Below are 55,523 nucleotides of genomic sequence, written 5' to 3' on the forward strand. Positions count from 1 at the left end.
CGCGATCTCGCCGGCCTGGCCGCCGCCGCGGCCAGCGGCGGCACGACGCTGATCCAGCTCCGCGACAAGACCGGATCGACACGGGATTTCGTGGCGGAGGCGCGGGCGATCCATGCCGCCCTGCGCGGCTCCGGCGTGCCGCTTTTGATCAACGACCGGGTCGACGTGGCGCTGGCGGCCGAAGCCGAGGGCGTGCATCTGGGCCAGGACGACATGGACGCGCGCGACGCCCGCCGCCAGCTCGGCCCCAACGCGATCATCGGGCTCACGATCAAGAACGCGGCGCATGTCGATGCCGCGCCGATGGGGGCGATCGACTACGTCGCCATCGGCGGCGTGTTCGAGACCGAGAGCAAGGACAATCCCGATCCGCCGGTCGGCATCGACGGGCTCAAGGCGCTCGTGGCGCGCGTGCGCGCCCGCAAGGCCGACATGCCGGTGTGCGCCATCGCCGGCATCACCGAAGAGCGCATTCCCCCGGTGATCGCGGCCGGGGCAGACGGCGTGGCGATCATCTCGGCGATCTTCATGGCCGACGATCCGGACGCGGCCGCGCGCGCCCTGCGCGCCACGGTCGATACGGCGATTTCAGCGAGGCAAACGACATGACGGCGATCGCGGTCACCATCGCGGGCTCGGATTCGGGCGGCGGCGCCGGCATCCAGGCCGATCTCAAGACCTTCTCCGCGCTCGGCGTCTACGGCGCCTCGGTGATCGCGGCGCTGACCGCGCAGAACACGCGCGGGGTGACGGGCATCCACGACGTGCCGCCGGAATTCGTGCGCGCGCAGATCGACGCGGTTTTCTCCGACCTCGCCGTCGACGCGGTGAAGATCGGCATGCTGAGCCAGCCCGACACGATCCGCGCCGTCGCCGAAGGGCTCGCCGCCCACAACGTCGAGACCATCGTGCTCGATCCGGTGATGGTGGCCCAGAGCGGCGACGTGCTGTTGCGCGAGGAGGCGATCGCCGTCCTGCGTGCCGACCTGGTGCCGATGGCGCTCGTCGTCACGCCCAACCTGCCCGAGGCGGCCAGGCTGCTCGACTGCGAAGAGGCGGCCACCGAGGACGAGATGCGCGACCAGGGCGCGCGCCTGCTCGGGCTCGGACCGAAGGCCGTGCTGATGAAGGGCGGGCATGGCACCGGCGCGGAGTCGGTCGACCTGCTGGTGACGGCCGCGGGCGTCACGCGTCTGGCTGCGCCGCGCATTGCCACCGAGAACACGCACGGCACGGGCTGCACGCTGTCGTCGGCCATCGCCGCCGGCCTTGCCCGCGGCCTGACGCTGGAACACGCCGTCGAGGGGGCGAAGGCCTATCTGACGGACGCGCTCAGGGCGGCGGACCGGATCTCCATCGGCCACGGCCACGGGCCGGTCCACCACTTCCATGCCGTGTGGGGCGCCAGGACTGGAGTGCAACCATGACGAAACAGACCCTTACGCGCCGCCAGGCGCTCGGCGCGGCGGGGGCGGCCACCGCCGGCGCCGCCGTCACGCTTTCGACGCCCGCCCTCTCGCAGGGGCTGGTCAAATGGAAGATGGCGACCTCCTGGCCGGCGAACCTGCCGGGGCCGGGCGTCAGCGCGGCGCGCCTTGCCGAGCGGATCGCGCGCCTGAGCGGCGGGCGACTGACCGTCGACCTCTTCGCCGCGGGCGAGTTGGTGCCGGCCTTCGGCGTGTTCGACGCGGTGTCGCAGGGTGCCGCCGAGATGGGCCACACCGCCGCGTTCTTCTGGCAGGGCAAGGTGCCCGGCGCGGTGTTCTTCACCACCGTGCCGTTCGGCCTGACGCCGCCGGAGCACGTCGCCTGGGTCGAACACGGCGGCGGGCAGGCGCTGTGGGACGAGCTCTACGCGCCGTTCGGGGTGAAGCCGTTCATGGCCGGCAACACCGGGTTCCAGATGGGCGGCTGGTTCAAGCGGCCGGTGAAGACGCTCGACGATCTCGCCGGCCTCAACATCCGGGCGGCCGGCCTGGGAGGCGAGGTGTTCCGGCGGCTGAAGATGAACGCGGTGGCGATCCCGCCCGGGGAGATCTTCGGCGCGCTGGAATCGGGCGTCGTCGACGCGGTCGAGTTCCTCGGGCCGTTCTCCGATGTCGCGCTGGGCTTCGACCGGGTCGCGCCGTACTACCTGTGGCCGAGCTTCAACAAGCCGAACGGCACGGGCGAGGCGCTGGTCTCGACGAAAGCGCTCGGCAAGCTGGATCCGGACCTGCGCGCGATCGTCGCCACGGCCTGCGCGGCGGAGGCGTCGGCGGGGCTGGCGGAAGCCGACTGGATGAACGGCGCCGCGGTCCGGAAACTGCGCAAGACCGATCACGTCCGGTTCACGCGCTGGTCGCCCGTGGTGATCGAGGCGGCGAAGAAGGCGGCCACGGCCGTCGTGGCCGATCTGGCCGCGCAATCGCCGCAGACCGCGAAGATCGCCGAGTCCTATGCCTCGGCGGTGACGCAGCTCGGCGGATGGTCGGAACTGTCGACCGGGCCGTATCTGACGGGCCGGGTGGCGTAGGCGACGCGTCCCGCTCGCCACCCCTCGCCGCGGACTTTCGCTGCGGGGGGGGGGGCGGAGAGCCGCTTTCCTGAGCGGCACGGTGGAGCCGCAAGCCCGCCCCATCCCGTCATTGCCGGGCGTGACCCGGCAATCTCGGGCGTGTGGCACGAGATGCCCGGGTCGAGCCCGGGCATGACGTGGAGGGGCCGGAGCCCGTCGATTAGGCGGCAACAACCTTCTGGCGCTGCTGGCCGAGGCCCTCGACGGTGAGGACCATCTCGTCGCCGGCCTTCAGGAAGACCGGCGGCTTCATGCCCATGCCGACGCCGGGCGGGGTGCCGGTGGTGATGATGTCGCCGGGCACCAGCTTCATGAAGCGCGAGATGTAGGCGATCAGCTCGACGACGCCGAAGATCATGGTCTCGGTCGAGCCGGTCTGCATGCGATTGCCGTTGAGGTCGAGGGTCATCGCCAGTGCCTGCGGGTCGGCGATCTCGTCGCCGGTCACCAGCCAGGGGCCGACCGGACCGTAGGTCGGGCCGCTCTTGCCCTTGACCCACTGGCCGGTGCTCTCGATCTGCCAGAAGCGCTCGGAGACGTCGTTGCAGATGCAGTAGCCGGCGATGTGGTCGAGGGCCTTCTCGGCGGGCACGTTGAAGGCCTCGGTGCCGATGACGAAGGCGAGCTCGACCTCCCAGTCCGACTTGGCCGAGTCCTTCAGCAGCACGACGTCGTCGTCGGGGCCGCTGATCGAGGTCGGCGCCTTGTTGAACAGGATCGGCTCCTTGGGGATCGGCATGCCGGATTCGGCGGCGTGGTCGGCGTAGTTCAGGCCGACGGCCAGGAAGTTGTAAGGCATCGGCACGCAGGAGCCGAGGCGCGCGCCGGCGGGCGCGGCGGGCAGCGTCGTCGGGTCGATGGCGCGCAGGCGGTCGAGCCCGGCGGGCGACAGCACGGCGCCGGAAATGTCGTCGACCACCGAAGACAGGTCGCGGATCGAGCCGTCGGCGGCGACGATACCGGGCTTTTCGCTGCCCGAGGGGCCGAAGCGGACGAGTTTCATAGGTGTATTCCTCTTAAGACGTGGTCTTTTGTGAAAATCGGGCCGGATCATCGGTGATCGGCCGCCCCGCCGCAAGCAGCAGGTCGGCGTTCCGGCCCGCTAACGTGCCCTTGCGTCGGAAAATGTGCTTTTCGCTGCCGGTACAGGCGGCGTCAGGACAGAACGCCGATCACCCGTTCGAGCACGGCCGGGTCGTGATGGGCCTGGTAGATCGGCGGCGGCCTGTCATCGAGACGCAGCAGGGTCGCGACCGCGAGCCTGGCGGAGCGCACCGCGTATTCCATGGTGAAGGCGGCCTCGTCGGGGATCTCGCAGAACTGCCCGATGAAGCCGAAATTCGTCGATCCTTCGGGAACGACGTCCGGCCGGTCGCCACGCGCGCGCGCCATCCAGACGCTGCCGGCATAGGGCAGGAGGCAGGGAATGCAGGTCGAGGTACCGACGATCGTCTCGACGTGATCGCCGAAGCCGGCGTGGCGCAGCGTCTCCTCGAGGATCTCGGCGCCGTTGCAGGCCGTCATCGGCTTCTCGACGAAATCTCCCACCCTGTCCGGGTAGAGCGCGTAGCCCCACCAGGCCATGACGTCGGCGGGCTGGTTCAGGAATTCGGGCTGGTGGAAGATCGCCACCGTGATCAGCCAGTTGGAGTCCTTGAACGTCAGCAGGCCGCCGCGCCCGGGCTCGCTGCCGGTCAGCGCCGTCATCAGCTCGAAGAACGTCGCATCCCTGGTGGTGACCGTGTAGGTGAACCACTTGGTGTCGGGCACGTGCGCCGCGCCGAAGAAGGTCTGCGGCCGGCCGAACGCCGGGCGGCCGAGCGCCAGCCGTTTCCACAGCGCCCAGTAGTCGTCGGCGAGCGCCAGTTCGGGCGGTCGCGACATGGAGCCGACGGCCATGTCGGAGACCTGCGATCCGTTGGTCACCAGGACCAGGTCGTCCTCGCCGATCTCGACCTTCAGATCCTTGCCGTCGTGGCGGTATTCCAGCCAGTTGGCGGTGATCTCGGCCGGCGACGACTTGAACTCGACGTCCGTCACCGTCGCGCCGGTGAGAAAGGTCACGCCCTGTTTCTTCAGCCAGTCGGTGATGGGACCGATGATCGCGTCGTACTGGTTGAACCGCGTCCGCAGGATGGTCTTCATCGTCGACAGTTCCGGCAGGATGTGCAGGAAGCGGTACATGAACCGCCTGAACTCGATCGCGCTGTGCTGCGGCAGCGCGTTCATCAGGGTCGTCCAGAGGATCCAGAACTCGGTGTCGAAGAAGTCGTCGGTGAAGAAATCCGAGACCGACTTGCCGTCCAGGAACTGCTCGGGCGTCAGTGCGAGCTTGAGCATATCGGCCCGGTTGCGGACGCTGAGGCCGAATCGGTCGGAATGAACGACGGCCCCGTCGCGGTCGATGATGCGCAGGCGGTCGTCGTACCCGTGGCGTTCGTTGAACTCCAGGATCTCGTCCTCGATGGACCGCTGCGGGTCGCTGGCGGAGGGGACCAGGGAGAACAGCTCGAAGGCGCAGCGGTATTCCCGTTCGAAGACGCGGCCGGTCGGCAGCACGTAGCCCGTGCCCGGCCCGCCGGACATCGCCATGGCGCCGCCCAGCGACGGGCCGGCTTCGTAGACGGTGATGTTGTTGGCGAGGCAGCCGCCGTCCTTGATGAGATAGGCGGCCGCGGCGAGCGAGGCGATGCCGCTGCCGACAAGGTGCGCCTTCATCGTCGCCCTCCCATCGAATCGCGGGATAAACCCAAACGTCGCCGTAACGACGGTCGGGAAAGCGCCGCCCGGCGTTATTCAATCGGTTAAACAGTAGCACCGGAGCGACGGTGCGCAAGCGGCGGTCCCTGCACCGATTCGGGCACCGATCCGGACAGCGATCCGGGCAGGGCGCTTCCGATCGGCGGTCACCGTTTGAATGAGACTAAGTCTTAATAGCTAAGATATTGTTTTGGTTGACGTTTTCGGAAATTTTCCTATGTGTGCGGGAGCCATCGCCGCGGCCCGCCACCCATCACCCTCCGGAGCTTTCCATGTCCCCGATCTCCATCGGCATACTCGCCATCGGGATGTCCATCGACGCCTTCGTCGCGAGCCTCGGGCAGGGGGCGGCGCCAGGCGCGGCGTGGGGCGTCCGGTCCGGGTGGGCGCGCGTTCTGCGCACCAGCGCGATCTTCGGAGCCGTGGAAGCGGTCGCGCCGTTGATCGGCTGGGTCCTCGGCGTGGCCGCCCACCGGCATATCAGCGCGATCGATCACTGGGTCGCGTTCGGCCTGCTGGCCGGCGTGGGCGGGCGGATGATAGTCCACGCCCTCGCGCGGCCGGCCGCCGCGTCAGACGCCGCGTCAGACGCTGGGCCAGGCGCCGGGCCATCCGGCCTGCCGGAGCGGACCGGATGGACCGTGTTCGCGACCGCCGTGGGCACCTCCATCGATGCGATGGCGGTGGGGGTGTCGCTGGCCTTTCTGGAGGTGCAGATCGTCGTCGTGGTGATCGCCGTCGGCCTTACGACGATGGCGATGACCGCCATCGGGACCTATGCGGGCAGCTTCCTCGGCCAGCGCGTCGGCAAAGCCGCCGAGGTCGTCGGCGGCATCGCCCTGATCGCTATCGGCGGGGTGATCCTGGCAGATCACCTCGCGGCCTGATTGACGCGGGACCCCGCGCCGTTACCACGTTCCGTCGAAAAAGCCGCCGTCGAGCAGGATGTTGCGGCCGGTCATGTAGCCGGCGTGGACCGAGCACAGGAACGCGCAGGTCTGCCCGAACTCGGCGGGATCGCCGAAGCGGCCGGCGGGAATCGTCGCCATGCGCTGGGCGGCGATCTCGTCGACCGTCTTGCCCGCCGCGGTGGCGCGCGGGCCGTGGGTGGCGCGCAGGCGGTCGGTGTCGAACATGCCCGGCAGCAGGTTGTTGATGGTGACGCCGCGGTCGGCGACCTTGCGCGCGACGCCGGAGACGAAGGCGGTGAGGCCGGCGCGGGCGCCGCTCGACAGATCGAGGCCGGGAATCGGGGCCAGCACCGAGGACGAGGTGATGTTGACGATGCGCCCGAAGCCGCGCTCGGCCATCGGATCGATCACCTTCTGAATCAGCTCGATCGGCGTGACCATGTTCATGACCGTGCCCTTCAGCATCGCCTCGCGGTCGAGCTCGCGGAAATCCTTCAGGGGCGGGCCGCCATTGTTGTTGACCAGGATGTCGGGATCCGCGCAGGCGGCGAGCAGGGCCGCCTGGGTTTCGGGCAGGCTGACGTCGCCGGCCACCGGGACCACCTTGGCGCCGGTGGCTTGCGCGATCTCGCCGGCGACGCGCTCGAGACGGTCGCGATCGACACCGTTTATGACGACCTCGCATCCCGCTTCCGCCAGCGCCTCGGCGCAGGCGCGTCCGAGACCCCGGCTCGAGGCACAGACGATGGCGCGCTTACCCGCAATACCCAGATCCATTCCGTTTCCCTTCCTGTTGCTTGCACCCAGGGGTTTACGGCCAAGTCGGAGGCGGTCGCAAGGGGCGGAAGCGGTGCGCGGCGGATTTCACGGGATCCGGATTTCCGCTATATTGCGAACCTGTGACGCCCCGTCATAATCGTGCCAAGTGAATCATATTAATGATGCCACAAGCGCGTGGGGCGACGAGAACGGGGCGAGTATTACCGTGAGCCGGCAGCTCAAGGCCAGGACCTACCGGAGCCTATTCATCTCTGACCTGCACCTGGGAACCAAGGGTTTCCAAGCCGAACTGTTTCTCGATTTCCTCAAGCACCACGACGCCGAGACGATCTATCTGGTCGGCGATATCATCGATTTCTGGCGCCTGAAGCGCACCTGGTACTGGCCGCAGCAGCACAACGACGTCATTCAGAAGCTGCTGCGCAAGGGCCGCAAGGGCACCCGGCTTGTCTATGTGCCCGGCAACCACGACGAATTCCTGCGCGAATATATCGGCACCCGTTTCGGCGGCATCGAGGTGATGCGCCGGGCCATCCACACGACCGCCAACGACGAGAAGCTGCTGGTCATCCATGGCGACGAATTCGACGTGGTGGTCCGCTATGCCCGCTGGCTGGCGATGCTCGGCGATGTCGGCTACGCCTTCGCGCTGACCTGCAACACCCATTTCAATTACGTGCGCCGGAAACTCGGCTTCCCGTACTGGTCGCTGTCGGCCTGGCTGAAGCTGAAGGTGAAGAACGCCGTCAACTTCATCGGCGAATTCGAGCAGGCGCTGGCGGCGGAAGCCGCGAGCATCGACGTTCACGGCGTCGTCTGCGGCCACATACATCATCCCGCCGACCGCATGATGGACGGCGTGCGCTACCTCAACTGCGGCGACTGGGTGGAGAGCTGCACGGCGCTCGCCGAGCGCGAGGACGGCACCCTGGAGATCATCCACTGGCCGGTCGTTCTCGGCACCATGACAGCCGCCGAGCTCGGCCCCGAGCAGGCGGCGGCCTGAGGTATGGTCCATGCTGTGGCGTCATCCATGAAACGTCTCGTTCTCGCCACCGATGCCTGGCATCCGCAGGTCAACGGCGTGGTCCGGGTGCTCGACCGGCTGCGCCGGGAGACGCCGGCCTTCGGGCTGGAGATCGAGGTCGTTTCGCCGGAGGGCTTCCCGACCTTGCCGCTGCCGACCTACAGCGAGATCAAGCTGGCGCTGTGCGCGCCCGGCGAGGTCGGCCGCCGGATCGCGGCGGCGGATGCCGACTACGTCCATATTCCCACCGAAGGGCCGATCGGCATTGCGGCGCGGCGCTGGTGCCGGCGTGAGGGTATCGGCTTCACGACGAGTTTCCACACCCGGTTTCCCGAATATCTGGCCCGGCGCCTGCCGGTGTCGCCCGATCTCGCCTATGCGTGGCTACGCCGCTTCCACAATGCCGGCCTGGCGACGCTGGTCTCCACGCCGCGACTGGCCGACGAGCTCAAGGGGCGCGGCTTCACCAAGACGGCGATCTGGCCGCGCGCCATCGATACCGACGTCTTCTGCCCCGGCGAGCCGGCGCGGCTCGGTTTCCCCGGACCGATCTTCCTGTATGTCGGCCGTCTCGCGGTGGAAAAGACCATCGACAAATTCCTCGAGCTCGATCTTCCGGGCACCAAGGTGGTCGTCGGCGACGGGCCGCAGCGCGCCGAGCTGGAGCGACGCTATCCGGACGCGAAGTTTCTCGGCGTGCATCTCGGCGAGGATCTGGTGAAGCTCTACCGGGCCGCCGACGTGTTCGTGTTCCCGAGCCGGACCGACACGCTCGGCCTCGTCTCCATCGAGGCGATGGGGTGCGGCGTGCCGGTCGCCGCCTTCCCGGTTCTGGGGCCGATCGACGTGATCGGCGAGTCCGGGGCGGGTGTCCTGGACGAGGATCTCAGGGCCGCCGCCCTTGCCGCGCTCGATATCCCGCGCGAGGCGTGCCGGGCGCGCGCGCTCCAGTTCAACTGGAAAACGAGCGCGGCGGCCTTCGTCGACCGGATCGAGGCCGCCAACGGGTCGCTGGCCGAGGCGTGCTGAGGGGGCGTGCTGAGGGGGGTGCTGAGGCGGCTTGCCGCCGGCGCAGGTTGGTGTAGGCTCCCGCTCGGGGCCTGCACGGAGCCATAGGCCATGAACCCGGGCATCACATCGATACCGTCCTTCGACGATCTCCAGGCCGCCGCCGAGCGGCTTGCGGGCGTTGCCGTCAAGACGCCGCTGATCCGCTCGCCGGTGCTCGACGCACTGACCGGCGGAACGGTGCTGCTGAAGCCGGAAACGCTGCAGCGGACGGGATCGTTCAAGTTTCGCGGCGCCTATAACGCCATTGCCGGCCTCGACAGCGCGCAGCGCGAGCAGGGCATCGTCACGTGCTCGTCGGGCAACCACGCGCAGGGCGTCGCCGCCGCGGCCGCCCTGTTCGGGGTGCCGGCGACGATCATCATGCCGGAGGACGCGCCGCGCCTGAAACGCGAACGCACCGAGTCCTACGGCGCGCGCGTCGTGCCCTACGACCGGGCGACGGGCGACCGCGACGCGATCGCCGCCGACGTGGTGGCGGAGACCGGCGGCGTGTTCGTCGCGCCCTATGACGACGCCGGCGTGATCTGCGGGCAGGGGACCACCGGCATCGAGATCGTCGGCCAGGCCGGCGAGATGGGCTTCGAGCCGGACACCGTCCTCGTTCCCTGCGGCGGCGGCGGCCTGACGGCGGGCGTGTCGCTGGCGGTGAAGAGCCTGTCGCCGTCGACGTCCGTGATCACCGTGGAGCCGGAAGGGTTCGACGACCACGCCCGCTCGTTCCGGTCGGGCCATCGCGAACGCAACCCGGAGAAATCCGGCTCGATCTGCGATTCGCTGCTCGCCAACCAGCCCGGCGCGCTGACCTTCGAGGTCAACCGGTCACGCGTTGCCGGCGGTCTCGCGGTCAGCGACGAGGAGGCGCTGGCGGCGGTGGCCTTCGCCTGGCGCGAACTGAAGCTGGTGGTGGAACCGGGCGGCGCGGTGGCGCTCGCCGCCGTCCTGTCGGGCAAGGTCGAGACGAAGGGCAGGACGATCGCAGTCGTGCTGTCCGGCGGCAACGCCGATCCGACCGTGTTCGCCCGCGCCGTCGGCGTTTCGTGAGCACGGGGCCGAAAGCCAGCACGCCCTAGCTGAACAGGATCATCTTCTGATCGAAGGTCAGGCCGGCCAGGTCGGCCGGCGGCTCGCCGGGCCCGTGCGCCTTGGCGGCGGGCTGAGCGGGTATCGTCTGGACGTTGTTGGTATCGGGGTCTGCTGCGGGGCCGGCATCGGTGGCGGCTCCGGCCGGCGCGCCGTGTCGGCCATCGCCCGATTCCGGCAATGTGGGGTCTTCCGCGTCGGGGGGCATGACGGCAGGGGTTTCCGGAGCGGAGCCTGCGGTCGCGGACGTTTCGCCCGGATCCGCGCCGCCTGCCGGCGCGACCGGATCGGTTTCGTCGAACGCCAGGTCGCCGGCTTGCCCGGCCATCGTGCCGACTGGATGCTCCCGCGGCTGTACGGGGTCTTCCAGGTCGTCGTCGCCGTGCCATTCGACCTCGGTCACATCGACGATCTCGATATCCTCGAAATCCTCCAGGAAGCGGCCGACGGCCGGGTCCTCGGCGAAGATGTCGGGCGTTTCCGGTTCTACCTGCGGTTCGGCTTGCGCGGAGACCGTATCGAGGAGGGCGGCGATCCCGATGTCGAGCTGGCGCAGGGCGCGTCCCATCGCATCCATGCCCTTGAACGCGACGGTGGCGTTGCGGGCGGCGGCCTGGATATCGACGGCGTGGCGGTCGATCCTGTCGCAAAGCTCGGCGGAAACCTGCCTTTCGCGAAGGTTCCAGACGGCTTCCTGGATGCGCTCGGCGGCCTCGTGCGCCAGCAGGGCCGCCGCTTTGCCACTCTCGGACTCGCTCGCGAAGTCGACGGCGTCTGCGCTGCGGCGCAGCGCGCCGTCTTCGTTGTAGCGCGGCACTGCCGCGATCTCGATACGGGCGCGGCGAAGGGTGTCCTTGAGGGCTTCGAGGTCCCGTGCGATCGCGTCAGACTCTGACGCCGGCGCGTGGGCGGACACTTGCGCCGCCGGACGGGCGATGGATTTTTCCAGGCGCTGCAGCGCGGAGAGGAGCGCGCGGGTGTCGGCGGTGCGGTTGCGGCGGGCATATTCGTCGAGGAACCAGCGCCCGCGCGCGGTTTCGGTCACCGCGGCGAGAATTGCCTCGTAGTCCGGATCCAGCACGTGGGCTATATCCCGTCCCGCGCCCGAACTGGCGGCCGGCACGGCCGGCTTGTCATCGGATGTCGTCATGGATGGCTGCCCGCGGTGTCGTTGTCATGGACCGGAAGCGCTTCACCTGGAGCTTGTCGCTCTACTACACGACCCTGTTTCTGATACTCGGCCTACAACTGCCCTATTTGCCGCTGTGGATCGAATCACGCGGCCTTTCAGCCACGCAGATTAGCGTGATTCTCGCGATTCCCATGGCCGTTCGTCTCGGCGCGACGCCGGCGATGACATATCTCGCCGATCGGCTGCCGGCGCGGCGGACCGCAATCGCGCTGTTCTCGCTTGCCACCGCCGTCGTCTATTTCGGCTATCACCTCGCCAACACGTTCTGGTCCATCGCGCTGGTGACGGCGCTGGTCTCGATCTTCCTCAACCCGCTGACGCCGATTACCGAGGCGACCGCCATGCGCGGCGCCCGGTTCTACGCGGTCGACTACGGTCGGATCAGACTGTGGGGCTCGCTGTCCTTCATCGCCGCCAATATCGTCGGCGGCGCCATCGTCGCGCGCGCCGGCGGGCCGGGGGCGCTCGTCGCGATCAATGTCGCCGCCGTGCTGACCGCGATCGCCGCTCTGGCGTTGCCGTCCAGGGATCATTCCTCGGAACCACCTGGGGAACGCGTCCGCGCGACGCGGCCCCCGATCTCGGAGCTCTACGGATTGCTGCGCCAGCCCGCCTTCGCCGGGGTTCTGGTCGGATCCGGTCTGATCCAGGCGAGCCACGCCTTCTACTACGCGTTCGGCTCGATAAGCTGGGTCGCGGAGGGCATTCCGGCGTCCACCGTCGGCCTGTTATGGGCGGTCGGTGTCCTGGTCGAGGTCGGCCTCTTCGCCGCGTCGGGGCGCGTGCTCGCGGTGCTCGGCGTGCGCGGCCTGTTCGCGCTCGGGGTCGGCGCGGCGCTGGTGCGCTGGACGCTGATGGCCTGGGTCTGGCCGATCGCCGCCTATTTCCCGATCCAGATGCTGCACGCGCTGACCTTCGGGGCAACGCATCTGGCCACGATGAACTATCTGACCGAGACCGCGCCCGAGCGCCATTCGAGCGGCGCGCAGGGGCTGTATTTCACCGTCTACGGCCTGATGACCGGGCTGGTGACGCTGATCGCCGGTCCGCTCTACCGTAGCTACGGCGTGGGCGGCTACGCGGCGATGGCCATCATGGCCGCGTTTGGCGGGATCGTCCTGGTCCTGTCGCTGAGGCGGCGGTGAGCGCGCGCGGGGCCGGGGCTTGGGCGAGCGGCTCCCGGGGGGAGGGGCTGGGGTGTTTAAGCGCCAGCAGGCATTTTGGTCGGTCAGCCGACCCGGACCGCCTTTCCGGCGCTCGGCTTTGGGCCTCGCGCGTTCGGGGCTTGAAACGCGATGCGTTTCATCCGCTAAAGCGGACCGCCTTTCCGGCGCTCGGCTTTGAGCCTCGCGCGTTCGGGGCTCGAAACGCGATGCGTTTCGTCCGCTAACGCGGACCGCCCCTCACCCCCACAGGCCCGGCTCGGGCGGGAAAACCTCGCTGCCCTCGTAGCGCAGGCCGGGCTGGCGGTCGCGGGCGAGCAGGAGCGGGCCGTCGAGATCGACCCATTCTGCGTCCTGGGCGATGAGCATCGCCGGCGCCATGGCGAGCGACGTCGCCAACATGCAGCCGACCATGACCTTGATGCCGTCCTGGCGGGCGGCCTTCGACAGGGCCAGCGCCTCCGTCAGGCCGCCGGTCTTGTCGAGCTTGATGTTGATCGCGTCATAGCGCGCCGACAGTCCGGTCAGGCTGGCGCGGTCATGGATGCTCTCGTCGGCGCAGACGGTGATCGGCCGGTGGATGTTGGCCAGCACCTCGTCGGCATCCGCGGGAAGCGGCTGTTCCACCAGCTCGACGCCGGCGTCGGCGCAGGCCGCCAGCAGCGTCTCGATATCGGCCGGAGACCAGCCTTCGTTGGCGTCGACGATCACACGCGCGTTCGGCGCGCCCTCGCGCACGGCGGCGATCCGTTCGGCATCGCCGTCACCCCCCAGCTTGACCTTGAGCAGCTGGCGATGGGCGGCTTTCCGCGCGGCCTCGCGCATCGCGTCCGGGGTGCCGAGGCTCAGCGTATAGGCGGTCACCAGCGGCTTCGGCACGGAAAGGCCGGCGAGTTCGCGAACGCTCCTGCCCTTTTCCTTGGCTTCCAGGTCCCAGAGAGCGCAATCGAGCGCATTGCGGGCCGCTCCGGCCGGCAGGAGCGTCGCCAGCTCCTCGCGGCTCAGGCCGTGGGCGACCTTGTCGGCAAGGCCGGCGATCTCGTTACGGATGCCCTCGACGGTTTCGCCGTAGCGGGCATAGGGCACGCACTCGCCGCGGCCGAGATGGGCGCCGGTGCGGATCTCGGCGACCACGACGGTCGCCTCGGTCTTGGTGCCGCGGGAAATCGTGAAACCGCCGGCGATCGGCCAGGATTCGACGGAGACGGTGAGGTCGCCCTTCATTGCGCGTGGAACTCCCTGATCACGCGTTCGACGATGCCCTCGACGCCGAAGCGCACGGGATCGGTCGTCGGCACGCCGTGTTCGATCGCGATCTCCTTGCAGAGGGCCTTGGCCTCGGCCTCGTCGAGCTTCTCGGTGTTGATCGCGATCCCGACGCAGATGATCGCCGGATTGGTCAACTTGCCGCAATAGACGGTGGCGTCGATGACCTCGCGGATCGTCGGGATCGGGTGCTGGACGTTGCGCATCTGCGTGCGGGTCGGTTCGTGGCAGACGACGAAGGCGTCCGGCTGGGCGCCGTGCAGCAGGCCGAGGCTGACGCCGGCAAACGAGGGATGGAACAGCGAGCCCTGGCCCTCGACGACGTCCCAGTGATCGGGCTCGTTGGCGGGCGTCAGCCATTCGGCGGCGCCGGAGATGAAGTCGGCCACCACCGCGTCGACGGAAACGCCGCGGCCCGAGATGAAGATGCCGGTCTGGCCGGTGGCGCGGAAGTCGGCGTTGAGGCCGCGCCCGCGCATGCCCTTCTCGAGCGCCAGCGCGGCGTATTTCTTGCCGACCGAGCAGTCGGTTCCAACCGTCAGGAGCCGCATGCCGGGGCGCTTGGTACCCTTGCCGGTGGCGAACCGCTGGGCCGTGTGGCGCACGTCGAAGAGCTGGCGGCCGTTGCGCGCGGCCGCTTCGGCGATCGCCTCGACCTCGCCGAGTCGCATGTGCAGGCCGCTGGCCACGTCCATGCCGGCATCGAGCGCGGCGACGATCGTCTCGATCCAGTGGTCGGGCAGGACGCCGCCGGGATTGACGACGCCGATGATCATGGTCTTCGCGCCGGCCGCGACGGCGCCCTGGATATCGGTCTCCGGCAGTTCCGCATCCGCGTTGCAGCCGGGTAGGCGTAGCTGGCCGACACACCAGTCGCGGCGCCAGTCGACGATGCCATAGGCGGTCTTGGCGGCCAGATCATCGTGGACGTCGCCGAGGAACAGCAGGTAGGGACGCGCGATTTCCATGCTATTTAGGTCCTGAAGGCTGAAGAATCGTTTCGCTTACGGGTCGCTTACGGGGATCGCTGCCGGGGGGTTGCTGCCAGGGACAGCGGACATCAAGATGCGCCGTATTATGGAAGGCCAGCGGGCTGACGCAAGCGTCCGCTCGCAGAGGGTGGGCAATCTGACGACATGGACCAGCGTCCGTCGATAATCGTTACGGGGTCCGGCGATTCGCTCGTTTTTTCCGCGGCGGGCAACTGGACCGTCGTCGAGTCGGAGAGGCTCGACGGCGAGATCAGCCAGGCCGCGAAACTGCCCGCCGGCGTGCGGCGGGTCTCGATCGACCTGTCCGGAATCGACCGGTTCGATACCGCCGGCGCGTGGCTTATCCACCGCACCGCCCGCGCCCTGATGGGCGCCGGCATCGAGGTCGCCTATACCGGCGTCGGGCCTTCGCGCGAGATCCTGATCGGGGAGGTCGAGAAGGCCGAGCACAAGCCGGTGCCGCCGCGCGAACGGCCGCCGATGGTGCTGCAGCTGGTCCGCGACACCGGCGAGGCGGTGATCGAATCCGGACGCGATCTCACCAGGCTGACGGAACTGCTCGGCGCCTCCATGGTCATCATGCTGGGCTTCCTGGTTCGCCCCTGGCGGTTCCGACTGACCTCGATCACCTACCATCTGGAATACATGGGCGTGCGCGCGGTGCCGATCATCGCGCTGATCTCGTTCCTAATCGGCGGCATCATCGAACAGCAGGGCGCCTATCAGCTGCGGCAGTTCGGCGCCGAGATCCTGTCGATCGACCTGGCCGGCATCCTGGTGTTGCGCGAGATCGGCCTGCTGCTCACCGCGATCATGGTGGCGGGCCGGACGGGCAGCGCGATCACCGCCGAAATCGGCTCGATGAAGATGCGCGAGGAAATCGACGCGCTGAAGACGCTGGCGCTCGATCCCGTCGAGGTGCTGATCGTGCCGCGGCTGATCGCCCTGGTGATGGCGTTGCCGCTCCTGACCTTCGTCGCCGACATATCGGCGCTGACGGGGGCGGGGCTCGTCGCCTGGATCTATATCGACATGCCGCCGGCCAGCTTCATCCCGTATCTGCGCAGCGCGGTGGAGATAAACACCTTCATGGTCGGCCTGATCAAGGCGCCGTTCATGGCGCTGGTGATCGGCATGATCGCCTGCCTGGAAGGCCTGCAGGTGAAGGGCAGCGCCGAATCGCTGGGTCGCCAGACGACGGCGTCGGTGGTGAAGGCGATCTTCATGGTCATCGTGCTCGATGGCATGTTCGCCATGTTCTTCGCGGCGATCGACTACTGATGGCCGAGGTGGAACACATGGAGCGGCCGGTTGCGGACGGATCCGGGAAAGCTGGAGACGTGATCATCCGCGCGCGCGGGCTCACCGTCGGCTTCGGCGAGTCGAACATCCTGGATGGACTCGATATCGACATCTATCGCGGCGAGGTCCTCGGCGTCGTCGGCGGATCGGGCACTGGCAAGTCTGTGCTGCTGCGCACGCTGGTCGGACTGCTGCCGCGTCGCGCCGGCGCCGTCGAGATGTTCGGCGTGGACATCGACACGGCGAGCCGGGAGGAACAGCGCGCCGTCGAGCGGCGCTGGGGCATCCTGTTCCAGCAGGGCGCGCTGTTTTCGTCGCTGACCGTGAAACAGAACATCCAGGTGCCGATGCGCGAGCATCTGCACCTGCCGCAATCGCTGATGGACGAGCTGGCCGAGCTGAAGATCGGAATGGTGGGCCTGCGGCCGGACGCGGCCGACAAGTATCCCTCCGAGCTGTCGGGCGGCATGATCAAGCGCGCCGCGCTCGCCCGCGCCCTGGCGCTCGATCCCGATCTCGTCTTCCTGGACGAACCGACTTCGGGTCTCGATCCGATCGGCGCGGCGGAATTCGACGACCTGATCTCGAAACTGCGCGACACTTTAGGTCTGACGGTTTTCATGGTAACCCACGATCTCGACAGCCTGTTTTCGATCTGCGATCGGGTTGCGGCCCTCGGCAACAAGCGCATTCTGGTGGCCGGGGACCTGAAGACGGTCATCGAGAATCCGGATCCCTGGATTCAGGAGTATTTCCGCGGCAAGCGGGCGCGCGGCGTTGCCGCCCGCATCAGTCGGAGTTAGCGGCGGGTATGGAAATCCGATCCAGCCCACTTATCGTCGGTTTCTTCACGCTCGCGGTGATCGCGGGCGCGTTCGGATTCGTCTACTGGATCGGGGCCTTCGGCGAATCCTCGGGGCGCGTCCAGTACCGCGTCGTCTTCTCCGACGAGGTGACCGGCCTGAACAAGGGCAGCTCCGTCCTCTACAACGGCATCAAGATCGGCGATGTGGTCCGCCTGTCGGTGGCGGCCGACGATCCGGCGCAGGTCGTGGCGCTGATCCAGATCGATCCGAGCTATCCGATCAACGTCGACACCACGGCGCAGCTGCAGTTCACCGGCATCACCGGCGTCGGCTTCATCCAGCTCAAGACCAGCAAGGCCGACGCGCGGCCGCTCAGGGACGCTTGGGGCGAATCCGAAGATCCGCCGATCATCTATGCCGAGAAATCGACCTTCCAGGACTTGATGGAAGGGGCGAAGTCGCTGCTGACCAAGGCCGACTCGGTGGCGACCCGCATCGATTCGCTGATCGCCAACAACGAGACCGCCGTCACCAACACGATCCGCAACATCCAGACGTTCTCGGACGCACTGGCGCAGAATTCGGACAAGGTGGCGAGCTTCATCGAGGACGCCAGCGGGGCGGCCAAGCGGATCAACGAGGTCGGCGCCCGCATCGAGGTGCTGGCCGACAACCTCAACACGGTGGTCGAGGCGATCGAGCCGGACGAGGTGCGGGCGATCGTCGGCGACGTGCGCACCTTCGCCGACGCGCTCGCGGCCAATTCCGACAAGGTGACCGTCCTTGCGGAGAACGCGGGCCAGGCGGCGGAACGAATCAACAAGTTCACCGAGCAGCTCAGCGGCGTCGCCGAGGACGTGAAGAAGGTGGTCGCCGCCGTCGACCCGGCGGCGATCTCACGCACGGTCGAGAATTTCGACAAGGTGACAGCCACGATCGCCGGCAAGGACAAGGAAATTTCGCAGTTCATCGACGACGCCACCGCCACGGCGGCGGAGTTCCGCAAGGCCTCGGCGCGGCTCGATGGGCTTCTGGCCAAGTTCGACGGCATGCTCGGCGACGAGAAGGGCCAGAGCATGATCGGCAACATCAACGAGGCGGCGAAATCGTTCCGCCAGCTCGCCGACAACCTCAATTCGCGGCTCGATACGATCACTGCGGACGTACAGCGCTACGGCGTCGGCGGGTTGAAGGATTTCCAGGCGTTCATGGCCGAGGGGCGGCGGACGATGTCGAACATCGATCGGGCGTTGTCCAATCTCGAGCAGAATCCGGCCGGTTTTCTGACTGGACGTTCGGCGGTGCCCGAATACAATCCGGGCCGGCGTTTCTAGTGTTTGATCCGACGAAGCAGCCGGACAGGGAAGCAGGGGGCAGGGGGATTTCGTGCTGAGGGCGTGGCGACAAGGTGTCGTACTGGCGATGGCTGCCTTGGTCGGCGGCTGCGCGCTCGCGGCGAAACCCGCGCCGGCCACCTACGATCTGACAGCGCCGACCCGCTTTCCCGCCAATATCGGGTCGACGTCGGTGCAGTTCGCGGTCACCGAGCCGACCGTCGTCGGGGCGCTGGACAGCGAGCGGATCGTCGTCAGGCCGGCGCCGACGCAGATCACCTATCTCGGCAAGGCCCAGTGGAGCGACCGGGCCCCTAAACTGGTCCAGGCGCGGCTGATCGACGCCTTCCAGAACACCGACAGGGTCCGCTCGGTCGGCGTTCCCGGCAGCGCCGTAGTCAGCGATGTCGGCCTGGTCACCGATCTGCGCGATTTCCATGTCGACGCGGAAACCAACACGGCGGTCGTGGCGATCAACGTGCGGATCGTCGGGGACCAGTCGGGCCGCGTCGTCGCATCGAAGACCTTCGAGGCGCGCCAGCCGGTAGCGGACGGCTCGGTGGAGAGCATGGTCGCGGCCATGAACGACGCGTTCGAAACCGTCGCCACCGACATCGTCATGTGGACGCTTGCGAAGATCTGACGCGGCAGGCCGCGTCCCCGTCATCTGAAATTCACCGTCTCGCGTGCTAAACTTTCGGCCGAATCGCCGAAAGCTCCGCGAGGTACTCCGCAATGGATTTCGACCCGGTTTTACTCGCGCGGATCCAGTTCGGGTTCACCGTCGCGTTTCACATCATTTTCCCCAGTTTCACCATCGGGCTTTCGGCCTGGATCGCCACGCTGCTGGTGGTGTGGCGGCGCACGGGCGAGGAACGCTATCGCGAACTCGCCCGTTTCTGGACCAAGGTGTTCGCGGTCTCGTTCGCCATGGGCGTCGTCTCCGGGCTGGTGCTGTCCTACCAGTTCGGCACCAACTGGAGCCGGTTCTCCGACGTCGTCGGCAACGTGGTCGCGCCGCTGATCGGCTACGAGGTACTGACCGCCTTCTTCCTGGAGGCGACCTTCCTCGGGATCATGCTGTTCGGCTGGAACCGCGTGCCGCCCTGGCTGCATGTCTTATCCGCCGTGTGCGTCGCCGTGGGAACCTCGATCTCGGCGTTCTGGATCCTGTCGGCCAACAGCTGGATGCAGTTTCCCACCGGTCACGTCATCCGCGATGGCATCGCCTATCCGGAGGACTGGCTGAAGATCGTCTTCTCGCCGACCTTCCCGCTGCGTCTGGCCCATATGCTGATCGCCGCCTATCTCACGACCTCGTTCGTGGTGCTGGCGATCGGGGCGCGCTACCTGCTGATGGGCAAGCACAAGCCCTATGCCGGCATCATGCTGAAGATGGGGCTCGGCATGGCGATCGTGCTGGCGCCGCTGCAGGCCTTCGTCGGCGACATGAGCGGCCTGTCGGTGCGCGACCACCAGCCCGCCAAGCTCGCCGCGATCGAGGCGCATTGGGAGGCGGATGCCCCCGGGCCGGTGCCGCTGATCCTGTTCGCCTGGCCCGACGAGGCGCTGGAGAAGAACGACTTCGAGATCGCCATCCCCTATCTCGGCAGCCTGATCGTCACCCATTCGCTGAGCGGCTCCTATCCGGGCCTGAAGGCGTTCCCGCCGGAGGACCGGCCGCCGCTGTGGGGGCCGTTCTTCGGCTTCCGGATCATGGTGGGCCTCGGGTTCCTGATGATCTTCGTCGCCTGGACGGGCGGAATCCTGTGGTGGCGGGGGCGTCTCGAGACCAACCGGACCTTCCTCAGGATCGCCTCCTGGATGTGGCCGGCGGGCTTCATCGCGGTGCTGTCGGGATGGATCGTCACCGAGGTGGGCCGGCAGCCGTGGGTGGCCACCGGAATCCTCAGGACGGCCGACGCGGCGTCTCCGGTCTCCGCGGGCGTGGTGCTGACCAGCCTGATCCTGTTCGTGGTGGTCTACGGCGTCGTGTTCTCGTTCGGCATCTACTACATGAACCGGCTGCTGGTGCGCGGTCCCGTCGACCTGTCGCGGGAGGACGAGGAGGCCGGGCCGAGCCGGACGCTGGCGGCGGTCGGCCCCGGCGGCCGAGAGGCCTATGGCGGCGGGAGACCCTAGATGGACCTGACCTTCGACTACTATCTCCCGGTCATCTGGGCCGGCCTGATCGCCACCGCCGTCGCCATGTACGTCATCCTAGACGGCTTCGATCTGGGGGTCGGGATCCTGTTTCCCTTCGCCCGAAAGGAAGCCGAGCGCGACCAGATGATGAATTCCATCGCGCCGTTCTGGGACGGTAACGAGACCTGGCTGATTCTCGGCGGCGGCGGCCTGTGGGTGGCGTTCCCCAAGGCCTATTCCATCATCATGCCGGCGCTCTACCTGCCGGTCATCGTCATGCTGCTGGCATTGATATTCAGAGGGGTGTCGTTCGAGTTCCGCTTCGTGTCCAAGCCCAGGCACGGACACTGGGACTTCGCGTTCGCGGCCGGCTCGACGGTGGCGGCCTTCTGCCAGGGGCTGATCCTCGGCGGGCTGATCCAGGGCATCACGGTCGAGAACGGGGCCTTCGCCGGTGGTGCGTTCGACTGGCTGACCCCGTTCTCGCTGATGTGCGGCATCGGTCTGGTTTGCGGCTACGCGCTGCTGGGCGCGACATGGCTGATCATGCGCACCGAGGGCGAGGTCGCCGAGCGCGGCCGGCGCCAGGCGCGCACGATCCTGCTGATCGTGCTGGCGTTCATCGCGCTTGTGAGCCTGTGGACGCCGTACGCCATCGACCGGATCGGCGAGCGCTGGTTCTCCACGCCGAACATCTACTATCTGTGGCCGGTGCCGCTCGTGACGGCCGGGCTGGCGCTGCTGCTCTGGACCGCGCTCGAGCGCAACCACACCGCGACGCCGTTCCTGGCGACGCTCGGCCTGTTCCTGCTGTCGTATCTCGGTCTAGCGATCTCGACCTTCCCGCTGATGGTGCCGCCGAGCGTTACCGTCTGGCAGGCGGCGGCCGTGCCGGCGAGCCAGATCTTTACGCTGATCGGGACGATCTTCATGCTGCCGATCATCCTCGCGTACACGGCGTTCGTGTACTGGACGTTCCGCGGCAAGGTGCGTCCCGGAGAAGGCTACCACTGACGCCGCGACGTCCTGGTCTACTGGCAAGCCGGCTTTCGCCGCGTGCCGTCAGGCGGCCGGGGCGAGCTCGCTCAAGGCCTCGCCGATCGCGATAAAGTCCTGCTTGCGGGCGGAGGTGCGCCGCCAGGCCAGCCCGATCTGCCGGCTCGGTTCGGGGGCGCGGAACCGCAATAGCGCGGTCCGATCGTCGCGTATTTCCGCGTCGATGGCCATTTCCGGCAGCAGCGTGGCGCCGAAGCCGTTGGCGACCATCTGGACGATGGTCGTCAGGCTGGTCGCGCCGAGCTCGCCGAGCGTATCGCGATCGGCGGTGCGGCAGACGCTCAGGGCCTGCTCGCGCAGGCAGTGGCCTTCCGAAAGCAGAAGCAGGCGGCGCCCGCTGATACTCGAGATGTCGATGCGCTTTCGCTCGTCCAATGCCTCGTCGGCCTGGGTGACGAGCAGGAAGCGGTCGTCGAACATGTGGAAGGTCTCGATATCCGGCGCGTCGATGGGTGGCGACAGCAGCACGAGATCGAGCACGCCGCGCGACAGGTCGTCCACCACGTCGGCGGTCTGGGCCTCGCGCAATTCCAGCGCGATGTCCGGGAAGCGCGCCCGGATCAGCGGCAGCGCGCGCGGCAGCAGGTAGGGCGCGATCGTGGGAATGACGCCGAATCGCAAGGTGCCGGACAGCGGCTGGTCGGCGTGGCGGGCATAGTCGACCAGATCGTCGGTCGCCCGCAGGATCGACCGGGCGCGCCGGACGATTTCCTCGCCGGCCTCGGTCATGGCGAAGGTGCCGCGGCCGCGCTCGACGAGGACGAGGCCGAGCTCGGCTTCGAGCTCCTTGATCTGCATCGATAACGCCGGCTGGCTGATGTGGCAGGATGCCGCGGCGCGGGCGTAGTTCCGCTCCCGGGCCAGCGCGTCGAGGTACTTGAGCTGCTTCAGGGTCGGCAATATAAGCTCGCCTTATGAAATCGAATGTAAAACTAATTTGCGCTGATTGGCCTCCTGGGTCAATATCAGTTTAGAACGCTTCAAAATCGATGCGGGCGCTCATCGCCGGGGATTCGATCCCGGCGTCTTGGCGCCTGACGGCTGCAGGCGAGGGGCCCGGGATTTCGTCGGCGGCGACGCCCGGACGTCACAATCGTCCGATACGGATCAACGCGAATAAGATCGCAGAACACGGAGAGAGACATGGATGCGAAGGTCGATAAGAAGGGCGGCTGCCCGGTAATGCACGGCGCGATTACCGAGGTCGGACAGTCGAACGTGGACTGGTGGCCGAATGCGCTCAATCTGGACATCCTGCATCAGCACGACACCAAGACCAATCCGCTGGGCAAGGACTTCGATTACCGCGAAGAGCTGAAGAAACTGGACGTCGAGGCGCTGAAGAAGGACATGCACGCGCTGATGACCGACAGCCAGGAGTGGTGGCCGGCCGACTGGGGCCACTACGGCGGCCTGATGATCCGCATGGCCTGGCACGCGGCCGGCTCCTACCGCCTGGCCGACGGCCGTGGCGGCGGCGGCACCGGCAACCAGCGCTTCGCGCCCCTGAACTCCTGGCCGGACAACGTCAGCCTCGACAAGGCCCGCCGCCTGCTGTGGCCGATCAAGAAGAAATACGGCAACCGGATCTCCTGGGCCGACCTGATCATCCTGGCCGGCAACGTCGCCTACGAATCCATGGGCCTGAAGACCTTCGGCTTCGGTTTCGGCCGCGAGGACATCTGGCACCCCGAGAAGGACACCTACTGGGGCGCCGAGAAGGAATGGCTGGCGCCGAGCGACGAACGCTACAGCAGCGTCGACGAACCCGCGACGATGGAAAACCCGCTGGCGGCCGTGCAGATGGGCCTGATCTACGTGAACCCGGAAGGGGTGAACGGCAAGCCCGACCCGCTGAAGACCGCCGCCCAGGTGCGCGAGACCTTCGCGCGCATGGCGATGAACGATGAGGAGACCGCAGCTCTCACCGCCGGTGGCCACACGGTCGGCAAGACCCACGGAAACGGCGATGCCTCGGCCCTTGGCCCGGTTCCGGAGGCCGCCGGCCCCGAGATGCAGGGCCTGGGCTGGGCCAATCCCGAGCAGAACGGGCTGGCGAGCCGTGCGGTGAGCTCGGGCATCGAGGGCGCCTGGACGACCCATCCGACCGAGTTCGACATGGGCTACTTCAAGCTGCTGTTCGGCTATGACTGGTGGCTGCAGAAATCCCCCGCCGGCGCTTGGCAGTGGGAGCCGATCGGCATCAAGGAAGAGGATAAGCCGGTCGACGCCAGCGATCCCTCGATCCGCCACAACCCGATCATGACCGATGCCGACATGGCGATGCGGTTCGATCCGGCCTACAAGGCGATCTGCGAAAAGTTCATGGCGGATCCAGAGTACTTCAAGGACACCTTCGCCCGCGCCTGGTTCAAGCTGACCCACCGCGACATGGGGCCGAAGGCGCGCTATGTCGGCCCGGACGTTCCGGCGGAAGATCTGGTCTGGCAGGATCCGATCCCGGCCGGCGCCACCGACTACGACGTGGATGCCGTTAAGGCGAAGATCGCCGCGAGCGGCCTGAGCGTCGCCGAGATGGTCGCCACCGCCTGGGACAGCGCCCGCACGTATCGCGGGTCCGACATGCGCGGCGGCGCGAACGGCGCCCGCATCCGCCTGGCCCCGCAGAAGGACTGGGACGGCAACGAGCCGGCGCGCCTGTCCAAGGTGCTGTCGGTTCTCGAGCCGATCGCCAAGGAAGCCGGCGCCAGCATCGCCGACGTCATCGTGCTGGCCGGCAATGTCGGCGTCGAGCAGGCCGCGAAGGCCGCCGGCCACGCCGTCACCGTGCCGTTCTCTCCGGGCCGTGGCGATGCCACCGACGCGATGACCGACGCGGAATCCTTCGACGTGCTGGAGCCGATCCACGACGGCTACCGCAACTGGCTGAAGAAGGACTATGTCGTCAGCGCGGAAGAGCTGATGCTCGACCGCACCCAGCTCATGGGCCTGACCGCGCCGGAGATGACCGTTCTGGTCGGCGGCATGCGCGTTCTGGGTGCCAACCATGGCGGCACCAAGCACGGCGTGTTCACCGATCGCGAAGGCGCCCTGACGAACGACTTCTTCGTCAACCTGACCGACATGGCAAGCAAGTGGGTTCCGGCGGACAACGGCATCTACGAGATCCGCGACCGCAAGACCAACGCGGTCAAGTGGACCGCGACGCGCCTGGATCTCGTGTTCGGATCCAACTCGATCCTGCGCGCCTATGCCGAGGTCTACGCCCAGGACGACGCCAAGGAGAAGTTCATCAACGACTTCGTGGCGGCCTGGACCAAGGTGATGAACGCCGACCGCTTCGATCTGGCCTGATTTCGGTCATTTCAGCGTAACAATCGCGACGGGCCGGGGAGAAATCTCCGGCCCGTTTGCGTTTCTGCGGCTTGCCGTCGCCCGGCGCGGCGCTGCCCAAATTTTCGGCGTGATAGACCGTGATTCCACTTCCAACCGGCGCCGACGGGTTGCTATGGTCGTGGCGTGGAGGCACGGTCCGGGTCCGCCCGGACCACCCGAATTAGGGCAAAAAGACGCGATGCGGCGCTTGTTCGGACTGGTTGCGGGATTCGTTGTTGTGGGACTTGTGATGGCGGCAACCGGCATCGCGCCTGCCCATGCCGACGACCGCGACGGCACGGGCGATGAGATCGTCCTGCGCGGCACGCTGTACGAGGCCGGCGACTACGAGCTCGGCGGCCGGGTACCGGCCTGCGGGCGCACCCGCACCATCCTCACCGCCGATCTCAGTGACTACGGTGCCTCGATCGGCGCCTTCATCGTGCTCAACCCGGTCCGGCTCGACCGGCTGTCGGCGGCCACCCGCCTGTTCGTCTATACGCACGAGTGCTCGCACCAGCTCTACGGCCCCGGCGAGGACCGAGCCGACTGCTACGCCGCCAAACGCGGCAAGGCGGAGGGCTGGCTCCGGCCCGCCGACATCGATCAGGTGTGCCGCATCTTCCCGCACAAGTCGAAGAGTCCCGACCACGCCGACCGGACCGACCGCTGCGCCGCGATCAAGGCCTGCTACGCGGGTGCGACCGCGCCGAAATCGTCGCCGATTCAGGTCTCCGGCTCGGGCTCGGGCAGCGGCGCCGCCCAGCGCACGATGCGCTAGGCCTCTCGCAACGGCCAAACGCGGGCACAGGACTTGATTTCCCGGCCGCGCCGCCCCAAAACAGGGCCGAACCTTCATCAGACTTCAAGCGAACGGACGCTGTACAGGCCCCATGGACAAGTTCACCACGCTCACCGGCGTCGCCGCGCCGCTGCCGCTCGTCAATGTCGACACCGACTTGATCATCCCGAAGCAGTATCTGAAGACGATCGAGCGCACCGGGCTCGGCAAGGGCCTGTTCTCCGAGCGCCGCTTCAACGAGGACGGCAGCGAGAACCCGGACTTCGTGCTCAACAAGCCGGCCTACCGCAACGCTAAGATCCTGATCGCCGGCGACAATTTCGGCTGCGGCTCGAGCCGCGAGCATGCCCCCTGGGCGCTGCAGGATTTCGGCATCCGCTGCGTCATCGCGCCGTCCTTCGGCGACATCTTCTTCAACAACTCGTTCAAGAACGGGATGCTGCTGATCAAGCTGCCGCAGGAGGAGATCGACAAGCTTCTGGACGACGCCAGCCGCGGCGCCAACGCCACCATCACCGTCGATCTTGAAAGCCAGACGATCTCCGGCCCCGACGGCGGCGCGATCCAGTTCGACGTCGATCCCTTCCGCAAGCACTGCCTGCTCAACGGCCTCGACGACATCGGCCTGACGCTGGAGAAGGAAGCCAAGATCGGCGGCTTCGAGACGCGGGAAGCCGAGCAGCGGCCGTGGTTGTGAGAGCCCGCTGAAAGACATTGTTTCGACGGTATGCCCGGGCTCGACTCGGGCATTTCGTTATCTAAGCCTGAGATTGCGGGCCCGAGAGCCCGCCGACGTCGTGGGATACGCGCGGCTGTTCCCGGACACTATCGACGTGCTGGTCACCCTGTGTTGCGACTACGGCTATTGCGCGATGCCGAAGGTAGCCCGGGCCGCGGCCGGGCAGATCCGCGCCGTCGACCCGGCATTCTCCGTCCGGCGCTACGCGCAAAGTCAGCCCTACGAAGACCAGGCGGTGCTGGGCCACATCGTCGAGAGCCTGCGCCAGGCCGGTCTGTCGGACTGATTGCGGCGGATATTGGCGCGGCTTGACCCACCGCAATGCCGCAGCCGCCGCGCCGGGGTTTGATTTCCCGGAAAGCCGGCACCGCGCGGGCCGTTGCAGGTCGCAAGCGGGCGCGCAGCACCGGTTTTAAGTGACCCTTGGCAAGAGGCGTGTCGGGCCGGGCCCGGCAGGAATGGCAACGCCAAAGGGAGAGACGCCATGACGTTCAGAAACGGATTTGCCGCGGCGCTGGTCGTCGGGGCGGCTCTGGTCGCCGGTCTCGGTGCCCGGGGTTCGGATGCGCCGGTTATGGCCGAAGAGACCGGCGATCTTGTCTACCAGACGGTCCAGGGCGACTTCGGCGACGTCACGCTGGCGGTCGAGGACGCCATCGTCAACCGGGGGCTGGTGGTCGACTATCACGGCTTCCTGTCCAAGATGCTGGAACGCACGTCGGAGGCCACGGGCGGCGAGGCGGTGCTGGCCGATGCGGAATGGTACCAGTTCTGCTCCGCCCGCCTGTCGCAGGCGATGATCGCCGCCGATCCGCGGAACGTCGGCTATTGCCCCTATTCGATCGTAGTCTACGAACTCGCCACGTCGCCGGGCACGATCCATGTCGGCTATCGCAGGCCCGGCACCGCCGTGTCGGAAGCCTCGATGAAGGCGCTTTCCGCCGTCGACGCGCTGCTGACCGAGATCGTCGCCGAGGCCACGCGCTAGCAGCGCGCCATTCGGGTGGCCGGGGGGCGAGCCCCGGCCTGTCAGTGTGTCTGCTGCAGGCGTTGTCCGGTCTGGTAGAACACGTGCGCGCCGATGCGGGCGATCCGGTAGAGATGGCGGCTCCAGGTCGGCTCGACGCTGGTTGCGTGATAGTGCGTCGCCGCGCCGATCGCGCCGTCGAAGTAGCGTCCCATCAGCGCCTCTCCTGCGAGCAGCATCGCCCGCCTCCAGGCGCGCTGGTCGCCGATGTCTTCCGGCCGGCCGTCGCAGGCGAAGGAGAACTGGCAGCGGTTCTGTCGCTCCTGGTTCTGGAAAACCACGTCGCACACCGTCGCGGGATAGCGCCGGTCCGATACCCGGTTGAGCACGACCTGGGCGACCGCGCGCTGGCCGCTGGCCGGTTCGCCGCGCGCCTCGAAATAGATCGCCGTCGCAAGGCACCGGCGCTCGCGCGCTATGTCCCGATCAAGCCGCATGGCAGCGAGCGCGGCGGCTACCGCCGGCCGGGCGCCGGCATAGGGGCTGTCGGCGAATGGACCGAGGTCGGGTGAGCCGTCGTCGGATATGCCGTCGCCTGACGGGACGGCCAGCGCCGCGAGAACGATCGCCGGGGCGGCCGCCGCCTGCCAGGCGTCCGCGCGGGGCCCGAAGGCGAACGGGCCGTAAAAGCGCGAGTCGGCGGACGATGTGTCGTCTGGCGCCGTTTCATGGGCCGTGGTCTCGCCGGATGTCCTGCCAAGAGAGGCGGGGGCGGCGCGGATCGACCGCGGCCGCCGGCCGACCGTATCGGCCCAGGTGCAGCCGCGACAGGTCTCGGTCAAGGCCGGCGGATCGGAGACGACGATGCAGCCGAGGCACTCGTCCGGATCCAAGACTATGACGCAGCCCTTGCAGACGATGATCGTCGTCGAGGCCCACGCCGGCGTGGCGTTCGTGGCGGCGAGAAGTAGAAAGCCGCCAGCGCACGCCATCAAGAGATGGGCATACGCGAACATGACTAACCTTCCCTCTGGCCGGTACGCGGCAGGTTGGCCTGCCATTATCCGGCGGGGCGATGAGTAACCCGGAAGGTCTGTGGATTCCGTGAGGCGAAAGACTAGGTTTTTAACTAACCTGTTCCATGGGCGCCTGAGGTTTGGATCCGTCGTTGCCGCGTAGTTCAAGTAATGTCCGGGGCAATTCGACGGCGCTCTGGGGTCTGTGCTGTTCCCTTGCGGAAAGGACGCTTGGTATTCACCAAGACTTGGCGATAGGAGCACACATGATCGCGGGCGTGGTCGGATGTCCGCTTCCTTGCGCGCGGTTTGCCGCGCGGCTATCCAGTCGGCCGTGTCGACGGGTCTTTCGAAAGGGGTGGTGAGCCGATGGGCGGGTTCGGACGGCTGCGCCATCGCGCGGTTCTGGCGGCCTCGGCGCGGCCGGGGCTCTATTTCGGCCTGCGCCGGCTGACGGGAACCCACGACCGGCTCTGCGTCCGCCGCGATACCGACATCGTCATCGAGGGCTTTCCGCGCTCGGCCAATTCGACCACCGTGACCCATTTCCGGCTGCGCCAGCGCCGTCCGGTCTTCATTGCCCATCACAAGCACCACGCCGCCCAGCTCATCCGCGCCGCCGACTGGGGCATTCCGGCGGTCGCGCTTGTCCGTGCGCCGCGCGACGCCGTGGTCTCGCTGCTGGCCATGCTGGAGGAGGCGCGCCGGCGCAGGGACGCGGGAGAGGCCGACCCGGCCGGCGGCGCGCAGCGCGAGGGCGCGGGGATCGTCGGGGACGTGCTGATCGAGAACGGGCCGGATTTCGAGGGCGCCTTGCGTTGGTGGACCGGGTTCTACCGGCCGCTGCTGCCCGTTGGCGGGTCCATGGTCGTCGTTCCGTTCGAACAGGCCACGGGCGACATCGCCGACGTCATCGAGGCGGTGAACGCTCGCTTCGGCACGGACTTCCGGAGCGCGGAGACCCGGCGATCGCGCAAACGCCGGTTCGGCTTCCGCTCGATGCCCAATCCCCTGCGCGACACGGTCAAGCGGGAGATGGAGGAGGCGCTGGCGGCGGCGCTCGACACCGACGCCGGGCTGCGGGCGCTGGCCGAGGAGGCCGAGGCGCTGCACGCGCGGGTGCTGGAGCGGGGATGATCTCGCGGTGGGGCTTCCTCGTGCGCTGCGGCCCGCTGGTTTCGCGCACCGGGCAGGCCCGCGCTAAAGGCCCGCGCTACAGGCCCCGGAATGGGGCCCTGAATGGCGCTCGGAGCGTAGCTTTCCACAGTTAACCATGCCGCGACGCCCCCGTCGCGCCGACGGCCACAATCTGGCACCATTAACCTCTGTTAATGATGCGGCGTCGGAGGGATACCCGTTTTCTGCGGGCGAGGGGTTTACCGTCATGCTGCGTCAGGCAGTCTCCAGTCTCGATCTGACAACACGACTGACGCTCGCCGTCCTGGCGCTGGCGAGCGGCGTCTACACCTATCTGGGCGTGCGCGAGCTCCTCGACGGCTCGGCGATGCTCGTGTTTTTCGCCGCGATCATCTATTCGGCGGCCGTCTCGGTCGGCATCTACGCGTTCTGGTCGTTCCTGATGCGCTTCATGCCGCATGTGCGCGACGGGGTGAGCCGGCTGTTGCTGTTTGTCGCCATGGGGCTCGGCTCGGTGATGATCGTGGCCATGTCGTCATGGCTGAACGCGGCCGCGCTGGCCGGTTCGGCGGCGCTGGAGCAGCATCTCGCCAACAAGCTCGAAAGCTTCGTCACCGATCTCGACCAGGCCCACTCCAACGCGTTGTCGGCACAGAGCCTGCTGCCCGACATCCAGATGGCCTCGCTGCGCTTTGCCCAGCTCGCCGAGGACGAGCAGCGGCAGGGTTCGCTGACCGGCACCTCCGGATCCGGGACCGTGGTGCAGCTCCTGACTCAGATGTCGCGGCAGATCGACCAGCTCGGCGACGAGGTGGAAGCCTCGGCGGGCCGCGTGAGCCAGCTCTACGAGCAGGGTGGCAAGCACATCGCGCGCATGCGCGAACTGGTTTCGGCGCGCGGACCGATCAATCCGCGCGCGGATGCCTTCGCCGGCGAATCCATGGCGCTGATGGGCGTCATCGCGTCGCTGCAGCAGACCTCGGTCGCGCCGGCGGTGAAGCGGGCGGCGGAGGATCTCGCCCGCGGCTTCATCGCCCCGATCGCCGACGGCGGCAGCGCCGATCTCGCCGAACGCCAGAGCGTTGTTGTCGGCAATGTCGAGGCCGCCGTCGCCGCACAGTCCGAACAGCTCGCCGCCGCCGCCGAGCAGATCCTGTCGACGCAGCCGGTGCGGCCCGAGCGCTTCGAGCCGCTGACCACGGCGGAAGCGGTGCTGCGCTACGCCCCCGACTTCCTGCCGAGCTGGGCCGGCGCCATCTCGATCGACCTGCTGCCGGCGGTGCTGGTGCTGATCCTGTGCGTCGTCCATGCCGGCATCCGCCGCGAGGGCGAGCCGGCCGCCGGCGCCTCCACCATGTCGGCCGCCGACCTGTTGACCGCCATGCGCATCCTGCGCGAGGTGGAGGACGAAAGCCGCAAGGCGCAGGCGGTGCCGGAGGCCGTGCCGGAGAGGGCGGACGAGCCGGAGCTGCCGCTGGCCCCGCCGGCGAAAGGCTGGGACGCCGACACGCCGGTGCCCGTCGGCGTGGTCACGCCGTTCACCACCACACCGTTCGGGGGGCGTCCGGAGAAGAAGGATTGAGCGAGAACGCGCATATCCGCGAGCCCGAGGGCCGCATCCGGCGCTGGCTGAACAGCCGGCCGGACGAGCACGTCCTGCTGTGGTCGTTCCGCGGCCTTCTGGTCGCCACCTTCGTGGTGCTCGGCCTCGATCTTGCCGACCTGCAGAAGCAGATCCCGGCAGACACCGATCCGGTGTTTCCGGGGCTCATGGCGCCCGACGACGTGCCCTATCTGCCCTCGATCCGCGAGGGCAGGACCGGACCGGTCGTCACCGACCCGGAGACGGCGGCGACGCTGCGCAATCCCGCGACGTTCGAGCTGGTCGATGGCGGGAAGCTCCTGTTCGACGGGGCGATAGAGCCCGGTTCGGCCCGGCGTTTCGCCGAGGAGATCGAGAAACGCGGCGGCTATATCGACACGGTGGTACTCAATTCGCCGGGCGGTTCGGTCGCCGATGCGCTGGTGATCGCCACGCTGATCCGCGAGGCGGGCTTCAACACCGAGATCGGCCCCGGCAGCTATTGCGCCTCGTCCTGCCCGCTGGTTTTCGCCGGCGGCAGGGAGCGGGTGGCCGCGCCGACCGCCTCGATCGGGGTGCACCGCGTATTCGCCGCCGACGAGGCCGCGGGAACCCCGGCCTCGGGCATGGACAACGCGCAGGCGGTCTCGGCCGAGTGCCAGCGGTTCCTCATGGAGATGGGCGTCGATCCGCGCGTGTGGATCCATGCCATGGAAACGCCGAAGGACGAATTGTTCTACTTCACGCCCGACGAGCTCATCGACCTGAAGCTGGCAACCCGCATCGCCAAGACGGGCTAGGGGCGCGACCAATGCGGCCTCCGAGCGCGGGATTCGGCCTTGCATAAGTGTCGTCGGCGACGGAGTCTGTGCGCCGTGAGCGAATCCTTTCCCCATACCGGCTGCGGAGCGCGCCGGCGATGATCGCCCAGTCGACCGTCGCCTTCCTCGCCCAGTCGCTGACCTACACGGCCATCCTGCACATGACGCTGGTGGCGGTGATCGCCGTGCGCGTGATCATGAAGCGGCCGGCGACCGGCGTCGCGCTCGCCTGGCTCTTCCTGGTGTTCGCCGTGCCGTTCGGCGGCGCGGCGATCTATCTTTTGATCGGGGAGCGGCGCACGGGCGGGCGGCGCGCGGCCGAGCTTGGCCACCTGCGCGCCGACATGCATCGCCTGAGCGAGCGGCTGGTGCGCGACGGCAGGGCCGCGGTCGACTGGTCCCGCCACGACCCGAAGGCCGCCGGTATCCATCGGCTCGGGCAGTCGATCGCCGGGGCTTCGGCGATCGCCGGTTCGCAGCTGACGCTGCATTCCAAGCCGAACGAGATTTTGCATGCGATCGCCGCCGACATCGACGCGGCGGAGACGAGCGTGCTGATGGAGTTCTACATCTGGAACCAGGGCGGGGACGCCGATCTCGTTCTGGAGGCGCTGAAGCGGGCGGTGGCGCGCGGCGTGACCTGCCGCGTCCTGGTCGACGCGCTGGGCGGGCGGCCGTGGTGGAAGGGGCGTCAGCCGGCGGCGATGAAGGCGGCCGGCATCGAAGTGCTGCCGGCGCTGCCCGTCGGTCCCTGGCGGGCGATCTTCGGGCGCACCGATCTCAGGCTGCATCGCAAGATCGTCGTCATCGACGGCAAGGTCGGCTGGACCGGCAGCATGAACCTCGTCGATCCGCGCTTTTTCAAGCAGGACGCGGGCGTCGGCGAGTGGATCGACGCGATGGTGCGGGTCGAGGGCCGGGCGGTGACGCTGCTGGCAGCCGTCGTGGTCGGCGACTGGGCGATGGAGGTTGCGGACTCCATCGACGACCTGATCCGCGACTCCAAGCTGGATCTCGCCGCGCCGAAGGGCGACACCGACATCCAGGTGATCGCCTCGGGCCCCGGCGAGACCGACGACGGATTGCTTCTGATGCTGCTCGCGCTGATCAACGCGGCGCGCAAGGAACTGATCCTGACGACGCCCTATTTCGTGCCCGACGAGGCGCTTCTGCGCGCGCTGCGCGGGGCGGCCGGGCGTGGGGTGAAGGTCGTCCTCGTGCTGCCGGAGAAGATCGACTCGTTCCTGTCGCGCCACGCCAGCCGCACCTATTTCGACGAGCTGTTCGGCATGGGCGTGGAGATCCGCTTCTACCGGGACGGCCTGCTGCACACCAAGTCGATCACGGTCGACGGCGAGATCGCGATGTTCGGCACCGTCAATCTCGACATGCGCAGCCTGTGGCTGAACTTCGAGGTGTCGCTGTTCGTCTACGGCAGCGAGTTCACCGAGCGGCTGCGCCGTCTGCAGCATCAGTACATTGCCGATTCCGATCCGCTGGACGCCGATGCCTGGGCCGTGCGCCCGTTCCGCGAGCGCTTCATCGACAACACGTTCCGGCTGGTCAGCCCGCTGCTGTAAGGCGTCGGCCGGGGCGTGACCCAAAAACAAAGGGCCAGGTTGTCGAGACCTGGCCCTTTTTGCGATCCGAACCGGCGAACCGGTCGGTATCGCAGGTGCATTGCGGCGCCGGGCAGAGATCCCGGCGACCGGACGTCAGTCCACGGAGCTGCCCGCCGCCCCTTCGGCCGACGCCGATGTGGGAACAGGGCCGGAAAGCTGCGGAACGTAAACGGTCGTCAGCATGGCATCGTTATGGCCCGAGCTTCCCAGATGCGTGCGGCAGACGAAATAGTAGGTATGGCTGCCGGCGGTGTCTTCCACGAAGCCACGCGTCACGGGCGTCGGCATCCGGCGCGCGTTCGCCTCGTTGTGGTTCTGCGCGATGATAAAGGGTTGGCCAGAGGTCGATGTCGTTTTACTGATCGCGCACAGAATGCTTGAAGGGTTATCGTTGAATACGGCCCAGCCGCCGGCATTCGCGATAACGACGCCGGGCGCCGGAAGGTTCATGGTGACCTGGGCAACGACGGTATCGGTCGTCGGAAGAGTGCCGGCGTCCTCACCGTTGACGCTGCTGAAATTGGCGGCCGCGGGCTTCGCACTTCTGTGAAGGTCGACGGGTTTGACCTGCCCGTTCCTGATTTTCTTGGAGGTCACCGCCTTGTTGCGGATGTCCCTGGTTCCGACGCAGCCTCGGCAAATAAGATTGGTTGCTGTCTGGGCGGAGGCGTCTCCGGGTAGCGCGAAAGGTAGGGCGAATCCGCCGGTCACTACCATCGCGGCGGCCAAAAGGCCGGTCGTGCCAATATGCTTTGTCATGACTGAAAATTCCCTTGCTAGCGCTAGCGCCCTCCTTGTGGACGCGGTTCGAACTTAATCAGCTTATCAAATTCTGTAAGCCGGCGCTATTCCGCGGCGTGACCGTACGGGATCGAATTGCTCGCGTGGGCTCGGCGGGAACGATGACCGACGACGCGTCGCCGCACACGATCGATCAGCGCCTGAAATTTACCAAACGCGACGGTGTGGTGTATCAGTCGTTGAACAGCAGGCTGGTGGCACCGGTCGCGATCGACGCGGTTTCCCTACGGACGGGCCCGCGGGTCGCATCGGGTATGGGGGAACATCCATGACGGAACGGGTAGGCGTGAACCGGGCGGCATTGCTGGGTGCTGGCATTTTAGGCTTTGCCGGTGTCACGGCGGCCGCGGCGAGCTCGCATGTGGGCAGCGACCCGCGGATGCTGGATGCGGTCGCGACGATCTGCCTGGCCCATGCGCCGGCGTTGCTGGCGCTCGCGCTGCTTGCCCCGCGCCACGTCGTGCTGCGCGTGGCCGCGTTGCTGCTGTTTGCCGGCGCGGCGCTGTTTTCCGCCGATGTCGGCCTGCGCGCGCTCGGCTACGGGCGGCTCTTCTTCATGGCGGCGCCGGCCGGCGGGGTCGTCATGCTGGCCGGCTGGCTGGCCGTGGCCCTGTCCGCCGTCACGATGCGGCGGCCGGCGGATGGCACGTCCGGCTAGGAGGTGCCATCCGAGCGGACGCGTCAGTATTTGTTGGGAACGAAAATGGCGGTGATCTGCGGCTCGATGACCGACACGTCGTGCGTCATTTCCCGGCAGTTCAGGTAGAAAGTCGTTTTGCCCTTGCCGACAGGGAACATGCGGGTCAGGGCCGCCGCATCGTAGGATGTCGTGTCGTTCGGGTCGGATTCCATGTAGGCGGACACGCCGGTCCCGGAACCGGGCGTCGTTTCCACGTAGCACGACGCCGACGCGCCTCCCTGGAAGGTGCTGAAGGTCCAGTTGGCGATGACGACCGCGTAGCCGTTGGACGGTGCGGTCATCTCAACGGAATATATCTGCGATAGCGACGGCGTCAGGCTGTGAGCCGTGATGTATGAGGCCGCATGGACGGCGCCGGTCGGCTGGGCGGTCGCGGCGAGGTCGGCGGGAAGGATCGATGCGTCCTTTATCGCCGTGGAATCGACGGCGTTCGGCTTGATGTGTTTTGCCGACACCGCCTTCTTGCCGAGGTCCCTGGAGCCGACGCAGCCCCTGCACTTGAGGTCTTTCGCTGTCTGTGCGCCGGCGGGAAAGGGGGCTGCCAAGGCGGCGATGGCAATCGAAATGGTCGTGACGAAATAGAGCGCGCGTGTGCCCGCAGTCATGGAACTGGCTCCTGAAGTACATGAACAATGACAAAGACTTGAGCCGCGTCGGGCGACACGGCCGCCGGAAGGCGCCTGGAGATTAGGCGATTTTGTAACGCTACGGAAAGCGAAAAGGAGTCGCGGCATCCGACGGAGCCTGAGAGCCAGGAAACCGGTCCCGCCCGCGGCGGCGTGGACCAATGGCGCACAGCCGCCCGACGAAACCGGCTTGCGTCGCGGTGGAAAGGGCGCGACGTGGCCGGTAGGATTCCAGGCGTTGCACTTCAGCGGGGAAGACATGCGATGAGCGAAGACTGGACGACGCCCGCGAACACATCGCCGATCACCCAGGCGATGATCGCGGCCTATGACGAATACACCCACCTGACGGTCGACCGGCGCGGCTTCATGGAGAAGCTGACGAAACTCGCCGGCTCGTCGGCTGCTGCGGCGGCGATCGCGCCGATGCTGGCGGCGAATTCGGCGAAGGCGGCGATCATCGCGGCCGACGATGCGCGGCTGACCACGCAGACCGTCACGTTCGAGACCGCTGCCGGGCAGGCAAGCGGCTATCTGGCGATGCCGGCGGACAAGACAGGGCCGCTGCCGGGCATCGTCGTGGTGCACGAGAACCGGGGCCAGAACGAGCACATCCGCGACGTGGCGCGCCGCGCCGCGCTGGCCGGCTTCGTGGCGCTGGCGCCCGATTTCCTGTCGACCAGCGGCGGCACGCCGTCCGACGAGGACCAGGCGCGGTCGATGATATCCGGCCTGACCGGGACGACGGCGGTCGACATCGGGCTCGGCGCGATCCGCTACCTCGCCGGCAGTTCCGAAACCAACGGCAAGGTCGGCGCGGTGGGCTTCTGCTGGGGCGGCGCCATCGTCAACCAGCTCGCGGTCAATGCGCCGGACCTGGCCGCCGCCGTCGCCTATTACGGGCAGGTGCCCGACGCTGCCGACGTGCCGCGGATCAAGGCGCGGCTGCTCCTGCACTATGCCGGGCTGGACGACCGCATCAACGCCGGAATCCCGGACTTCAAAGCCGCGCTGGACGCGGCCGGCGTCGCCTACGCGATGTACACCTACGAGGGCGTCAACCACGCCTTCAACAACGATACGTCGGCGGCGCGCTACGATGAGGCGGCGGCCACGCTCTCCTGGCAGCGCACCATCGATTTCTTCAAGGAGACGCTCGGCTAGGGCAGACACGCGGCCAGGGGAAGCGCGCGGGCATGCCTGGGGCGCGGGAAACCGGATTGCGGAGCCGCCGCGCGTCGCGTTAGTCATGCGTGGTCCCTGGAGGCTCCGCCATGCCGCTCGATATCTGGCTGCTATTCGTGCCCGCCTGCTTCGCGATCAACATCTATCCCGGTCCCAACAACATGGTGGCGCTGGGCAACGCCGCGCGCTTCGGCTTCGGCCACGCCTTCGTCGCCGCGCTGGGGCGGTTGCCGGCCTTCGCGCTGATGATCGCGCTGGTGGCTGTGGGCCTCGGCGTGGTGCTGTCGGCCTCGGAAACCTTCTTCACCGCGCTGAAATGGATCGGCGCCGCCTATCTCGTCTGGCTCGGCGTCAAGATGGTGCGCGCGCCCGTCGACATCGCCGCACTGGCCAATGCGGCCGCGCGCGAACCGGTCGGGCGGCTGGCCGGCCGCGAGTTCCTGGTGGCGGCGACGAACCCGAAGGCGATCGTCACCTTCACCGCCTTCTTCCCGCAGTTCCTGACGCCGGGCGGCGACTACATCACCCAGATCGCGCTGATGGGCGCGGCCTTCATCGCCTTCGAGGCGATCTCGATCGGGGTCTACGCCTTCGCCGGCGGCCATGTCGGCCGGCTGGCCGGCACGGCGGCGCGGATGCGCTGGGTGAACCGTATTTCCGGCACGGCGCTGATCGGCGCGGGCGTCTTGCTGGCGCTCGCGCGGCGGCCGGAGACGGCGTGAATATGTTCTCTTTTTGTTCTTGACGTCGAGGCGGATTTCCGGTCCTATCGCATGATGGAAAACGCTGTTGCAGCCGGCCTGATCCGGCGCGAGGATGGGGTGGTGTCGTGCTGGTGGCCCGGCGCCGATCCGCTTTATGTCGACTACCACGACCGCGAATGGGGCCGGCCCGTCGCCGACGACCGTCTGCTGTTCGAGAAGCTGTGCCTGGAGGGCTTCCAGTCGGGGCTTTCGTGGATCACGATCCTGCGCAAGCGCGAGAATTTCCGCAAAGCCTTCGCGGAGTTCGATATCGAGACGGTCGCCGGCTTCGGCGAGAAAGACGTGGCGCGGCTGCTCGGCGACGCCGGCATCGTGCGCCATCGCGGCAAGATCGAATCCGTCATCAACAACGCCCGGCGGGCGCTGGACCTGAAGGCGGAGGCGGGCTCCATCGCCGGCTTCGTCTGGCGCTTCGAGCCGGCGCCGCAGGACCGGCCGGAGACATGCGACCACGCAGCCCTGTCGAAGATGGCGAAGACGGCGGAATCGACCGCCCTGTCGAAAGAGCTGAAGCGGCGCGGCTGGAGCTTCGTCGGGCCGACGACGGTCTACTCGTTCATGCAGGCGATGGGCCTGGTCAACGATCATCTCGAGGGCTGTCATTGCCGCGAGCGGGTCGAAGAGGCACGGCAGCGGTTCGCGCGGCCGGCGTGAACGAGCATGGGCTGCCGGGGCATGCTCCGGACATCCCTTGCGCGCGGGCCCGTGACAATCGGTCCGAAATCCGGCATCACGGCGCCATGCGCCTCGACATCTCGGATATCGCCGCCGACTTCCCCGATTTCCGTGTCGCCGCCGTGGTGGCGACGGATCTCGTCATTCCCGCTAGTCGGCCTTCGGCGCTGGACGCGCTGATCGGCGAGCGGGAGGCGGCAGTGCGCGCCCGGTGGGCGGGGCACGCGCTGTCCGAGATTCCCGGCGTCGCCGCATGGCGCAAGGCGTATCGTGCCTTCGGCATCAAGAAGACCAGCTATCGCTCCGCCGTCGAGCGCCTCGTCAAGAACGCGCTGGCGGACCGGCCGTTGCCGCCGATCAATCCCTTCGTCGACTGCTACAACGTGGTGTCGCTGACCCACGTCTTCCCGCTCGGTGCCGACGATCTCGACAAGGTCGCCGGCGATATCGCGTTCCGCTATTCGCGCGAAGGCGACAGCTTCCTCGATATGGGCGCCGGAGACGCCGGGGGCGCGGCGGGCGAGACGAACGATCCGCCGAAACCGGGCGAAGTGGTCTACGCCGATGCGGGCAAGGTGCTGTGCCGGCGCTGGAACTGGCGGCAGGACCAGCGGTCGCTGGTTTCGCCCGCGACGAGCCGCGCCGTCGTCACCGTGCAGGCCAACGGCTGGGGCGATCCCGACGCGGCGGTCGCCGATCTCACCGACCTGCTGGGCCGTTTCTGCTCGGCCAAGACGGCCGTGACGGTCGCGTCGGCGGCCGATCCCGCTGTCGAACTCGCCATGCCCTGAGGACCGCCATGCCGCATGACGCCGTTTCCGTCGAACGCCGCGACCGGGTCGCCATCGTCCGCCTCGACCGGAAGGGCCGTGCCAACGCGCTGTCCTTTGCCATCATGGACGCGCTGGCCGAGGCGGCGCGCGGCTTCGAGACCGACACAGACCTCGCCGCGGTGATCCTGACCGGGGCGGACGACGTCTTCTCCGCCGGCATGGACCTGCGCGACCCGGCCTTCGCCCGCCTCGACGACATGGCGCTTGCCGAATTGCGCGCGCTTGCGGGGCTCGGGCCGCGCATGGCGCGGGCCTGGGCCGGGATAGAGGCGCCGACCGTCGCGGCGATCGAGGGGCCGTGCCTGGGCGGCGGCCTGGCGCTGGCCGCGATGTGCGATTTCCGCGTGGCGGGACCGGACGCCCGGTTCGGCGCGCCGGAGGTCGCCGTCGGCGTCAACATGGGCTGGCATTCGGTGCCGCGTCTGACCGCGCTCGTCGGGGCGCAGGCGACGCGGCGGCTGCTGCTGATCGGCGAGGAATGGACTGCCGAGGATGCGCTGCGCCTCGGTTTCGCCGACCGAATTGCCGACGAAGGGGCGGCGCTCGACGCGGCGCTGGCAATGGCCGCGACGCTGGCTGCCCGTCCGGCAACGGCGACGCGGATGGTCAAGCGCCAGATCGATGCCGCCGCCCACGGCCTCGACCTCATGGCGAGTGCCACCGACATGGACCAGCACGCGCTGACCTGGCTGTCGGAGGATTTCCGCGCGGCGCTGAAGCGGTTCGGCAAGCGGGGAGGGTGACGCGGCCGGCGTCGCCGCCGGTTCGTTTCCGGCCGTCAGCTTTCTTTTGGCCGCTCGCCCTGCGGCGGCAGCGGCTTTGCGCGTTTCTCGTGCCAGCCGACCTTCGCGTCGGGCTTTGAATCGACAGAAGCGAAATAGGGCTTGATGTCGAGCAGCGGCGTGCCGTCGAAGCAGTCGACATGGCGCACCGTCAGGCCGTCTTCGCCGACCGCGACGATATCGACGACGGCCAGGCCGATCGGGTTCGGACGGCCGGGCGCGCGCAGGGCGAAGACGCCATGGGTGATGGTGTCGCTCGGCGGCGTGAGGGCCACCACGTCGCGCGGGGCGCGGTCGAGCCAATAGAGCAGGATCGCGTGGGTGCAGGTCTCGAGCGACTTGAGGCCGGCCCGATAGGGCGCATCGATCTCCACGCGGCAGACCACGTCGGTTTCCATGGCGTTGCGCGGGCAATCCTCGGCGCGCGTCCAGGGCGTGCGTATCCGGCCGATATAGGTGAGCTCGGGCATGGTGCGTGCCGTTTTAGCGATGCGCGCGGCGGTTTCCAGCAAAGTTTTCGCGTGCCGAGCGGTTTTCGGGCGTTGCCGGAGGCCTTTTCCGGATCGTACGGCAAGTCCTGGCTTCATAAAGAGTTGACAGTATAAAGATATCTTTATACCGCTATCCGCCGAACGGAGGAGCCGATGCTGCCGATCTCGGCCGACAACATGCTGACCGCTTTGCGCGCCGCCGGTGAACCGACCCGGCTGCGCATCCTCGCGCTGTTGGCGGAGGGCGAGCGCAGCGTGAAGGATCTGACCGATATCCTCGGCCAGAGCCAGCCGCGCATCAGCCGGCATCTGAAGCTCCTGGTCGAAGCCGGTCTTGTGCGGCGCTACGCGGAGGGGGCGTGGGCCTTCTTCCGGCTCGCCGATTCCGGCCCGGCGGCCGAGCTGTCGCGCGACCTTGTCGACCGGCTGAACCGGAACGATCCGGTGATGATGCGCGACCGGACGCGGCTCGAGGCCGTGCGCCGCGCGCGCCTCGCGGAGGCGACGGCCTATTTTCGGCAACACGCCGCTCATTGGGACCAGATCCGCTCGCTGCACGCCAACGAGCAGGAGATCGAGGCGGGCGTGCTCAGGCTTGTCGGCGACGCGCCGCTCGACCTCGTGGTCGATCTGGGCACCGGTACCGGCCGCATGCTGGAGCTGCTGGCGCCGCATATCGAGAGCGGCATTGGCATCGACGTCTCGCACGACATGCTGTCCTACGCGCGCTCGCGGCTCGAACGCGAGGGCCTGCGCAACTGCCAGGTGCGCCAGGGCGATATCTACAGCCCGCCGATCGAGGACGGTTCGGCCGATCTCGTGATCATCCACCAGGTGCTGCACTATCTCGACGACCCCGACCGGGCCATCGAGGAGGCGGCCTATCTGCTGAAGCCCGGCGGCCGGCTGCTGATCATAGATTTTGCCCCGCACGGGCTTGAGTTTCTGCGCGCCGATCAGGCGCACCGCCGCCTCGGATTCTCGCGCGAGCAGATCGCCGAGTGGATGAAGGCGGCGGGCATCGAGCTTGCCAGTCACATCGATTTCCCACCGGACGACGTCGACATCGCCGAGGTCGGCCGGCTCACGGTCTCGATATGGCTCGGCAAGGATACCGACAGCCGCGTCCGCCGCGGCATTTCCGAGGAGGCGGCCTGATGGCTGTGTCGTTACCCCCAGCGCGACAGGTTTCACCGGACCTGTCGGTGTCCTTCGAATTCTTCCCGCCGAAGACGGCGGAGATGGAAGCGTCGCTATGGAGCGCGTTCCAGCGGCTGGTGCCGCTCGAGCCGAAATTCGTGTCGGTGACCTACGGCGCCGGCGGCTCCACGCGCGACCGCACGCATCAGATCGTTGGCCGCATCCGCCGCGAGTCCAACGTCGAGCCGGCTGCGCACCTGACCTGCGTCGGCGCGAGCCGGGCTTCGCTCGAGGAGGTGATCCACGCCTACCAGACGATCGACGTGCGCCACATCGTGGCCCTGCGCGGCGATCCGGTCGACGGCGTTGGCGGCACTTACGCGCCGCATCCCCAGGGGTTTCAGACGACGGCCGACCTGGTCGCGGCGATCAGGCGGGCGGGCGACTTCGAGGTGTCCGTCGCCGCCTATCCGGAGAAGCATCCGGAATCGCGCGACTTCGATGCCGATATCGACGTGCTGAAGGCCAAGGTCGATGCCGGCGCGACCCGGGCGATCACCCAGTTCTTCTTCGATAACGCGCATTTCTACCGCTATCGCGACCGGCTCCAGAAGCGCGGCGTCGAAATCCCGGTGATCCCCGGCATCCTGCCGGTCACCAAGTTCGCCCAGGCGGCGCGTTTCGCCGGACAGTGCGGCGCGGAGATCCCGGACTGGTTCGCGGCCCACTTCGACGGGCTCGACGAGGATCCCGACACGCGCCGGCTGGTCGCCGCCTCAGTCGTCGCCGATCAGGTGCTCGACCTCACCGCCAACGGGGTCACCGATTTTCATTTCTACACGCTCAACCGCGCCGAGCTCGTCTACGCGACCTGCCACATGCTCGGCGTGCGTCCCGCGACAAAAGAGGCGGCCTGAGCGCCGTCCGACCAATCCTACGCAAGAGGCCAGTGATGTCAGAGTACCAGTCCGAGACCGAGCGCGCGTTGCGCCGTCTCGCCGCCGACCGAATCCTTCTTCTCGACGGGGCGATGGGCACCCAGATCCAGACGCTCGAGCTCGACGAGGCCGGATTCCGTGGCAAGCGGCTCGCCGGCTGGACCAAGCCGCTGGCGGGCAACAACGACATCCTGAACCTGTCGCAGCCTGAGGCGATCCGCGACATCCACCAGGCCTATTTCGAGGCCGGCAGCGACATCGTTTCGACCAACACGTTCAACGCCAACGCGATCGCGCAGGCCGACTACGGCGCGGAGAGCCTAGTTGCCGAGATCAACCGCGAAGGCGCGCGGCTGGCCCGCGCGGCCGCCGACCAGGCGGCGCGGAAGGACGGTCGGCCGCGCTATGTGGCGGGCACGCTGGGCCCGACCAACCGGACCGCGTCGATCTCGCCCGACGTCACCGACCCGGGGTATCGCGCCGTCACCTTCGACCAGCTTGCCGGGGTCTATGCCGAGGCGACGCGGGCGCTGGTCGAGGGCGGATCGGACCTGATCCTGATCGAGACGATATTCGACACGCTGAACGCCAAGGCCGCGATCTTCGCGCTGGAGACGGTGTTCGCCGAGATCGGGCGCCGGCTGCCGATCATGATTTCCGGCACGATCACCGATCTTTCGGGCCGTACCCTGTCCGGGCAGACGCCGACGGCGTTCTGGTATTCGGTGCGCCATGCGCGGCCGTTCACCATCGGTCTCAACTGCGCCCTCGGTGCCAAGGAATTGCGCCCGCATCTGGCCGAGATTTCGCGCGTGGCCGATACGCTCGTCTGCGCCTATCCGAATGCCGGCCTGCCGAACGCCTTCGGCGGCTATGACGAGGGGCCGAAGGAGACCGCCGCGCTGCTCGGCGAGTTCGCCGAGGCCGGCCTGCTCAACGTCGTCGGCGGCTGCTGCGGTACGACGCCGGAACACATCGCCGAGATCCGCGAGGCGGTGTCGGGCCATCCTCCGCGGCGCATCGCCGAAGCGAACCCGTTCATGAAGCTGTCGGGGCTGGAGCCGTTCACGCTCACCGCCGAAACCAACTTCGTGAACATCGGCGAGCGCACCAACGTCACCGGCTCGGCGCGCTTCCGCAAGCTGATCAAGGAGGACGACTACGCCACGGCCCTTGAGGTCGCCCGCCAGCAGGTCGAGAACGGCGCGCAGATCATCGACGTCAACATGGACGAGGGGCTTCTGGAATCAGAAGAGGCGATGACCGCGTTCCTCAATCTGGTCGCCGCCGAACCGGACATCGCCCGCGTGCCGATCATGATCGACTCGTCGAAATGGTCCGTGATCGAGGCGGGCCTGAAATGCGTGCAGGGCAAGGCGGTGGTCAATTCGATCTCGCTGAAGGAGGGCGAGGCCGCGTTCCTGGAACATGCCGAGAAGGTGCGCCGCTATGGCGCCGCCGTCGTGGTGATGGCCTTCGACGAGGCCGGCCAGGCCGACACGCTGGCGCGCAAGACCGAGATCGCCGAGCGCTCCTACAAGCTGCTGATCGAGAAGGCGGGCTTCGAGCCGGAAGACATCATCATCGACCCGAACATCTTCGCGGTGGCCACCGGCATCGCCGAGCACGACAACTACGGGGTCGACTTCATCGAGGCGACGCGCTGGATCCGCTCCAACCTGCCGCACGCGCAGGTTTCCGGCGGCCTGTCGAACCTGTCGTTCTCGTTCCGCGGCAACGAGCCGGTGCGCGAGGCGATGCATTCGGTGTTCCTCTACCACGCCATCAAGGCGGGCCTGGGCATGTCGATCGTCAATGCCGGTCAGCTCGGCGTCTATGACGAGATTGATCCGGAGCTGCGCGATCTCTGCGAGGACGTGGTGCTGAATCGGCGCCCGGATGCGACCGAGCGCCTGGTGGACTCGGCGGCCAGGTGGCTGGGCAACGGTAGCCAGGAACGTGAGGAAAAGACGCTCGAATGGCGCTCGCTGCCGGTCGACAAGCGAATCGAGCACGGTCTCGTCGCCGGCATCGCCGACTTCATCGAAGAGGACGTGGAGGAGGCCCGACAGGCCGCCAGCCGTCCGCTCGACGTGATCGAGGGCCCGCTTATGGCCGGCATGAACGTCGTCGGCGACCTGTTCGGCTCGGGCCGGATGTTCCTGCCGCAGGTGGTGAAGTCGGCGCGCGTGATGAAACGGGCGGTCGCCTATCTCGAGCCATTCATGGAAGAGGAGAAGGAGGCGGGCGGCAGCCGGCCGCCGGCCGGCAAGATCGTCATGGCGACGGTGAAGGGCGACGTCCATGACATCGGCAAGAACATCGTCGGCGTCGTGCTCCAGTGCAACAACTACCAGGTGGTCGACCTGGGCGTGATGGTGCCGGCGCAGAAGATCCTGGAGACGGCGCGCGCCGAGGGCGCGGACCTGATCGGGCTGTCGGGCCTGATCACGCCGTCGCTCGACGAGATGTGCAACGTGGCCGCCGAGATGGAGCGCCAGGGCTTCGACCTGCCGCTGCTGATCGGCGGGGCGACGACCAGCAAGGTGCATACCGCGGTCAAGGTCAACCCGCACTACCATAGCGGGCAGGCGATCTACGTGACCGATGCGAGCCGGGCCGTCGGCGTCGTCTCGACGCTGCTGTCGCCGGAGGGCCGGGCGCGGCTCTACACGGAGACGCGCGCCGACTACGCCAGGATCGCCGAGGGGCACTCGCGCGCCCAGGACAACAAGGTGCGGCTGTCGCTCGAAGACGCGCGCGCCAACAAGCTGGCGATCGACTGGTCGGACTACCAGCCGCCGAAGCCGGGGTTCCTCGGCACGAAGTCGTTCACGGCCTACGACCTGGAGACGCTCGCCGCGTGCATCGACTGGACGCCGTTCTTCCAGACCTGGGAGCTGTCCGGGCGGTACCCGGAGATCCTCGACGATCCGCGCCAGGGCGAGGCCGCGCGCCAGCTCTTTGCCGACGCGCAGGCAATGCTGCGCAAGATCATCGACGAAGACCTGCTGGAGGCGCGTGCCGTCATCGGGTTCTGGCCGGCGAACGCCGAGGGCGACGATATCGCCCTGTTCACCGACGATACGCGGCAGACGCCGCTGGCCACGCTGCACACGCTGCGCCAGCAGATGTCGCGGCGCAGCTCGGACCGGGCCAACGTGGCGCTGTCCGATCTCGTCGCGCCGCGCGACACCGGGCTTGCCGACTACATCGGCGGCTTCATCGTCACCGCCGGCCACAAGCAGGATGCGACGGTGCAGCGGTTCGAGCGGGCCAACGACGACTACTCGAAGATCCTGTTCCAGGCGTTGTCCGACCGTCTCGCCGAAGCCTTCGCCGAGCACATGCACGCGCGGGTACGCAAAGAATTCTGGGGCTATGCGCCCGAGGAGACCCTGACCAACGAGGAGCTGATCGCCGAAACCTATCGCGGCATCCGCCCGGCGCCGGGCTATCCCGCCCAGCCCGACCACACCGAGAAGCGCACGCTGTTCCGGCTTCTCGACGCGGAGGCGGCCACGGGCGTCGAGCTGACGGACTCATGCGCGATGCTGCCCGCCTCGTCGGTGTCGGGAATCTACTTCTCGCACCCGGATGCGCGCTATTTCGGCCTCGGCAAGATCGAGCGCGATCAGGTGGAGGATTACGCCGCGCGCAAGAACTGGAGCGTCGAGGAGACCGAGCGCTGGCTGGCGCCGGTTCTCGCGTATCAGCCGAAGGCGAAAGCAAAAGCGGCCTGATACCCGGCCCCTCGGATACGAGAGGGGCCGGCTTCCATTCAGGCGTCTCTACGCAATACCAATGAGAATGGGGTCGGGTATCAAATCGCCCCGAACACGATCGCCGCTACGAACAGGAACGCCGCGCCTGCGACGACCAATTGAACCTGCCTTGCAATGGTCATGGTCCCGCTCCCTTGGCTTCCCCCAGTAGCAAAATATTAGCCCGAGCAGGCCGATCCACGAAGCGGTTTCGTCGCTGCACCGCAATATCGGCTGTCGATTTCGCTAGAAGCTGTGGAGGAATACGGGCATCCTCTTAGCACGCAAGGCAAATCGGCGACGGCACATATGCCATGAAACTTCGCGTATTGGAGCCAATTGTTGCCTCGGTGCTGATATTCGGCGCCGTTGCTTCCGCTACGGCAGCAACGGAAACGGGCGATTTGGTGCCGTTGCCGAGGCAGAGGCCGGAGACCGTCGCGGCGCCCCTCCCGGAGCCAGAAAAGACTGAGGCAAAGACGGTCGAAACCAAGCCGGCAGAGGCCGGGGTTCCGCTGCCGCGCGAGAAGCCGCGTCTCGCCGCCGCCGAGCCGGAGGCCGAGGCCCCGCAGCCGCGGCAGAAGCCTGCGGCCGCCGAACCCGCTGAAGCGCCTGCCGTTCCGGTGCCCGCGGCGAAGCCGGAAGCCGCGCCCGAAGCCGAGTCCCCGGAAGTGGAGGTGCCGGTTCCCGCCGAGAAGCCGACTGATTCTGCTGAGAAACCAACAACGGGCGATGCCAACGGCTCCGGCGAGGGCAAGGACGAGCCCGCGGCCGCGGTGGACGGCGAGGCTGTCGACGCCGCCCCGGCGCCCCAGCCCCTGGCGCCCCCGCAGCCTGTCCGGATCGGGCCGCCGCAGGGGCCGCCTGTCTTCGCCGACGACGCGATGTCGCCCGCCTGCGCAGCGATCGAGGAGGGGCGCGTCTCCGGACGGCCGCTCAAGCCGGTCGAGGATCTGTCCGGCTGCCTCGTGCGGGCGATCTATGCGGTCTCGTCTGTGGGCAGCGAGCGCGCGGTCGAGTTGACGCCGGAAGCCGAACTCAACTGCGCCATGGTCGACCGGCTCGATACGTTCGTCGAGGAGGTCGTCGAGCCGGCGGCGAAGGAGATCCTCGAAAGCGATCTCGTGGGGTTGCGCATCGCCGGATCCTATGTCTGCCGGCCGCGCAACGGCCAGGACGGTGCCAAGCAGAGCGAGCACGGTTTCGCCAACGCCGTCGACGTTTCTGCGTTCGTGCTGGCCGACGGACGGACAATATCGGTGGTGGACGGCTGGGCCGACGAGGGGGCTGGCGGGGAATTCCTGCGGGCGGTGCACGAAAAGGCCTGCGGGCCGTTCACGACCGTAATCGGTCCCGACGGCGACGAGTATCATCGCGACCATTTTCACCTGGATCTTCAGCCGCGCGGCAAGGGCGGGCAGACGACCTTCTGCCAGTAGGCGGGGGCGTTCGCTTACTCCTCCAGCGCCGGGTTCTTGGTGTAGCCCGGGCCGATCGTCAGCGGCTTTTCCGGCAGGACACTGGAGCCGATCTTCGAGGTGTATGTCGTCTCGTGGGTCTCGATGACCGCGCCTTCGGGCGTCTTGAGCGTCAGCGTCACGGTGTAGGGCGTGTCGGCGACGACGTTCGAGATCGGCGGCGAGTTCAGGGCGAAGCGGCGTTGCTTCTCGCGGGAGATCAGTTCCACGGTCAGCGGCGGGCCGCCCTCAGGGTTTTCGAAATCGGCGATGAAGAGGGTCCCCGGCGGCACGGTGCGCCGCGCGGTGGCGACGAGGCCGTAGGTGGCCTCGGCCAGCCGGTAGTTGAACAGGAACCCGCCGCCGCTGACTTCCACATAGTCTCCGGTCGTCTCCTCGCAGGCGGCAAGCGAAACCGCCAGACCAACCAGGATTGCGAGACGTCGAAGCATGGGACCATCCTGACGCGAGCCCATGCATTATAACCGTCTAAATCCGTATTGCGAGTCAGATCTTTGTGGGTTGGCGATGCGCCTCGTGGTAGCGGCGGGCCTTGGCCCGGTTGCCGCAGGTGAGCATGTCGCACCACAGGCGGCTGGCGTTCCGCGAGCGATCGACGAAGATCCAGCTGCAGTTCGGGCACGTTTTCAAGCGGCCCGACAGGGGCGAGGCGGATAGCGCGAGGGCGGAATGGGCGATCGCCGAGCGCGCGGTGACCGGTGTCCGGGGACGGGAAGTCGCAAGGGTGGGAAACAGGCCGTCCGGCCCGGTGGCGATTTCCGTCTGCGACAGGGTGCTGCCGAGTTCGAAAAGCACCCGCCGCATGGCGAGTGACGATGGTGCGTGGTCCAGCGCGACGGCGCGGAACAGATCGTCGACCGCCTGGCGCAGCGTCAGCATGTCGGCAACGGCGGCGGCGTCGAACGCATCGGCGGTGACGGCCAGCAGCGGGGCGTAGGAACCGGCCGTGCCGAACCGGCAGGCCGCCGCCAGCCAGCTTGCGATGTCGTCAGCGTCACGCAGGCGATCGCCACGGCGCTCGGCGTCGTCGGCATAGAAGACCGTATTCGTGAAATCGAGGCACAAGGCGCCGCCGACGAATTGTCGCGGTGTCCAGGAGAACGGCATCGACGTAACCTGTAAAATGGCGAATATCAGTTAGATAACCCGGGTGCCGCAAGGCCGGCAAGCCCTGACGCCGCAGGCTCGGCGCCGGGTGGGCCGGTTAAGGCCAAATTAACCGTGTCTGTTTACGCGGCATTTGCCTCAAATTCGAATGATCGGCCGCATGCAACGCATGACCGCCGTCTTTCTCGTGTTTTCGCTCGTTTTCCTGTTCGGCTGCGCCGACCGGTCGCTCTATTCGTGGCGCGACCAGGCCTGGCGCAAGGACGCCGAGGCGATCTGCCTGGCCAAGGGCGGCTACGAGCCGAGCGCCTTCGTCCAGCGCCTGAACCGGATCAACGACAAGGGCGCCTGCGGCGTCTGGTATCCGCTGAAGGTCTCGGCGGGACTGTCGGGCTATGTCGGCTTCTCGACCAGCGCGACGCTCAACTGCCCGGTTACGTCCGCCCTCGACGGCTGGCTCTATCACGTGGTGGAGCCGGCGGCGGCGCGCACCTACGGCGCCTATGTCCGCGAAATTCAGGTGCTCTCGTCCTATTCCTGCCGCACGCGCAACAGTAAGGCCTACGGCAAGGCGTCCGAGCATTCCTTCGGCAACGCCATCGACATCTCCGCCTTCAAGCTTTCCGACGGGCGCACCGTCACCGTCGAGCACGGCTGGAGCGGCAGCCCGCAGGATCGCGTCTTCCTGCGCGAAGTCCATTCCGGCGCCTGCAAGACGTTCACCACCGTGATCGGCCCGAACGGTGACCGGCAGCACCGCGATCACTTCCATCTCGACCTGGCCCGGCACAACGCCGACAACAGCTATCGCTACTGCAAGTAGCGGGGCACGGTCCTCGTGGGTAATTCGCTGCCTAAAATACCCGCTGGACCTGCCACCTTCGTTCCTTGAAAAATAGGGCCGCATACCGGATTGGGGGGCCGTCGCCGACGGTCCGCGTGATCCGGTCAGGGGATGGGGATCGTATAGGTCGAAAGGATCGATACCGATCCGCTTGCGGGTATGAAGCGGCCCGGACCCGGGCCGCGCCGTCCCGCTCGATAGAGGGGTGGTCATGATGCGTGTTTTCTCACAAGCCGTAGCCGTTTTCGCGTTCCTCGTCCTCGCCGCGGGCCTTGTCGGGCCTGCCTCCGCGCAGTCGCGGGAGGAGGTGCGGTTTTCGCCGGGCAACGACAATGCCGCCGTCGAAGGCACGATCACCGGCGACGAATACAAGGACTACGTACTCGGCGCGCGCGCCGGGCAGACCATGTCGGTCTCCCTGATCACCGAGGGCAGCGCCTACTTCAACATCCTGCCGCCGGGCAGCGACGGGGTGGCGATCTACAACGGCTCGATCGACGGCGAGAACGCCAGCGTCGCGCTTCCATCCGACGGCGACTACACGATCCGCGTCTATCTGATGGGCAATGCCCGCGACAGCAACCAGACCGTGCCGTTCATGGTCTCGATGACCATCATGTGATGACCGACACAAGATCCGGGAGACAGGCGAAGATGAAGATCGACCGACGTCATTTCGTTCTCGGCGCCGGCGCCGCGGGCATGTCCGCGCTGGGGTTCGAGGTTCTCGCGGAGCAGCTCAAGGACATCAGCGAGCTGAAGCCCGGCGACTTCACCTGGCATCCGGACCGGCAGCCGACGGGGCCGGTCGCCGTGGTCGTGTCGATTCCCGAGCAACTCGTCCATGTCTATCGCAACGGCGTGCGCATCGCCGTCTCGACCTGCTCCACCGGCAAGCCGGGCCACTCGACGCCGACGGGCGTGTTCGTGGTGCTGCAAAAGGACAAGCACCATCGCTCGTCGACCTACAACAACGCGCCGATGCCCAACATGAACCGGCTGACGTGGTCGGGCATCGCACTGCATGCCGGCAACCTGCCGGGATATCCCGCGTCGCACGGCTGCGTGCGGCTGCCGCTGGCGTTCTCGGAGAACCTTTTCGAGATCACCCATCTCGGCACGCCCGTCATCATCTCCGGCAAGAGCACCGATCCGTGGGAGCTGAAGCATCCGGGCATGGTGCTGAGCGGCTATGCCGAGCACGAGTTCGAGGCGGTGGAGGCCTCGCTGGAGGACAAGAAGCATCCCCGGGACTGGAGCGAATCAGAGACCGCGCCCATCACTTCCGTCATCGCGTCGTCGCGCGAACGGCGGATCATGCTGCTGGAAAACGGAAACGTCGTGAGCGAAGGCGATCTCGCGATCGATGGGAGCGGTGCGATCGGCAACCACGTGTTCGTGCTGCGCGGGCCGGACAGCGCCACGCGGGGGCTGCACTGGCAGGCGATCAGCCACCATCCGGGCGAGGGGCCGGCCACGGCGGAGGAAGCGGCGATCACGCGGCTGCATACGAGCGACGAATTCGTCGCCCGGATGCGCGAGCGGATGCATCCGGGCCTCGTCATGATCCTGACAGAGGCGCCGCTGCATCCTGACACGCGATCCGGACAGGATTTCGTTATCATGTCTTGACCTCGCCCGAGAGGCGCCTCAGGGGTGAGGGAACCAGGACCGACAAGAGGAAAGTGACATGAGAAAGTTTGTAGTGGCGGCGGTGCCGCTCGTTCTGGCACTCGCCGGGTGCAATTCCGATCCGTCTACGGCGCCGACGGTATCGAACGCCGCCATGACCGCGAACGGGCCGACGCGCGCGCCAGGTGGGCCGAACGCGGGCGCGGAAGACCTTTGCGTCAAGGCGGTGCAGCAGCAGACCAACGCGTCGGGTGTCGGGGTCATAAACAGCGAATTCTCCGAGGCCGCGACCCAGGTCATGGTCGGGTTCCCGGCGGCGCAGGCGCCGTGGCGGTGCCTGGTTTCCGGCGGCCGGGTGACCGAGGTCACCTACACGGGCAGCGAAGGGCGCTTGTAAGGCCCTGACGCGTACTCGAGGTCTCGGGGGAGCCGTTTCGGCCCCCGCGACACGTCGGGGAGACGGATGCTCTCATTCTCGAAGAGAACCATCTTTGCCGCCATCGCCGTGGCCGGTCTGATCGGACCGTCGCAGCAGGCGGAGGCGTGGCTGGAGGCCGGCGTGCTGACCTGCGAGGACAGCGGCGGATTCTCGCTGATCCTCAGTTCACCGCGCGATCTGCACTGCGTGTTCCACAGGGCGAACGGCCTGACGGAAGCCTATCGCGGTCGCCTGCGCGAGGTAGGGCGCAATCTGGGCGCCACCGGCGCCGGCGTGATCGCCTGGAGCGTGGTCGCGGACAAAACCGACGGGCCGCCCGGCGCGCTGAGCGGAACCTACCGGTGGGCAGGGTCTGCGGGGTCAGAACCTGCGTGGGCAGACACCGGCGCTACGAAAGGGGCGGGCGGTGAGGGGCGGGGCCTCGTCGGCGGCCCGCGCCGCACGGTAACGCTGCAGCCGTTGCGCGTCGGCGGCAATGCCGGACTGAACCTGGCGGTCGGTATCGCCGCGATGGAGCTGCATCCGCTTTTCGAGACCACGGTCCGTACCGCGCCGACCCGGGTGCCGGCCGGCGGCCTTGGCGACGACCTGGCGCGGCCCGGCCAGGTCCTGGTCGTCCCGGCGAGGGCGGCGGCGTCCCTGGCCCCACCGGTGCGTTTCGTGGCAAACGAAATTCTGCTCGAACCCGTGGCGCGCGACCTGCAGTTCGCCGAGGTCGGTCCCGCGCGGATCATGTCCCGGCCGCGTCAACCCGGGGGCGCTTCGGGGCAGGACCAGGCCTGCGTCGACGACCTGGCCAAAACGCTTGGAATTGACAGGGATCGGGTGCGGGTGACCAGTCGCGACGTCGTGCGAAACGGCGATGCGCTCGTCTATCTCTACGCCGACGGCACCCGGGCCGCCTGCGAGGTCGATCGCACCTCCACGGTGCGCGGCACCCGGCGGATGATCCCGGTGCGCGTGACCAGCGCGCCGCCAAGCACGGCCTCCGGTGCGGGGTCCAACGCCGGCAGTCTGGTGGAGCGGGCCTGCATGGACGCGGTTCGCCGGCAGGCCGGCAGATATCGCGCCATCATCGTTCTCGGCAACGCGGTCTCACAGGCCAATTCGACGGTGACGGTCGGCGTGGGCGCGCGGCGCGCGCCCTGGCGCTGTGTGGCGTCCAACGACGGCGTGGTGACAGACCTGTCGTTCGCTGGCGACGACAGCGCCGGCGTACGAGACGCCGGCGCGCCGATGCCGGGGCGAACGACACTGCCGCCGGCACGATAGGCCGACGGGACTAGTTCGCGTCCGCGGCGCGTTTCATCGCCGCTTCGAGCTTTTTCCTGTCGTCCTCGGTCAGTACCGGACGGTCCATTTTGATCGTCAGCGTGTCGAGCTTGGCCGTCAGCGCGAACGGCGGCTTGTAATCCGCGTCGTTCACGCCGGTGAGCGTGTCGGATCCGATGTCGAAGCTTTCGTCCCACTGCAGGATCATGGGCAGGGTCTTCTCCATCTTCTTGGTATCGACCGCCTTCCCGTCGACCTTAAGCGTGCCGGTTCCGGACCGGCCGACGCCGCTGAAGTCGTTGTAGGCGAGCGTTCCGGTACCGAGTCCGTCATACTGGAAGTCGAACTCCACCGTGTGCTTGCCGGGCGTGAGCGCGTCGGGGCCTTCCCACTTGATCCGCTCGAGATCGACCAGGTTCCAGAGGAACACCGGCTTGCCCTTCAAGAGGTAGAACCCGTAGCCCGCGAAGCGGCCGCCGGAGGTCAGGATCATGCCCTCGGCGCCACCCTCGGGCACCTCGATCTCGGCGGTGATGGTGTAGGAGGTGTTCAGCAGCAACGGCGAGTCGCCCTGCGGCAGGCCGACCATCGGCCTGGTGTAGACGAATTCCGTCCGCCCGGCGGTGATGTTCGGGCGCGGCGCGACGATGCGGGCGGCCACCGAGGCGTCCATCGGGAACACCTGGTACTTCTGGGCCTCCGCGATGAACTTGGCCTTCAGCTCCTTCACCTTGTCGGGATGCTGGTCGGCGACGTTGGCGGTCTGGGAAAAGTCCGAGTCGAGATTGTAGAGCTCGAGCACCTGGTTGTTGAGCGGGTCCGGGTTCGCCGGTCCGAATGCATCCCAGGGTGCCCGGTTGACCTCGGTGGAGAGGAACCAGCCGTTGTTATAGAGCGCCCACTGGCCCATCATCTCGAAGTACTGGGTCTGATGGCGGGACGGCGCGTCGGCATTCGCCGCGTCGAAGGTGTAGGCGAAGCTGGTGCCTTCGATCGGCTTCTGCGGAATGCCGTCCACCACCGCCGGCGCCGCGATGCCGGCGACCTCGAGGATGGTCGGCGCCACGTCGATGACATGCGTGAACTGATGCCGGATGCCGCCCTTGTCCTTGATGCGCGCCGGCCAGGAGACGGCCATGTTCTGGTTGATGCCGCCGAGCTTGGAGGCGTTCTGCTTGAACCAGGAGAACGGCGTGTCGAAGGCCCAGGACCAGCCGGCCGACATGTGGTTGTAGGTCTCCTCGGTGCCCCACACGTCGTACCATTTCATCTGGGTCTCGACCGGCATCATGTTGATGCCGTTGAAGAAGGCGACTTCATTGGGGGTGCCGAGCGGGCCGCCCTCGGCGCTCGTGCCGTTGTCGCCGTTGATGTAGATGATGAGGGTGTTGTCGAGAACGCCCAGGTCCTCGACGGCCTGGATGACGCGTCCGATCTCGTGGTCGCTGTAGGCTGCGTAGGCGGCGAAGACCTCGACCTGGCGGATGAACAGCTTCTTTTCCTCGGCCGTCAGATCGTCCCACTTCTTCAGCACCTTGTCCGGCCACGCCGACAGCTGGGCGTCCTCGGGGATCACGCCGAGCCGCTTCTGGTTGGAGAAGATCGTCTCGCGCAGCGCGTTCCAGCCGTCGTCGAACAGGTGCATGTCGTGGATCTTGTCGACCCACTCCTTGGTCGGATGATGCGGCGCGTGGGTCGCGCCGGGAGCGTACTTGATGAAGAACGGCTTGCTCGGATCGGTCTGGTGCATCCGCGTCATCCAGTCGATGGCGTCGTCGGCCATCGCGGTGACCAGGTTCCATTCGCCTTCCTGGCCCTTGAAGGGATAGATCTGCGTGGTGTTGCGGAACAGGTTCGGCTGCCACTGGTTGGCGTCGCCGCCGACGAAACCATAGAAATACTCAAAGCCCATCCCGGTCGGCCACTGGTCGAAGGGACCCGATTGGCTCGCCTCGAACGCGGGCGTGTTGTGATCCTTGCCGAACCAGGACGTGTTGTAGCCGTTGTCGAGCAGGATCCGGCCGATCGTCGCCTTGTCCTTGTCGATAATGCTGTTGTAGCCGGGGAAGCCCGTCGACTGCTCGGAGATGACGCCGAAGCCGGCCGAGTGATGGTTGCGGCCGGTGATCAGCGCCGCGCGTGTGGGCGAACACAGCGCCGTGGAGAACATGCGCGTGTAGCGCAGCCCCTCGTTGGCGATGCGGTCGAGAGCGGGTGTTGGGATGACGCCGCCGAACGTGCTCGGCACGGCGAACCCGGCATCGTCGGTGATGATCAGCAGGACGTTCGGCGCACCTTGCGGTGGCATCACGCGTGGCGACCACCAGGGCGTCGATTGCAGGGCGTCGTCCTTGATCACTCCCCCGAACGGCAGGTCCGGCGGGGGGAGCTGCAATCCGTCGGCCGACATCGTCGCGTCCGGCGCGCCGAAATCCCTGTAGCTCTGCTGCTCGGCTGCCGAAGCCGGGGCACTCAGCGAAAGGCTGAGAACAACGGCTATCGAACCCAGCGGTCCCGTCCAATTCAATCGCATTGCAGCCTCCCATGGCCGATATCGGAATGCACTTGCCCGGCGCCCGCTCGAAGCC

General features: G+C 67.5%; 53 protein-coding genes. 39 read left to right on the plus strand and 14 right to left on the minus strand.

Translation table 11 applies throughout. The features are described 5' to 3' along the window. The 3 genes from thiE to MUB46_RS11530 all read left to right on the plus strand — a co-directional run. A partial coding sequence (gene thiE, locus MUB46_RS11520; RefSeq protein ID WP_261616066.1) for a thiamine phosphate synthase occupies nt 1-609 on the plus strand: 609 nt, incomplete at its 5' end. Continuing rightward, entirely contained in the window at nt 606-1,427 is an 822-nt protein-coding gene (gene thiD, locus MUB46_RS11525; protein WP_261616067.1) for a bifunctional hydroxymethylpyrimidine kinase/phosphomethylpyrimidine kinase, read from the plus strand. The genes thiE and thiD, both read left to right, overlap by 4 nt. Further along, complete coding sequence (locus MUB46_RS11530) at nt 1,424-2,515, plus strand: TRAP transporter substrate-binding protein (protein WP_261616068.1); 1,092 nt, start codon at nt 1,424-1,426, stop codon at nt 2,513-2,515. Before thiD ends, MUB46_RS11530 begins: the two co-directional genes overlap by 4 nt. A 202-nt stretch (nt 2,516-2,717) precedes the next feature. On the opposite strand, the gene MUB46_RS11535 is transcribed toward MUB46_RS11530, so the two are convergent. Together MUB46_RS11535 and MUB46_RS11540 are read right to left on the minus strand one after the other, a co-directional pair. Next, nucleotides 2,718-3,560, minus strand: coding sequence for a fumarylacetoacetate hydrolase family protein (locus MUB46_RS11535; RefSeq protein ID WP_261616069.1), 843 nt, complete (start codon nt 3,558-3,560; stop codon nt 2,718-2,720). A gap of 152 nt (nt 3,561-3,712) precedes the next feature. Then, nucleotides 3,713-5,275, minus strand: coding sequence for an oleate hydratase (locus MUB46_RS11540; RefSeq protein ID WP_261616070.1), 1,563 nt, complete (start codon nt 5,273-5,275; stop codon nt 3,713-3,715). Nucleotides 5,276-5,589: 314 nt separating this feature from the next. Between MUB46_RS11540 and MUB46_RS11545 the strand changes: the two genes are divergently transcribed. Beyond that, complete coding sequence (locus MUB46_RS11545; protein ID WP_261616071.1) at nt 5,590-6,204, plus strand: manganese efflux pump MntP; 615 nt, start codon at nt 5,590-5,592, stop codon at nt 6,202-6,204. Between the two features lie 21 nt (nt 6,205-6,225). Here MUB46_RS11545 and MUB46_RS11550 read toward each other — a convergent pair whose 3' ends face one another. Continuing rightward, a complete protein-coding gene (locus MUB46_RS11550; RefSeq protein ID WP_261616072.1) occupies nt 6,226-7,005 on the minus strand; it encodes an SDR family oxidoreductase in 780 nt (259 codons plus the stop codon). Nucleotides 7,006-7,213: 208 nt separating this feature from the next. On the opposite strand from MUB46_RS11550, the gene MUB46_RS11555 reads away from it, so the two are divergent. From MUB46_RS11555 to MUB46_RS11565, 3 genes are all read left to right on the plus strand, one after another. Next, on the plus strand, nt 7,214-8,014 hold the full coding sequence (locus MUB46_RS11555; protein ID WP_261616073.1) for a UDP-2,3-diacylglucosamine diphosphatase: 801 nt from the start codon (nt 7,214-7,216) through the stop codon (nt 8,012-8,014). A gap of 27 nt (nt 8,015-8,041) precedes the next feature. Then, the gene (locus MUB46_RS11560) at nt 8,042-9,064 is read left to right on the plus strand and encodes a glycosyltransferase family 4 protein (protein WP_261616074.1); all 1,023 of its coding nucleotides are present in this window, start codon (nt 8,042-8,044) and stop codon (nt 9,062-9,064) included. 90 nt (nt 9,065-9,154) lie between these two features. Next, nucleotides 9,155-10,147: a threonine ammonia-lyase gene (locus MUB46_RS11565; protein WP_261616075.1), complete on the plus strand. Its 993-nt coding sequence runs from the start codon at nt 9,155-9,157 to the stop codon at nt 10,145-10,147. Between the two features lie 25 nt (nt 10,148-10,172). Here the strand turns inward: MUB46_RS11565 and MUB46_RS11570 are convergent, their stop codons facing one another. Then, complete coding sequence (locus MUB46_RS11570) at nt 10,173-11,336, minus strand: hypothetical protein (protein ID WP_261616076.1); 1,164 nt, start codon at nt 11,334-11,336, stop codon at nt 10,173-10,175. Between the two features lie 2 nt (nt 11,337-11,338). On the opposite strand from MUB46_RS11570, the gene MUB46_RS11575 reads away from it, so the two are divergent. Next, nucleotides 11,339-12,523: an MFS transporter gene (locus tag MUB46_RS11575; protein ID WP_261616077.1), complete on the plus strand. Its 1,185-nt coding sequence runs from the start codon at nt 11,339-11,341 to the stop codon at nt 12,521-12,523. Between the two features lie 258 nt (nt 12,524-12,781). On the opposite strand, the gene dgcA is transcribed toward MUB46_RS11575, so the two are convergent. Beyond that, nucleotides 12,782-13,765 carry an N-acetyl-D-Glu racemase DgcA gene (gene dgcA / locus MUB46_RS11580; RefSeq protein WP_261616078.1) on the minus strand — a complete coding sequence of 328 codons (984 nt, stop codon included), beginning with the start codon at nt 13,763-13,765 and terminating at the stop codon, nt 12,782-12,784. After that, nucleotides 13,762-14,775: an N-acetyltransferase DgcN gene (dgcN, locus tag MUB46_RS11585; protein ID WP_261616079.1), complete on the minus strand. Its 1,014-nt coding sequence runs from the start codon at nt 14,773-14,775 to the stop codon at nt 13,762-13,764. Before dgcN ends, dgcA begins: the two co-directional genes overlap by 4 nt. A gap of 168 nt (nt 14,776-14,943) precedes the next feature. Here dgcN and MUB46_RS11590 point away from each other — a divergent pair, with 168 nt between their 5' ends. The 6 genes from MUB46_RS11590 (at nt 14,944) to cydB (ending at nt 21,400) form a co-directional block, all read left to right on the plus strand. Further along, nucleotides 14,944-16,080, plus strand: coding sequence for an ABC transporter permease (locus MUB46_RS11590; RefSeq protein WP_261616080.1), 1,137 nt, complete (start codon nt 14,944-14,946; stop codon nt 16,078-16,080). Next, nucleotides 16,080-16,904, plus strand: a complete 825-nt coding sequence (locus tag MUB46_RS11595; protein WP_261616081.1) for an ABC transporter ATP-binding protein — start codon at nt 16,080-16,082, stop codon at nt 16,902-16,904. Before MUB46_RS11590 ends, MUB46_RS11595 begins: the two co-directional genes overlap by 1 nt. An 8-nt stretch (nt 16,905-16,912) precedes the next feature. Then, a complete protein-coding gene (locus MUB46_RS11600; RefSeq protein ID WP_261616082.1) occupies nt 16,913-18,241 on the plus strand; it encodes an MlaD family protein in 1,329 nt (442 codons plus the stop codon). 88 nt (nt 18,242-18,329) lie between these two features. Continuing rightward, nucleotides 18,330-18,884: an ABC-type transport auxiliary lipoprotein family protein gene (locus tag MUB46_RS11605; RefSeq protein ID WP_261616083.1), complete on the plus strand. Its 555-nt coding sequence runs from the start codon at nt 18,330-18,332 to the stop codon at nt 18,882-18,884. A 92-nt stretch (nt 18,885-18,976) separates the two neighbouring features. Beyond that, nucleotides 18,977-20,383, plus strand: coding sequence for a cytochrome ubiquinol oxidase subunit I (locus MUB46_RS11610; RefSeq protein ID WP_261616084.1), 1,407 nt, complete (start codon nt 18,977-18,979; stop codon nt 20,381-20,383). Beyond that, on the plus strand, nt 20,384-21,400 hold the full coding sequence (gene cydB / locus MUB46_RS11615) for a cytochrome d ubiquinol oxidase subunit II (RefSeq protein ID WP_261616085.1): 1,017 nt from the start codon (nt 20,384-20,386) through the stop codon (nt 21,398-21,400). A 48-nt stretch (nt 21,401-21,448) separates the two neighbouring features. Here the strand turns inward: cydB and MUB46_RS11620 are convergent, their stop codons facing one another. Then, nucleotides 21,449-22,342: a hydrogen peroxide-inducible genes activator gene (locus MUB46_RS11620; protein ID WP_261616086.1), complete on the minus strand. Its 894-nt coding sequence runs from the start codon at nt 22,340-22,342 to the stop codon at nt 21,449-21,451. Nucleotides 22,343-22,585: 243 nt separating this feature from the next. Between MUB46_RS11620 and katG the strand changes: the two genes are divergently transcribed. The 5 genes from katG (at nt 22,586) to MUB46_RS11645 (ending at nt 27,307) form a co-directional block, all read left to right on the plus strand. Next, complete coding sequence (gene katG, locus MUB46_RS11625) at nt 22,586-24,757, plus strand: catalase/peroxidase HPI (protein ID WP_261616087.1); 2,172 nt, start codon at nt 22,586-22,588, stop codon at nt 24,755-24,757. Between the two features lie 271 nt (nt 24,758-25,028). Further along, nucleotides 25,029-25,559 (plus strand): hypothetical protein, encoded by a 531-nt coding sequence (locus MUB46_RS11630; protein WP_261616088.1) that lies wholly within the window; start codon nt 25,029-25,031, stop codon nt 25,557-25,559. Between the two features lie 112 nt (nt 25,560-25,671). Then, nucleotides 25,672-26,277 carry a 3-isopropylmalate dehydratase small subunit gene (gene leuD, locus MUB46_RS11635; RefSeq protein ID WP_261616089.1) on the plus strand — a complete coding sequence of 202 codons (606 nt, stop codon included), beginning with the start codon at nt 25,672-25,674 and terminating at the stop codon, nt 26,275-26,277. A 100-nt stretch (nt 26,278-26,377) separates the two neighbouring features. Next, nucleotides 26,378-26,605 carry a hypothetical protein gene (locus MUB46_RS11640; protein WP_261616090.1) on the plus strand — a complete coding sequence of 76 codons (228 nt, stop codon included), beginning with the start codon at nt 26,378-26,380 and terminating at the stop codon, nt 26,603-26,605. A 198-nt stretch (nt 26,606-26,803) separates the two neighbouring features. Further along, a complete protein-coding gene (locus tag MUB46_RS11645; protein WP_261616091.1) occupies nt 26,804-27,307 on the plus strand; it encodes a DUF302 domain-containing protein in 504 nt (167 codons plus the stop codon). A 41-nt stretch (nt 27,308-27,348) separates the two neighbouring features. On the opposite strand, the gene MUB46_RS11650 is transcribed toward MUB46_RS11645, so the two are convergent. Further along, the gene (locus MUB46_RS11650; RefSeq protein WP_261616092.1) at nt 27,349-28,302 is read right to left on the minus strand and encodes a cell wall hydrolase; all 954 of its coding nucleotides are present in this window, start codon (nt 28,300-28,302) and stop codon (nt 27,349-27,351) included. Between the two features lie 369 nt (nt 28,303-28,671). Here MUB46_RS11650 and MUB46_RS11655 point away from each other — a divergent pair, with 369 nt between their 5' ends. The 4 genes from MUB46_RS11655 to cls all read left to right on the plus strand — a co-directional run bounded on the left by MUB46_RS11655 (nt 28,672) and on the right by cls (nt 33,422). Next, on the plus strand, nt 28,672-29,439 hold the full coding sequence (locus MUB46_RS11655) for a 3-isopropylmalate dehydratase small subunit (protein ID WP_261616093.1): 768 nt from the start codon (nt 28,672-28,674) through the stop codon (nt 29,437-29,439). A gap of 247 nt (nt 29,440-29,686) precedes the next feature. Next, nucleotides 29,687-31,021: a hypothetical protein gene (locus MUB46_RS11660; RefSeq protein ID WP_261616094.1), complete on the plus strand. Its 1,335-nt coding sequence runs from the start codon at nt 29,687-29,689 to the stop codon at nt 31,019-31,021. Then, nucleotides 31,018-31,821 (plus strand): COG3904 family protein, encoded by an 804-nt coding sequence (locus MUB46_RS11665; RefSeq protein ID WP_261616095.1) that lies wholly within the window; start codon nt 31,018-31,020, stop codon nt 31,819-31,821. The genes MUB46_RS11660 and MUB46_RS11665 overlap by 4 nt, the downstream gene beginning before the upstream one ends. A gap of 119 nt (nt 31,822-31,940) precedes the next feature. Further along, complete coding sequence (gene cls / locus MUB46_RS11670) at nt 31,941-33,422, plus strand: cardiolipin synthase (protein ID WP_261616096.1); 1,482 nt, start codon at nt 31,941-31,943, stop codon at nt 33,420-33,422. A 135-nt stretch (nt 33,423-33,557) separates the two neighbouring features. Here cls and MUB46_RS11675 read toward each other — a convergent pair whose 3' ends face one another. Further along, nucleotides 33,558-34,223 carry a hypothetical protein gene (locus MUB46_RS11675; protein ID WP_261616097.1) on the minus strand — a complete coding sequence of 222 codons (666 nt, stop codon included), beginning with the start codon at nt 34,221-34,223 and terminating at the stop codon, nt 33,558-33,560. 143 nt (nt 34,224-34,366) lie between these two features. Here MUB46_RS11675 and MUB46_RS11680 point away from each other — a divergent pair, with 143 nt between their 5' ends. Further along, complete coding sequence (locus MUB46_RS11680) at nt 34,367-34,537, plus strand: hypothetical protein (protein WP_261616098.1); 171 nt, start codon at nt 34,367-34,369, stop codon at nt 34,535-34,537. Beyond that, nucleotides 34,534-34,923 (plus strand): DUF423 domain-containing protein, encoded by a 390-nt coding sequence (locus MUB46_RS11685; protein ID WP_261616099.1) that lies wholly within the window; start codon nt 34,534-34,536, stop codon nt 34,921-34,923. Before MUB46_RS11680 ends, MUB46_RS11685 begins: the two co-directional genes overlap by 4 nt. Before the next feature lie 23 nt (nt 34,924-34,946). On the opposite strand, the gene MUB46_RS11690 is transcribed toward MUB46_RS11685, so the two are convergent. Next, nucleotides 34,947-35,570, minus strand: a complete 624-nt coding sequence (locus MUB46_RS11690) for a hypothetical protein (RefSeq protein WP_261616100.1) — start codon at nt 35,568-35,570, stop codon at nt 34,947-34,949. Nucleotides 35,571-35,855: 285 nt separating this feature from the next. On the opposite strand from MUB46_RS11690, the gene MUB46_RS11695 reads away from it, so the two are divergent. The 5 genes from MUB46_RS11695 (at nt 35,856) to MUB46_RS11715 (ending at nt 39,791) form a co-directional block, all read left to right on the plus strand. Beyond that, on the plus strand, nt 35,856-36,755 hold the full coding sequence (locus MUB46_RS11695) for a dienelactone hydrolase family protein (protein WP_261616101.1): 900 nt from the start codon (nt 35,856-35,858) through the stop codon (nt 36,753-36,755). A 110-nt stretch (nt 36,756-36,865) separates the two neighbouring features. Continuing rightward, entirely contained in the window at nt 36,866-37,498 is a 633-nt protein-coding gene (locus tag MUB46_RS11700) for a LysE family translocator (protein WP_261616102.1), read from the plus strand. A 54-nt stretch (nt 37,499-37,552) separates the two neighbouring features. Further along, nucleotides 37,553-38,194 carry a DNA-3-methyladenine glycosylase I gene (locus tag MUB46_RS11705; RefSeq protein ID WP_425256263.1) on the plus strand — a complete coding sequence of 214 codons (642 nt, stop codon included), beginning with the start codon at nt 37,553-37,555 and terminating at the stop codon, nt 38,192-38,194. A gap of 86 nt (nt 38,195-38,280) precedes the next feature. Beyond that, complete coding sequence (locus MUB46_RS11710) at nt 38,281-39,006, plus strand: B3/B4 domain-containing protein (RefSeq protein ID WP_261616104.1); 726 nt, start codon at nt 38,281-38,283, stop codon at nt 39,004-39,006. An 8-nt stretch (nt 39,007-39,014) separates the two neighbouring features. Next, nucleotides 39,015-39,791 carry an enoyl-CoA hydratase/isomerase family protein gene (locus MUB46_RS11715; RefSeq protein ID WP_261616105.1) on the plus strand — a complete coding sequence of 259 codons (777 nt, stop codon included), beginning with the start codon at nt 39,015-39,017 and terminating at the stop codon, nt 39,789-39,791. A 35-nt stretch (nt 39,792-39,826) separates the two neighbouring features. Here the strand turns inward: MUB46_RS11715 and tsaA are convergent, their stop codons facing one another. After that, nucleotides 39,827-40,300 (minus strand): tRNA (N6-threonylcarbamoyladenosine(37)-N6)-methyltransferase TrmO, encoded by a 474-nt coding sequence (gene tsaA, locus MUB46_RS11720; protein WP_261616106.1) that lies wholly within the window; start codon nt 40,298-40,300, stop codon nt 39,827-39,829. A gap of 174 nt (nt 40,301-40,474) precedes the next feature. Between tsaA and MUB46_RS11725 the strand changes: the two genes are divergently transcribed. The 4 genes from MUB46_RS11725 (at nt 40,475) to MUB46_RS11740 (ending at nt 47,602) form a co-directional block, all read left to right on the plus strand. Beyond that, nucleotides 40,475-41,479 (plus strand): ArsR/SmtB family transcription factor, encoded by a 1,005-nt coding sequence (locus tag MUB46_RS11725; RefSeq protein ID WP_261616107.1) that lies wholly within the window; start codon nt 40,475-40,477, stop codon nt 41,477-41,479. Continuing rightward, nucleotides 41,479-42,378 (plus strand): methylenetetrahydrofolate reductase [NAD(P)H], encoded by a 900-nt coding sequence (gene metF, locus MUB46_RS11730; protein WP_261616108.1) that lies wholly within the window; start codon nt 41,479-41,481, stop codon nt 42,376-42,378. The genes MUB46_RS11725 and metF overlap by 1 nt, the downstream gene beginning before the upstream one ends. Nucleotides 42,379-42,413: 35 nt before the next feature. Next, nucleotides 42,414-46,142: a methionine synthase gene (metH, locus tag MUB46_RS11735; RefSeq protein ID WP_261616109.1), complete on the plus strand. Its 3,729-nt coding sequence runs from the start codon at nt 42,414-42,416 to the stop codon at nt 46,140-46,142. A 434-nt stretch (nt 46,143-46,576) separates the two neighbouring features. Beyond that, nucleotides 46,577-47,602 (plus strand): extensin-like domain-containing protein, encoded by a 1,026-nt coding sequence (locus MUB46_RS11740; protein ID WP_261616110.1) that lies wholly within the window; start codon nt 46,577-46,579, stop codon nt 47,600-47,602. A gap of 14 nt (nt 47,603-47,616) precedes the next feature. On the opposite strand, the gene MUB46_RS11745 is transcribed toward MUB46_RS11740, so the two are convergent. Together MUB46_RS11745 and MUB46_RS11750 are read right to left on the minus strand one after the other, a co-directional pair. Continuing rightward, nucleotides 47,617-48,072, minus strand: a complete 456-nt coding sequence (locus MUB46_RS11745; RefSeq protein WP_261616111.1) for a hypothetical protein — start codon at nt 48,070-48,072, stop codon at nt 47,617-47,619. Between the two features lie 55 nt (nt 48,073-48,127). Beyond that, the gene (locus tag MUB46_RS11750; protein WP_261616112.1) at nt 48,128-48,748 is read right to left on the minus strand and encodes a CGNR zinc finger domain-containing protein; all 621 of its coding nucleotides are present in this window, start codon (nt 48,746-48,748) and stop codon (nt 48,128-48,130) included. Nucleotides 48,749-48,908: 160 nt separating this feature from the next. On the opposite strand from MUB46_RS11750, the gene MUB46_RS11755 reads away from it, so the two are divergent. From MUB46_RS11755 to MUB46_RS11775, 5 genes are all read left to right on the plus strand, one after another. Beyond that, entirely contained in the window at nt 48,909-49,571 is a 663-nt protein-coding gene (locus MUB46_RS11755; protein ID WP_261616113.1) for an extensin-like domain-containing protein, read from the plus strand. A gap of 232 nt (nt 49,572-49,803) precedes the next feature. Next, nucleotides 49,804-50,214 carry a hypothetical protein gene (locus MUB46_RS11760; RefSeq protein ID WP_261616114.1) on the plus strand — a complete coding sequence of 137 codons (411 nt, stop codon included), beginning with the start codon at nt 49,804-49,806 and terminating at the stop codon, nt 50,212-50,214. Nucleotides 50,215-50,246: 32 nt separating this feature from the next. After that, a complete protein-coding gene (locus tag MUB46_RS11765; RefSeq protein ID WP_261616115.1) occupies nt 50,247-51,224 on the plus strand; it encodes a L,D-transpeptidase in 978 nt (325 codons plus the stop codon). A 58-nt stretch (nt 51,225-51,282) separates the two neighbouring features. Continuing rightward, nucleotides 51,283-51,621, plus strand: a complete 339-nt coding sequence (locus MUB46_RS11770) for a hypothetical protein (protein WP_261616116.1) — start codon at nt 51,283-51,285, stop codon at nt 51,619-51,621. Between the two features lie 66 nt (nt 51,622-51,687). After that, nucleotides 51,688-52,935, plus strand: a complete 1,248-nt coding sequence (locus tag MUB46_RS11775; protein WP_261616117.1) for a DUF992 domain-containing protein — start codon at nt 51,688-51,690, stop codon at nt 52,933-52,935. Between the two features lie 10 nt (nt 52,936-52,945). On the opposite strand, the gene MUB46_RS11780 is transcribed toward MUB46_RS11775, so the two are convergent. Continuing rightward, nucleotides 52,946-55,468 carry an arylsulfatase gene (locus tag MUB46_RS11780; RefSeq protein WP_261616118.1) on the minus strand — a complete coding sequence of 841 codons (2,523 nt, stop codon included), beginning with the start codon at nt 55,466-55,468 and terminating at the stop codon, nt 52,946-52,948. Nucleotides 55,469-55,523: the final 55 nt, after the last annotated feature.

This window comes from Microbaculum marinisediminis (assembly GCF_025397915.1).
Taxonomy (GTDB): domain Bacteria; phylum Pseudomonadota; class Alphaproteobacteria; order Rhizobiales; family Tepidamorphaceae; genus Microbaculum; species Microbaculum marinisediminis.

Excerpts from the sequence above, each read along its gene's own strand:
- thiD (WP_261616067.1), top strand. The coding sequence starts at position 606 with ATGACGGCGATCGCGGTCACCATCGCGGGCTCGGATTCGGGCGGCGGC.
- MUB46_RS11530 (WP_261616068.1), top strand. The coding sequence starts at position 1,424 with ATGACGAAACAGACCCTTACGCGCCGCCAGGCGCTCGGCGCGGCGGGG.
- MUB46_RS11535 (WP_261616069.1), bottom strand. The coding sequence starts at position 3,560 with ATGAAACTCGTCCGCTTCGGCCCCTCGGGCAGCGAAAAGCCCGGTATC.
- MUB46_RS11540 (WP_261616070.1), bottom strand. The coding sequence starts at position 5,275 with ATGAAGGCGCACCTTGTCGGCAGCGGCATCGCCTCGCTCGCCGCGGCC.
- MUB46_RS11545 (WP_261616071.1), top strand. The coding sequence starts at position 5,590 with ATGTCCCCGATCTCCATCGGCATACTCGCCATCGGGATGTCCATCGAC.
- MUB46_RS11550 (WP_261616072.1), bottom strand. The coding sequence starts at position 7,005 with ATGGATCTGGGTATTGCGGGTAAGCGCGCCATCGTCTGTGCCTCGAGC.
- MUB46_RS11560 (WP_261616074.1), top strand. The coding sequence starts at position 8,042 with ATGAAACGTCTCGTTCTCGCCACCGATGCCTGGCATCCGCAGGTCAAC.
- MUB46_RS11565 (WP_261616075.1), top strand. The coding sequence starts at position 9,155 with ATGAACCCGGGCATCACATCGATACCGTCCTTCGACGATCTCCAGGCC.
- MUB46_RS11570 (WP_261616076.1), bottom strand. The coding sequence starts at position 11,336 with ATGACGACATCCGATGACAAGCCGGCCGTGCCGGCCGCCAGTTCGGGC.
- MUB46_RS11575 (WP_261616077.1), top strand. The coding sequence starts at position 11,339 with ATGGCTGCCCGCGGTGTCGTTGTCATGGACCGGAAGCGCTTCACCTGG.
- dgcA (WP_261616078.1), bottom strand. The coding sequence starts at position 13,765 with ATGAAGGGCGACCTCACCGTCTCCGTCGAATCCTGGCCGATCGCCGGC.
- dgcN (WP_261616079.1), bottom strand. The coding sequence starts at position 14,775 with ATGGAAATCGCGCGTCCCTACCTGCTGTTCCTCGGCGACGTCCACGAT.
- MUB46_RS11590 (WP_261616080.1), top strand. The coding sequence starts at position 14,944 with ATGGACCAGCGTCCGTCGATAATCGTTACGGGGTCCGGCGATTCGCTC.
- MUB46_RS11595 (WP_261616081.1), top strand. The coding sequence starts at position 16,080 with ATGGCCGAGGTGGAACACATGGAGCGGCCGGTTGCGGACGGATCCGGG.
- MUB46_RS11600 (WP_261616082.1), top strand. The coding sequence starts at position 16,913 with ATGGAAATCCGATCCAGCCCACTTATCGTCGGTTTCTTCACGCTCGCG.
- MUB46_RS11605 (WP_261616083.1), top strand. The coding sequence starts at position 18,330 with ATGGCTGCCTTGGTCGGCGGCTGCGCGCTCGCGGCGAAACCCGCGCCG.
- MUB46_RS11610 (WP_261616084.1), top strand. The coding sequence starts at position 18,977 with ATGGATTTCGACCCGGTTTTACTCGCGCGGATCCAGTTCGGGTTCACC.
- cydB (WP_261616085.1), top strand. The coding sequence starts at position 20,384 with ATGGACCTGACCTTCGACTACTATCTCCCGGTCATCTGGGCCGGCCTG.
- katG (WP_261616087.1), top strand. The coding sequence starts at position 22,586 with ATGGATGCGAAGGTCGATAAGAAGGGCGGCTGCCCGGTAATGCACGGC.
- MUB46_RS11630 (WP_261616088.1), top strand. The coding sequence starts at position 25,029 with ATGGCGGCAACCGGCATCGCGCCTGCCCATGCCGACGACCGCGACGGC.
- leuD (WP_261616089.1), top strand. The coding sequence starts at position 25,672 with ATGGACAAGTTCACCACGCTCACCGGCGTCGCCGCGCCGCTGCCGCTC.
- MUB46_RS11645 (WP_261616091.1), top strand. The coding sequence starts at position 26,804 with ATGACGTTCAGAAACGGATTTGCCGCGGCGCTGGTCGTCGGGGCGGCT.
- MUB46_RS11650 (WP_261616092.1), bottom strand. The coding sequence starts at position 28,302 with ATGTTCGCGTATGCCCATCTCTTGATGGCGTGCGCTGGCGGCTTTCTA.
- MUB46_RS11655 (WP_261616093.1), top strand. The coding sequence starts at position 28,672 with ATGGGCGGGTTCGGACGGCTGCGCCATCGCGCGGTTCTGGCGGCCTCG.
- MUB46_RS11660 (WP_261616094.1), top strand. The coding sequence starts at position 29,687 with ATGCTGCGTCAGGCAGTCTCCAGTCTCGATCTGACAACACGACTGACG.
- cls (WP_261616096.1), top strand. The coding sequence starts at position 31,941 with ATGATCGCCCAGTCGACCGTCGCCTTCCTCGCCCAGTCGCTGACCTAC.
- MUB46_RS11675 (WP_261616097.1), bottom strand. The coding sequence starts at position 34,223 with ATGACAAAGCATATTGGCACGACCGGCCTTTTGGCCGCCGCGATGGTA.
- MUB46_RS11680 (WP_261616098.1), top strand. The coding sequence starts at position 34,367 with ATGACCGACGACGCGTCGCCGCACACGATCGATCAGCGCCTGAAATTT.
- MUB46_RS11685 (WP_261616099.1), top strand. The coding sequence starts at position 34,534 with ATGACGGAACGGGTAGGCGTGAACCGGGCGGCATTGCTGGGTGCTGGC.
- MUB46_RS11690 (WP_261616100.1), bottom strand. The coding sequence starts at position 35,570 with ATGACTGCGGGCACACGCGCGCTCTATTTCGTCACGACCATTTCGATT.
- MUB46_RS11695 (WP_261616101.1), top strand. The coding sequence starts at position 35,856 with ATGAGCGAAGACTGGACGACGCCCGCGAACACATCGCCGATCACCCAG.
- MUB46_RS11700 (WP_261616102.1), top strand. The coding sequence starts at position 36,866 with ATGCCGCTCGATATCTGGCTGCTATTCGTGCCCGCCTGCTTCGCGATC.
- MUB46_RS11705 (WP_425256263.1), top strand. The coding sequence starts at position 37,553 with ATGGAAAACGCTGTTGCAGCCGGCCTGATCCGGCGCGAGGATGGGGTG.
- MUB46_RS11710 (WP_261616104.1), top strand. The coding sequence starts at position 38,281 with ATGCGCCTCGACATCTCGGATATCGCCGCCGACTTCCCCGATTTCCGT.
- MUB46_RS11715 (WP_261616105.1), top strand. The coding sequence starts at position 39,015 with ATGCCGCATGACGCCGTTTCCGTCGAACGCCGCGACCGGGTCGCCATC.
- tsaA (WP_261616106.1), bottom strand. The coding sequence starts at position 40,300 with ATGCCCGAGCTCACCTATATCGGCCGGATACGCACGCCCTGGACGCGC.
- MUB46_RS11725 (WP_261616107.1), top strand. The coding sequence starts at position 40,475 with ATGCTGCCGATCTCGGCCGACAACATGCTGACCGCTTTGCGCGCCGCC.
- metF (WP_261616108.1), top strand. The coding sequence starts at position 41,479 with ATGGCTGTGTCGTTACCCCCAGCGCGACAGGTTTCACCGGACCTGTCG.
- metH (WP_261616109.1), top strand. The coding sequence starts at position 42,414 with ATGTCAGAGTACCAGTCCGAGACCGAGCGCGCGTTGCGCCGTCTCGCC.
- MUB46_RS11745 (WP_261616111.1), bottom strand. The coding sequence starts at position 48,072 with ATGCTTCGACGTCTCGCAATCCTGGTTGGTCTGGCGGTTTCGCTTGCC.
- MUB46_RS11750 (WP_261616112.1), bottom strand. The coding sequence starts at position 48,748 with ATGCCGTTCTCCTGGACACCGCGACAATTCGTCGGCGGCGCCTTGTGC.
- MUB46_RS11755 (WP_261616113.1), top strand. The coding sequence starts at position 48,909 with ATGCAACGCATGACCGCCGTCTTTCTCGTGTTTTCGCTCGTTTTCCTG.
- MUB46_RS11760 (WP_261616114.1), top strand. The coding sequence starts at position 49,804 with ATGATGCGTGTTTTCTCACAAGCCGTAGCCGTTTTCGCGTTCCTCGTC.
- MUB46_RS11765 (WP_261616115.1), top strand. The coding sequence starts at position 50,247 with ATGAAGATCGACCGACGTCATTTCGTTCTCGGCGCCGGCGCCGCGGGC.
- MUB46_RS11770 (WP_261616116.1), top strand. The coding sequence starts at position 51,283 with ATGAGAAAGTTTGTAGTGGCGGCGGTGCCGCTCGTTCTGGCACTCGCC.
- MUB46_RS11775 (WP_261616117.1), top strand. The coding sequence starts at position 51,688 with ATGCTCTCATTCTCGAAGAGAACCATCTTTGCCGCCATCGCCGTGGCC.
- MUB46_RS11780 (WP_261616118.1), bottom strand. The coding sequence starts at position 55,468 with ATGCGATTGAATTGGACGGGACCGCTGGGTTCGATAGCCGTTGTTCTC.